This is a genomic window from Pseudophaeobacter sp. 1A09344, from assembly GCF_041008745.1.
In the GTDB taxonomy this organism is placed as follows: Bacteria; Pseudomonadota; Alphaproteobacteria; order Rhodobacterales; family Rhodobacteraceae; genus Phycobacter; species Phycobacter gallaeciensis_A.
On record NZ_JAXGFS010000001.1, the window covers coordinates 572083 to 628204 of the forward strand.

The 56122-nt window shown below is 60.3% G+C and carries 57 protein-coding genes and 1 tRNA gene (1 of these 58 cut by a window edge); 25 read left to right on the top strand and 33 right to left on the bottom strand.

What is annotated here, in order from left to right; all coding sequences use genetic code 11:
* Window positions 1-13 precede the first annotated feature (13 nt).
* Window positions 14-1234 carry an MFS transporter gene (locus SM765_RS02580; protein ID WP_274828046.1) on the bottom strand — a complete coding sequence of 407 codons (1221 nt, stop codon included), beginning with the start codon at window positions 1232-1234 and terminating at the stop codon, window positions 14-16.
* A 105-nt stretch (window positions 1235-1339) separates the two neighbouring features.
* Here SM765_RS02580 and SM765_RS02585 point away from each other — a divergent pair, with 105 nt between their 5' ends.
* Window positions 1340-2014: a DNA-3-methyladenine glycosylase family protein gene (locus SM765_RS02585; RefSeq protein WP_368981405.1), complete on the top strand. Its 675-nt coding sequence runs from the start codon at window positions 1340-1342 to the stop codon at window positions 2012-2014.
* Entirely contained in the window at window positions 2011-2676 is a 666-nt protein-coding gene (locus SM765_RS02590) for an alpha/beta hydrolase (RefSeq protein ID WP_065270179.1), read from the top strand. The genes SM765_RS02585 and SM765_RS02590 overlap by 4 nt, the downstream gene beginning before the upstream one ends.
* Before the next feature lie 27 nt (window positions 2677-2703).
* Here SM765_RS02590 and SM765_RS02595 read toward each other — a convergent pair whose 3' ends face one another.
* Window positions 2704-3393, bottom strand: coding sequence for an rRNA large subunit pseudouridine synthase E (locus SM765_RS02595; protein ID WP_274834460.1), 690 nt, complete (start codon window positions 3391-3393; stop codon window positions 2704-2706).
* 216 nt (window positions 3394-3609) lie between these two features.
* Between SM765_RS02595 and SM765_RS02600 the strand changes: the two genes are divergently transcribed.
* A complete protein-coding gene (locus SM765_RS02600; RefSeq protein ID WP_065270180.1) occupies window positions 3610-4194 on the top strand; it encodes an HNH endonuclease in 585 nt (194 codons plus the stop codon).
* Between the two features lie 8 nt (window positions 4195-4202).
* Here SM765_RS02600 and ocd read toward each other — a convergent pair whose 3' ends face one another.
* Window positions 4203-5267 carry an ornithine cyclodeaminase gene (ocd, locus tag SM765_RS02605; RefSeq protein WP_274836996.1) on the bottom strand — a complete coding sequence of 355 codons (1065 nt, stop codon included), beginning with the start codon at window positions 5265-5267 and terminating at the stop codon, window positions 4203-4205.
* Window positions 5264-6190, bottom strand: coding sequence for an arginase (gene rocF / locus SM765_RS02610; RefSeq protein WP_274834021.1), 927 nt, complete (start codon window positions 6188-6190; stop codon window positions 5264-5266). Before rocF ends, ocd begins: the two co-directional genes overlap by 4 nt.
* 115 nt (window positions 6191-6305) lie before the next feature.
* Between rocF and SM765_RS02615 the strand changes: the two genes are divergently transcribed.
* Complete coding sequence (locus SM765_RS02615; RefSeq protein ID WP_065273447.1) at window positions 6306-6731, top strand: Lrp/AsnC family transcriptional regulator; 426 nt, start codon at window positions 6306-6308, stop codon at window positions 6729-6731.
* Between the two features lie 43 nt (window positions 6732-6774).
* On the opposite strand, the gene SM765_RS02620 is transcribed toward SM765_RS02615, so the two are convergent.
* Both SM765_RS02620 and SM765_RS02625 read right to left on the bottom strand, forming a co-directional pair.
* Window positions 6775-7239 carry a disulfide bond formation protein B gene (locus SM765_RS02620; protein ID WP_065270183.1) on the bottom strand — a complete coding sequence of 155 codons (465 nt, stop codon included), beginning with the start codon at window positions 7237-7239 and terminating at the stop codon, window positions 6775-6777.
* On the bottom strand, window positions 7236-7814 hold the full coding sequence (locus SM765_RS02625) for a YqaA family protein (protein WP_274828051.1): 579 nt from the start codon (window positions 7812-7814) through the stop codon (window positions 7236-7238). Before SM765_RS02625 ends, SM765_RS02620 begins: the two co-directional genes overlap by 4 nt.
* A gap of 159 nt (window positions 7815-7973) precedes the next feature.
* On the opposite strand from SM765_RS02625, the gene SM765_RS02630 reads away from it, so the two are divergent.
* A tRNA-Leu gene (locus tag SM765_RS02630) sits at window positions 7974-8059 on the top strand.
* Window positions 8060-8245: 186 nt separating this feature from the next.
* Here SM765_RS02630 and tkt read toward each other — a convergent pair.
* Complete coding sequence (tkt, locus tag SM765_RS02635) at window positions 8246-10267, bottom strand: transketolase (RefSeq protein ID WP_274836998.1); 2022 nt, start codon at window positions 10265-10267, stop codon at window positions 8246-8248.
* 279 nt (window positions 10268-10546) lie between these two features.
* On the opposite strand from tkt, the gene SM765_RS02640 reads away from it, so the two are divergent.
* Both SM765_RS02640 and SM765_RS02645 read left to right on the top strand, forming a co-directional pair.
* On the top strand, window positions 10547-11344 hold the full coding sequence (locus SM765_RS02640) for a coiled-coil domain-containing protein (protein WP_274836999.1): 798 nt from the start codon (window positions 10547-10549) through the stop codon (window positions 11342-11344).
* Entirely contained in the window at window positions 11344-11745 is a 402-nt protein-coding gene (locus SM765_RS02645) for a cell division protein ZapA (protein ID WP_065270187.1), read from the top strand. The genes SM765_RS02640 and SM765_RS02645 overlap by 1 nt, the downstream gene beginning before the upstream one ends.
* 132 nt (window positions 11746-11877) lie before the next feature.
* Here SM765_RS02645 and grxD read toward each other — a convergent pair whose 3' ends face one another.
* The 5 genes from grxD to SM765_RS02670 all read right to left on the bottom strand — a co-directional run bounded on the left by grxD (window position 11878) and on the right by SM765_RS02670 (window position 16640).
* Complete coding sequence (gene grxD, locus SM765_RS02650) at window positions 11878-12240, bottom strand: Grx4 family monothiol glutaredoxin (RefSeq protein WP_065270188.1); 363 nt, start codon at window positions 12238-12240, stop codon at window positions 11878-11880.
* 110 nt (window positions 12241-12350) lie between these two features.
* Window positions 12351-12581, bottom strand: a complete 231-nt coding sequence (locus tag SM765_RS02655) for a hypothetical protein (protein ID WP_065270189.1) — start codon at window positions 12579-12581, stop codon at window positions 12351-12353.
* A 5-nt stretch (window positions 12582-12586) separates the two neighbouring features.
* Entirely contained in the window at window positions 12587-12823 is a 237-nt protein-coding gene (locus SM765_RS02660) for a BolA/IbaG family iron-sulfur metabolism protein (protein WP_065270190.1), read from the bottom strand.
* Between the two features lie 224 nt (window positions 12824-13047).
* The gene (gene purL / locus SM765_RS02665; RefSeq protein WP_274832190.1) at window positions 13048-15213 is read right to left on the bottom strand and encodes a phosphoribosylformylglycinamidine synthase subunit PurL; all 2166 of its coding nucleotides are present in this window, start codon (window positions 15211-15213) and stop codon (window positions 13048-13050) included.
* Window positions 15214-15734: 521 nt separating this feature from the next.
* Entirely contained in the window at window positions 15735-16640 is a 906-nt protein-coding gene (locus SM765_RS02670) for a LysR family transcriptional regulator (protein ID WP_065273448.1), read from the bottom strand.
* A 178-nt stretch (window positions 16641-16818) separates the two neighbouring features.
* Here SM765_RS02670 and SM765_RS02675 point away from each other — a divergent pair, with 178 nt between their 5' ends.
* The 5 genes from SM765_RS02675 to ccmE all read left to right on the top strand — a co-directional run bounded on the left by SM765_RS02675 (window position 16819) and on the right by ccmE (window position 23873).
* Window positions 16819-20244, top strand: coding sequence for an indolepyruvate ferredoxin oxidoreductase family protein (locus tag SM765_RS02675; protein ID WP_274837000.1), 3426 nt, complete (start codon window positions 16819-16821; stop codon window positions 20242-20244).
* A gap of 222 nt (window positions 20245-20466) precedes the next feature.
* Window positions 20467-21399 (top strand): lysophospholipid acyltransferase family protein, encoded by a 933-nt coding sequence (locus SM765_RS02680; RefSeq protein ID WP_274837245.1) that lies wholly within the window; start codon window positions 20467-20469, stop codon window positions 21397-21399.
* Window positions 21400-21423: 24 nt separating this feature from the next.
* Entirely contained in the window at window positions 21424-22233 is an 810-nt protein-coding gene (murI, locus tag SM765_RS02685) for a glutamate racemase (protein WP_274837001.1), read from the top strand.
* A 131-nt stretch (window positions 22234-22364) separates the two neighbouring features.
* Window positions 22365-23393, top strand: a complete 1029-nt coding sequence (argC, locus tag SM765_RS02690) for an N-acetyl-gamma-glutamyl-phosphate reductase (RefSeq protein ID WP_274837003.1) — start codon at window positions 22365-22367, stop codon at window positions 23391-23393.
* Between the two features lie 36 nt (window positions 23394-23429).
* Window positions 23430-23873 (top strand): cytochrome c maturation protein CcmE, encoded by a 444-nt coding sequence (ccmE, locus tag SM765_RS02695; RefSeq protein WP_065270195.1) that lies wholly within the window; start codon window positions 23430-23432, stop codon window positions 23871-23873.
* Between the two features lie 90 nt (window positions 23874-23963).
* Here the strand turns inward: ccmE and speE are convergent, their stop codons facing one another.
* From speE to SM765_RS02710, 3 genes are all read right to left on the bottom strand, one after another.
* Window positions 23964-24815, bottom strand: a complete 852-nt coding sequence (gene speE / locus SM765_RS02700; protein WP_274834036.1) for a polyamine aminopropyltransferase — start codon at window positions 24813-24815, stop codon at window positions 23964-23966.
* Window positions 24812-25318 carry an adenosylmethionine decarboxylase gene (speD, locus tag SM765_RS02705; protein WP_274837005.1) on the bottom strand — a complete coding sequence of 169 codons (507 nt, stop codon included), beginning with the start codon at window positions 25316-25318 and terminating at the stop codon, window positions 24812-24814. Before speD ends, speE begins: the two co-directional genes overlap by 4 nt.
* A 216-nt stretch (window positions 25319-25534) precedes the next feature.
* Entirely contained in the window at window positions 25535-25768 is a 234-nt protein-coding gene (locus SM765_RS02710) for a DUF1127 domain-containing protein (RefSeq protein WP_274828059.1), read from the bottom strand.
* A 93-nt stretch (window positions 25769-25861) separates the two neighbouring features.
* Here SM765_RS02710 and SM765_RS02715 point away from each other — a divergent pair, with 93 nt between their 5' ends.
* The 3 genes from SM765_RS02715 to rpsI all read left to right on the top strand — a co-directional run bounded on the left by SM765_RS02715 (window position 25862) and on the right by rpsI (window position 28377).
* A complete protein-coding gene (locus tag SM765_RS02715) occupies window positions 25862-27265 on the top strand; it encodes an aminotransferase-like domain-containing protein (RefSeq protein ID WP_274837007.1) in 1404 nt (467 codons plus the stop codon).
* A 162-nt stretch (window positions 27266-27427) separates the two neighbouring features.
* On the top strand, window positions 27428-27886 hold the full coding sequence (gene rplM, locus SM765_RS02720) for a 50S ribosomal protein L13 (protein ID WP_065270200.1): 459 nt from the start codon (window positions 27428-27430) through the stop codon (window positions 27884-27886).
* Between the two features lie 5 nt (window positions 27887-27891).
* Window positions 27892-28377: a 30S ribosomal protein S9 gene (gene rpsI / locus SM765_RS02725; protein ID WP_065270201.1), complete on the top strand. Its 486-nt coding sequence runs from the start codon at window positions 27892-27894 to the stop codon at window positions 28375-28377.
* A 126-nt stretch (window positions 28378-28503) separates the two neighbouring features.
* Here rpsI and SM765_RS02730 read toward each other — a convergent pair whose 3' ends face one another.
* The 11 genes from SM765_RS02730 to guaA form a co-directional block, all read right to left on the bottom strand.
* A complete protein-coding gene (locus SM765_RS02730; RefSeq protein WP_274837008.1) occupies window positions 28504-29121 on the bottom strand; it encodes a TetR/AcrR family transcriptional regulator in 618 nt (205 codons plus the stop codon).
* Window positions 29114-29983 (bottom strand): polyphosphate kinase 2, encoded by an 870-nt coding sequence (gene ppk2 / locus SM765_RS02735; protein WP_274837009.1) that lies wholly within the window; start codon window positions 29981-29983, stop codon window positions 29114-29116. The genes SM765_RS02730 and ppk2 overlap by 8 nt, the downstream gene beginning before the upstream one ends.
* Window positions 29984-30049: 66 nt before the next feature.
* Entirely contained in the window at window positions 30050-30997 is a 948-nt protein-coding gene (locus tag SM765_RS02740) for an alpha/beta fold hydrolase (protein ID WP_342455864.1), read from the bottom strand.
* A 4-nt stretch (window positions 30998-31001) separates the two neighbouring features.
* On the bottom strand, window positions 31002-31919 hold the full coding sequence (metA, locus tag SM765_RS02745) for a homoserine O-acetyltransferase MetA (protein WP_274837010.1): 918 nt from the start codon (window positions 31917-31919) through the stop codon (window positions 31002-31004).
* 50 nt (window positions 31920-31969) lie between these two features.
* Window positions 31970-32833, bottom strand: a complete 864-nt coding sequence (locus SM765_RS02750) for an ATPase (protein WP_274834046.1) — start codon at window positions 32831-32833, stop codon at window positions 31970-31972.
* Between the two features lie 56 nt (window positions 32834-32889).
* A complete protein-coding gene (locus tag SM765_RS02755; protein WP_274837011.1) occupies window positions 32890-33804 on the bottom strand; it encodes a DMT family transporter in 915 nt (304 codons plus the stop codon).
* Window positions 33805-33880: 76 nt separating this feature from the next.
* Complete coding sequence (locus SM765_RS02760) at window positions 33881-34777, bottom strand: DMT family transporter (protein ID WP_274832200.1); 897 nt, start codon at window positions 34775-34777, stop codon at window positions 33881-33883.
* 55 nt (window positions 34778-34832) lie between these two features.
* The gene (locus SM765_RS02765) at window positions 34833-35648 is read right to left on the bottom strand and encodes a hypothetical protein (protein ID WP_274834050.1); all 816 of its coding nucleotides are present in this window, start codon (window positions 35646-35648) and stop codon (window positions 34833-34835) included.
* A complete protein-coding gene (locus SM765_RS02770) occupies window positions 35641-36372 on the bottom strand; it encodes a hypothetical protein (RefSeq protein ID WP_274838937.1) in 732 nt (243 codons plus the stop codon). The genes SM765_RS02765 and SM765_RS02770 overlap by 8 nt, the downstream gene beginning before the upstream one ends.
* Window positions 36373-36770: 398 nt before the next feature.
* Window positions 36771-37322 (bottom strand): dTDP-4-dehydrorhamnose 3,5-epimerase family protein, encoded by a 552-nt coding sequence (locus SM765_RS02775; RefSeq protein WP_274837012.1) that lies wholly within the window; start codon window positions 37320-37322, stop codon window positions 36771-36773.
* A gap of 555 nt (window positions 37323-37877) precedes the next feature.
* A complete protein-coding gene (guaA, locus tag SM765_RS02780) occupies window positions 37878-39446 on the bottom strand; it encodes a glutamine-hydrolyzing GMP synthase (RefSeq protein WP_274837013.1) in 1569 nt (522 codons plus the stop codon).
* A gap of 287 nt (window positions 39447-39733) precedes the next feature.
* Here guaA and SM765_RS02785 point away from each other — a divergent pair, with 287 nt between their 5' ends.
* Window positions 39734-41278 carry a trimethylamine methyltransferase family protein gene (locus SM765_RS02785; RefSeq protein ID WP_065270212.1) on the top strand — a complete coding sequence of 515 codons (1545 nt, stop codon included), beginning with the start codon at window positions 39734-39736 and terminating at the stop codon, window positions 41276-41278.
* 105 nt (window positions 41279-41383) lie between these two features.
* Here SM765_RS02785 and SM765_RS02790 read toward each other — a convergent pair whose 3' ends face one another.
* A complete protein-coding gene (locus tag SM765_RS02790) occupies window positions 41384-41674 on the bottom strand; it encodes a DUF6477 family protein (protein WP_274834057.1) in 291 nt (96 codons plus the stop codon).
* A gap of 240 nt (window positions 41675-41914) precedes the next feature.
* Between SM765_RS02790 and SM765_RS02795 the strand changes: the two genes are divergently transcribed.
* Together SM765_RS02795 and SM765_RS02800 are read left to right on the top strand one after the other, a co-directional pair.
* Window positions 41915-42973, top strand: coding sequence for a DUF6456 domain-containing protein (locus SM765_RS02795; protein ID WP_274834059.1), 1059 nt, complete (start codon window positions 41915-41917; stop codon window positions 42971-42973).
* 44 nt (window positions 42974-43017) lie between these two features.
* The gene (locus SM765_RS02800; protein ID WP_274828070.1) at window positions 43018-43986 is read left to right on the top strand and encodes a LysR substrate-binding domain-containing protein; all 969 of its coding nucleotides are present in this window, start codon (window positions 43018-43020) and stop codon (window positions 43984-43986) included.
* Between the two features lie 3 nt (window positions 43987-43989).
* Here the strand turns inward: SM765_RS02800 and SM765_RS02805 are convergent, their stop codons facing one another.
* Window positions 43990-44538 (bottom strand): peroxiredoxin, encoded by a 549-nt coding sequence (locus tag SM765_RS02805; protein WP_274837014.1) that lies wholly within the window; start codon window positions 44536-44538, stop codon window positions 43990-43992.
* A 260-nt stretch (window positions 44539-44798) separates the two neighbouring features.
* Between SM765_RS02805 and lipA the strand changes: the two genes are divergently transcribed.
* A complete protein-coding gene (lipA, locus tag SM765_RS02810) occupies window positions 44799-45752 on the top strand; it encodes a lipoyl synthase (protein WP_274832208.1) in 954 nt (317 codons plus the stop codon).
* Window positions 45749-46912 (top strand): amidohydrolase, encoded by a 1164-nt coding sequence (locus SM765_RS02815; protein WP_274834065.1) that lies wholly within the window; start codon window positions 45749-45751, stop codon window positions 46910-46912. Before lipA ends, SM765_RS02815 begins: the two co-directional genes overlap by 4 nt.
* A 36-nt stretch (window positions 46913-46948) precedes the next feature.
* Here the strand turns inward: SM765_RS02815 and hpt are convergent, their stop codons facing one another.
* On the bottom strand, window positions 46949-47497 hold the full coding sequence (gene hpt / locus SM765_RS02820; protein WP_065270218.1) for a hypoxanthine phosphoribosyltransferase: 549 nt from the start codon (window positions 47495-47497) through the stop codon (window positions 46949-46951).
* A 75-nt stretch (window positions 47498-47572) separates the two neighbouring features.
* Here hpt and SM765_RS02825 point away from each other — a divergent pair, with 75 nt between their 5' ends.
* Complete coding sequence (locus tag SM765_RS02825) at window positions 47573-48019, top strand: type II toxin-antitoxin system RatA family toxin (RefSeq protein WP_274837246.1); 447 nt, start codon at window positions 47573-47575, stop codon at window positions 48017-48019.
* Between the two features lie 123 nt (window positions 48020-48142).
* On the opposite strand, the gene SM765_RS02830 is transcribed toward SM765_RS02825, so the two are convergent.
* From SM765_RS02830 to SM765_RS02845, 4 genes are all read right to left on the bottom strand, one after another.
* Window positions 48143-49324, bottom strand: coding sequence for an ammonium transporter (locus SM765_RS02830; RefSeq protein WP_065270219.1), 1182 nt, complete (start codon window positions 49322-49324; stop codon window positions 48143-48145).
* Between the two features lie 161 nt (window positions 49325-49485).
* Entirely contained in the window at window positions 49486-49962 is a 477-nt protein-coding gene (locus SM765_RS02835) for a CinA family protein (protein ID WP_274837015.1), read from the bottom strand.
* The gene (locus SM765_RS02840; RefSeq protein ID WP_065270221.1) at window positions 49959-50456 is read right to left on the bottom strand and encodes a phosphatidylglycerophosphatase A family protein; all 498 of its coding nucleotides are present in this window, start codon (window positions 50454-50456) and stop codon (window positions 49959-49961) included. Before SM765_RS02840 ends, SM765_RS02835 begins: the two co-directional genes overlap by 4 nt.
* The gene (locus SM765_RS02845; RefSeq protein ID WP_274837016.1) at window positions 50453-51616 is read right to left on the bottom strand and encodes a bifunctional 2-C-methyl-D-erythritol 4-phosphate cytidylyltransferase/2-C-methyl-D-erythritol 2,4-cyclodiphosphate synthase; all 1164 of its coding nucleotides are present in this window, start codon (window positions 51614-51616) and stop codon (window positions 50453-50455) included. Before SM765_RS02845 ends, SM765_RS02840 begins: the two co-directional genes overlap by 4 nt.
* Before the next feature lie 181 nt (window positions 51617-51797).
* On the opposite strand from SM765_RS02845, the gene dusB reads away from it, so the two are divergent.
* The 4 genes from dusB to SM765_RS02865 form a co-directional block, all read left to right on the top strand.
* On the top strand, window positions 51798-52784 hold the full coding sequence (gene dusB, locus SM765_RS02850; RefSeq protein ID WP_274837017.1) for a tRNA dihydrouridine synthase DusB: 987 nt from the start codon (window positions 51798-51800) through the stop codon (window positions 52782-52784).
* The gene (locus tag SM765_RS02855; protein WP_116560293.1) at window positions 52781-53860 is read left to right on the top strand and encodes a two-component system sensor histidine kinase NtrB; all 1080 of its coding nucleotides are present in this window, start codon (window positions 52781-52783) and stop codon (window positions 53858-53860) included. The genes dusB and SM765_RS02855 overlap by 4 nt, the downstream gene beginning before the upstream one ends.
* Before the next feature lie 3 nt (window positions 53861-53863).
* Window positions 53864-55234 carry a response regulator gene (locus SM765_RS02860; RefSeq protein WP_065270223.1) on the top strand — a complete coding sequence of 457 codons (1371 nt, stop codon included), beginning with the start codon at window positions 53864-53866 and terminating at the stop codon, window positions 55232-55234.
* Window positions 55235-55332: 98 nt separating this feature from the next.
* Window positions 55333-56122, top strand: partial view of a sensor histidine kinase NtrY-like gene (locus SM765_RS02865; protein WP_274837018.1) — the 5' portion only. Its footprint extends 1493 nt past the window's final position; the window shows 790 of its 2283 coding nt (coding positions 1-790); it begins with the start codon at window positions 55333-55335; the stop codon falls past the right edge of the window.

A 56122-nucleotide genomic window follows, 5' to 3' on the forward strand; every position in this document is an offset into this window, starting at 1 on the left:
GCTGAGCAGCCCGTCAGACCCGCTTGGGCCGCAGAGCGAGCCAGACCAGTGCGCCACCTGCCAGCACCAGGAAGGGGGCCATTGCCATGTTGACTGCGCTCCAGCCATCCACAGGCGAGCCGCCCGAGCAGTTCATCAGACCGCCCGAGGCGAGCGAAGCCATGGTGACACCGCCAAAGACCAGAAGGTCGTTCAGACCCTGCATCCGGCCACGTTCGTGCGGCTCATGCGCGCCTGCCAGCATGGTGGTCGCGCCGATAAAGCCGAAGTTCCAGCCGACACCAAGCAGGACAAGCGCGATGAAGAAGTTGCCGAGGTCGACGCCTTGCAGCGCCACGGCGCCCGCGCCGGCCAGAATGACCAGACCCGCGGCAACGATCTTTTCCACGCCGAAACGCGCGATCAGGTGACCGGTAAAGAAGGAGGGCACATACATCGCCAGCACGTGAGAGGTCACCACATCGGCGGCGTTGCCTTCGGTATAGCCGCAGCCGACCACGGCCAGCGGGGTCGAGGTCATCACGAGGTTCATCAGCGCGTAGGAAACCATTGCACAGATCACCGCCACCGCGATCACCGGGGTTTTCAGCAGCTCGATACGGCTGCGGCCCTTGGGGGCGTCATGGCTGGGGACCGGCGGTTTCGGGATGTTCAGGAACAGAAACAGCGCCGCGCCCACAACGTTGACCGCGATCACCGCCATATAGGTTCCGAAGAAGGGGATGACAAAGGCCTGGCTGGTCGCCTTGACCAGCTGTGGGCCGATGATGGCCGACAAAAGCCCGCCCGCCATCACATAGGAAATCGCCTTGGGACGGAACTCTTCGGACGCGGTATCGGCGGCGGCAAAGCGGTAGAAACCATGCGCGCTCATGTAGACACCGGTCAGAAGGCTGCCGAGTAGGAACACAGGGAATGAGCCGAGATAGAGACCATAGGCGCCAACGATGCCGCCGAGCGCTCCGAACAGCGCCCCGGTAAAGAAACCCGCGCGGCGGCCCCAGCGCTGCATGATCGCCGAAATCGGCGTGGCTGCCATCATCGACCCGGCGACGATCAGTGAGATCGGCAAGGTGGCGAAACAGGGGTTGGAGGCCAGCGACTGCCCCGCGAGGCCGCCAATGGTAAAGATCATCGGCATCTGAGCGCCGAGGAAAGCCTGCGCCATCACGAGAATGGCAACATTCTTCTTGGCGACTCTGTCGTCGGTGGGGGTGGTCATGGTCTGTGTCATGTGGGATGCGTAACCCTGAATGTGAGCGGGAACAAGACGCCAGGCGCGCCTCATCGGGCGTCCGTCGGCAGTTTTGTGAAAATTAACAGATGAAGGAAACGTGACGTGGCGTCACACACAGATACAGAGAGCCGTGTAGTCACGGATAACGGGGTTGGACGGATCATTCATAGCGATGCATGCGTTACCGAAGGCGCGGCATGGCTGGCGGCGCGGCACTCACGCTTTGCCGATGCATTGGCCCAGATCGAAACTTTGCCACTGCGGCGCCATCCTGATGGTTTTGCGGAGTTGTTGAATGCCATCGTGGGCCAGCAACTCAGCATTGCTTCGGCGGCCTCGATCTGGACCCGGATGTCCAATGCGGGGCTGACCGAACCGGATGCGGTCATCGCGGCCAGCGACGAGGAAATGCGCGCAGCCGGGCTTAGCCGTCAAAAGGTCCGCTATGCGCGGGCTTTGGCGGAGGCCTCTATTGATTTCAATGCCTTGCGGAGTAAACCGGATGCGGAAGTCGTGGCGATCCTGACCGAAGTTTCCGGCATCGGGGTCTGGACCGCGGAAATCTATGCAATGTTTGCGCTGGGGCGGGCGGATGTCTTCGCGCCCGGCGATCTGGCCTTGCAGGAAGGCGCGCGGCTGTTGTTCGATCTGCCGGAACGTCCCAAGGAACGCGCCTTGCGCAAAATGGCCGAAGACTGGTCGCCCTGGCGCGCGGTTGCGGCACGGGTGCTCTGGGCCTATTACCATGTGAAGAAGGACAGGGAAGGGATCCGATGACTCGTGTATTGACTGCTGGCCGCAAAGAGCCGCTTTCCGGCTCAACCCGCTCGGTTGTGGTGTTTCTGCATGGCTATGGCGCCAATGGAGCCGACCTGCTGGGGCTGGCCGATCCGCTGGCCGAGCACCTGCCGGACACGCTGTTCGTGGCGCCTGATGCGCCCGAAAACTGCGCCGGGGCGCCGATGGGCTATCAGTGGTTCCCGATCCCCTGGATCGATGGGTCCTCCGAAGAAGAAAGCATGCGCGGCATGCAGGCCGCCGTCGAGGATCTGAATGCCTTCCTCGACGCGCTGATGGTGGATGAGGACGTACTGCCCGAGCAGGTGGTGCTGTTCGGCTTCTCGCAAGGCACCATGATGAGCCTGCACGTGGCACCGCGCCGCGAGGATCCGGTGGCCGGGATCGTTGCCTTCTCTGGCCGCCTGCTGAGCCCAGACACCTTTAAGGACGAGGTGGTCAGCCGGATGCCGGTGCTGCTGGTGCATGGCGATGCGGATGACGTGGTGCCGGTGCAATCCCTGCCCGAAGCCGCCGAAGCCCTGCAGGAAGCCGGATTTCAGGACGTCTTTGCCCATATTCAGAAGGGTACCGGCCATGGCATTGCCCCCGACGGGCTGAGCGTCGCGCTCGCCTTCATGCGGGACAAGCTGAGCCTCTGACCGGCGCGGACGCCGAACAGGAAGAATTCAGGACGGGCGGCGAGGCTTACGGGGCTTGCCGCCCGTTTTCTTTTGATCGGTGTCTTTGGCTTTTTCCTTGGCCCGTCTCGCCTGCGCCCGGCGGTTTGGCAGCTGCGCGGGTTTGGGCCGCCCCGGTACCTTTGGCGGCTCCAGATCTTCCCATGTGGCCTGTGCCAGCCCATCCAGGGTCCAGGCGCCAATGGCATAACGGATCAGCCGCAATGTGGGATGGCCGACCGCAGCAGTCATCCGGCGGACCTGCCGGTTGCGCCCCTCGGTAATGGTCAGCTCGATCCATGTGTCGGGCACCGATTTGCGGACCCGGATCGGCGGGTTTCGCGCCCAGAGGCCCGCCGGTTCATCAATCCGCCGCGCCTTGGCGGGTTTGGTCTGCCCGTCTTTCAGCTCCACCCCCTGCCGCAGGGCCTGCAGCGCGGCCTCGTCGGGCGTGCCTTCGACCTGCACCCAATAGGTCTTTGCCATCTTGTTGCGCGGATCGCTGATCCAGGCCTGAAGACGGCCATTATCCGTCAGCAGCATCAACCCCTCGCTGTCGCGATCCAGACGGCCCGCAGGGTAAACGCCGGGGCAATCTATGAAATCGCTCAGCGTCTTGCGGGGGCCGCCCTCGGTGCTGCGGTCGGTGAACTGGGGCAGAACGTCAAAGGGTTTGTTAAAGCGGATAAGCCGGGTCATGGCGCCGCAATAGGCCTCGGGTTTGAAAGGCGCAAGTTTCTTGAGCAGGCCCGTCACCTGCCTGTCACGGAATCGGCCTATGCCTGCCGTCGAGATGTTGTAGCGCGCAAGGGGCTTGCCAGCTTTCTACCGCGATATATAGTTAATCTCAGACTGGGGCGGGTTCCCCGCTCTGGTGTCAGGTAACGGGCAGGCAGGGCGAGGAAGACGTTAAGAATGGACGGCGATTTCAGAACAGACTTTGTACGGGACCCCGGGGCGCTGAAACAGCACCCGGCCTTGGTACTGAATGCGGACTACCGGCCGCTTTCCTATTATCCGCTGTCGCTGTGGCCGTGGCAGGATGCGGTCAAGGCAGCCTGGCTGGACCGGGTGGCGATCGTGGCAGAGTATGACACCGTGGTGCATAGCCCGAGTACGCAGATCCGAATACCGTCGGTTGTCGTCCTCAAAGATTATGTCAAACCTCAAAAGCGCGTGGCCTTCACGCGCTTTAATTTATTTTTGCGGGACGAATTCTGCTGTCAGTACTGTGGCGCAAGGGGCGATCTGACTTTCGATCACGTTGTACCCCGCGCTGCTGGCGGTGTGACCAGCTGGGAAAACGTTGTCGCGGCCTGCTCCAGGTGCAACCTGCGCAAGGGGTCAAAATCGCTGCACCGGGCAGGGATGCACTTGCGCAAGGCGCCCAAACGCCCCGGCGCCGAGGAACTGCGCAACATCGGGCGCAAGTTCCCACCCAACCATCTGCACGACAGTTGGATGGACTTTCTTTATTGGGATTCCGAACTGGAAGCCTGACCCGCAGTTTATGCGGGGTGCGCGGTTCCGGCCCGTTGCAGCATGCCGAACAGATCGCGCGGATCGTCCGGGTCCGCCAGCATGTCGAGCTCAATGAAGAATTCGCTGCCCTTGATCTGATCGCGGATATATCGCAGGGCACTGAAATCCTCGATTGCGAAGCCGACGCTGTCGAAAAGGGTAATCTGCCGGTCGTCCCGGCGCCCCTGCTTTTGGCCGGTGATCACCTGCCATATCTCGGTGACTTCGAAATCCTCGGGCATCTGCTGGATCTCGCCTTCGATGCGGGTCTGCGGCGGGAATTCCACAAAGACATCCGACCGGGACAGGATACCAGCCGCCAGTTCCGTCTTGCCGGGGCAGTCACCGCCGATGGCGTTGATGTGTACGCCGGGGCCGACCATATTGTCGCTGAGGATGGTGGCATATTGCTTGTCTGCGGTGCAGGTGGTGAGGATCTGCGCGCCCTCAATCGCCTCTTCGGGGGTTTTGCATTTCACCACTTCAAGACCGCAGCCCGCCAGATTACGGGCGCATTTTTCGGTGGCATTGGGATCCTGATCATAAAGGCGCACGGATTTCAGGCCGCAGATCGCCTTCATCGCCAGGGTCTGGAATTCCGACTGGGCGCCATTGCCGATCATCGCCATGGTGTGAGCGTCCTTTGGTGCCAGGTATTTCGCCACCATGGCCGAGGTCGCCGCCGTGCGCAGTGCTGTCAGCATCGTCATTTCCGTCAGCAGCACCGGATAGCCGGTATAGACATCCGCCAAGAGGCCAAAGGCGGTCACGGTCTGCAGCCCCTCCGAGGTGTTCTTGGGGTGGCCATTGACGTATTTGAACCCGTATGCCTCCCCATCCGAGGTGGGCATCAGTTCGATCACGCCGACATCAGAATGGCTTGCCACGCGCGGGGTCTTGTCGAACAGCTCCCAGCGGCGGAAGTCCTCTTCGACATAGGCAGCAAGGTCGCGCAGCATGGTTTCCACGCCAGTGTGATGGATCAGGCGCATCATGTTGTCGACGCTGACAAAAGGCACCATGGCCTTGGCGGAAGGATTGAGGTTGGTCATTGGTAGCTCCGTGTGGGGCGGTCAAAGACGCGACGGCCCAGGGCCGAGGCGCAGAGATCGACCATCAGATGCGCGGTGCGGCCGCGTTCATCGAGGAAAGGGTTGAGTTCGACAAGGTCGAGCGAGGTCATCAACCCGGAGTCATGCAGCATTTCGCAGATGAGATGCGCTTCACGCACCGTGGCGCCGCCGGGCACCGTGGTGCCCACCGCCGGGGCGACAGAGGGGTCGAGGAAATCCACATCCAGCGACACGTGCAGCATGCCGTTCTGGGCTGCCACATGGTCCAGAAACGCGGCCAAGGAGCCAGTGATACCGTTTTCGTCAATGTCGCGCATGTCGTGGCGGCGGATCCGGCTGCCTTCCAAAGCCTGCCGCTCGGGCGTATCAACAGACCGCAGGCCGAACATGCAGACGTTCTCCTCGGGCACCGGGTTCTTTACAGCTGGAAACCCGTCAAAGCCTTCGCGACCGGTGAAATAGCCAACCGGCGTGCCGTGCAGATTGCCACTGTCGGTGGTTTGCGGTGTGTGGAAATCGGTATGTGCATCCAGCCACAGCACGAATTGCGGCCGGTTCTGCCGGGCGGCGTAATTGGCCACACCGATGACCGAGCCAAGGGACAGCGCGTGATCACCGCCAAGGAAAATCGGCAAGCCTTGCTCCATTGCGGATGCAGCAGCATCGCGGAGCGCGCTGGTCCAACCGATAGTCTGGTTCAGCGAGAACAGCCGCGAGTTCGCCTCGTCCGGTGGGTGCGCTGCGGGTGTCACCGTGCCAAGGTCCGTCACCTGATGGCCCAGATCGGTCAAGGCCTTGGACAATCCGGCGGTACGGTAGGCATCGGGTCCCATCAGGCAGCCGGCGCGACGTTTTCCACTGTCTACCGGCGCGCCGATCAGAATGCAGTTCTGTGTGCTCACGGGGAAGGATCTCCATCACGATTGTGTCGAGCCTTCAGAGAAGCTCCAATTCGGGGTGGATTGAAGTCAATATTTTGGTCATAATGCGTAGCAATTTCACGTAATGGAGGTAGGTTTGGACAAAACGGATGAACGGCTGATCGCGGCGCTGCGCCACAATGCACGGGCGTCCCTGTCCGATCTGGCGCTGGAGCTGAACCTGTCACGCACTACGGTGCGGGCGCGCATCGAACGGCTCCAGGCGCGGGGTGACATCCTGGGATTTACGGTGGTCCTGAAGGAGGACGTTCTCCGGGATCCTGTGCGCGGCTTGATGATGATCGGGATCGAGGGACGCGGTGCCAGCCGGATCACGCGGCAACTGCATGGTCTGCCAGAGGTGCGTGCAATCCACACCACAAACGGCCGCTGGGACCTGATCGTGGAACTCGGCACGGAAACGCTGGAGACGCTCGACTCTGCTCTTGCGAAGATCCGCAACTTTGATGGGGTGTCGACCAGCGAAACCAATCTGTTGCTGGCCACCAAGAAAGAGACCTGAGCGGGGCAGGGCGGGGGCGCCACCCGTTTCCGTTTCGTCCTGCTCAGCGACGCTGCCGCGCGGCCGCAATCCAGATCAGCATCAGCCCGGCAGAAATCACCGCGTTCCAGCCCGCCATCGACAGGCCAAACATCTCCCACGGGATTTCATCGCAGCGCACCATCGGCGCGGCCATGATCTGCTCCATCAGCTGATCCGGGGTTAGCCCGGTAATCGATCCCGAGGTGCAGGCGCTCGGTCCTTCCCACCAGCCCTGTTCGACACCGGCGTGATAGGCCCCGATGGTTGAGGTCGCCAGCGCTGCCAACGCGCCGAGGTAGGGGAAGAATGCACCCGGGATCAGGATTGCCAGCGCCCCGATGCCAACGGCGGCGGCATGCGGATAACGCTGCCAGTAGCACATTTTGCACGGCGGCATTTCACCGATGTACTGAAAGCCAAAGGCCCCCAGCAAAAGGGCAGCGGATCCGCCTGCTGCAATCAGGATCAGGAAGGTTCTGAACGTCATAGGTATCTCACCACAAGAAAGCCGCCGAAAAGAAGCACGACAAAGGCCGTGAAAACAAGACCGAGCCGCCGCTCGATAAAGGCGCGTACCGGCGCGCCGAACAGGCGCAGCAGCGCCGCAACCGCGAAAAACCGCAGCGATCGCGCGAGGATAGAGGTTGCAACGAAGGTCACCAGCGGCATGCCGGTCCAGCCGGACATGATGGTGATCACCTTGAACGGGAATGGCGTGATGCCGGCGCCCAGAACCGCCCAGAAGCCAAAGTCGTTGAACCGGGTGTTAAAGGCCTCCATGGCATCCGCCTTACCCATCGCCTGAAGAATGGGCTGACCGATGCCTTCGTAGAAGAAGGCGCCGATGGCATAGCCCAGAAGTCCGCCCAGAACCGATGAGACCAGCGCCACCAGGGCAATCAGCCAGGCCCGCGAGGGGCGCGCCAGAATCATCGGGATCATCAGCACGTCGGGCGGGATCGGAAAGACCGAGCTTTCGGCGAAGGAGACGATGGCCAGCCACCACAGCGCGCGGGGATGGTCCGCCAGCGCCATCGTGCGATCGTATAGCCTGCGTAACATCAACTACCCGCCCTTAACCTCAGCTGCGCCGAGGTTGCACGCAGGCGCGGCAAGGTCAACATGCGGGTGGGGACTGAGAGGCGTTTGCACAGAATTATGCCATGTGGCCGCGTTTGGCTCTGGACCTCATCTGCCGCCTTGGGTAACAACAGCCCCGAGGCCCAAGTGGCGGAATGGTAGACGCAGGGGATTCAAAATCCCCCGCCTTAACGGGCGTGCCGGTTCGAGTCCGGCCTTGGGTACCAGCCTCAACCCCATCCAAATTTATGAATTCGCAAGTGTTGCCACATCGGGGTTATCCGGTGCTTTCGATATTGTGACCTGGCCTCAACAGCTTGACGTCTGTTCTTGCTTCACACTTCACGGGTCGGAAATGAAAAGAGGCGCCCAGTTGGGGCGCCTCTGGTCTCATTGATCGGATGGTCCGCAGATCAACCAAGCAACTCTTTTGCCTTTGCAACGGTGGCCTCTGCGGTGATGCCGAATTTCTCGAACAGCTCACCTGCAGGTGCGGAGGCTCCGAAGCGGTCCATGCCCACGAATGCGGCTTTCTTCTCCTGGCCACGCTCGCCCAGCAGCCAGCGGTCCCAGCCACCGGCGCGCACGGCGGCCTCGATACCAACACGCACGGGGCCTGCGGGCAGGACCTTGCGGCGGTAGGCTTCGTCTTGCTGAGCGAAGAGCTCCATGCAGGGCATGGAGACGACGCGGGTGCCGATACCTTCGGCTTCCAGCTTGGCCTTGGCTTCCATCGCCAGCGAAACCTCAGAACCGGTGGCGATCAGGATCACCTGACGCTTGCCTTCGGCCTCGGCCAGGACATAGGCGCCCTTTTCGGTGAGGTTGCTCAGCTTGTGCTCGGTGCGCACGGTGGGTAGGTTCTGACGCGTCAGCACCATGACCGAGGGCGTTTCCTTGGCGGTAACGGCGATTTCCCATGCTTCTGCAGCCTCCACCGTATCGGCGGGACGGAACACATAGGTGTTCGGGGTTGCGCGGCAGATCGCCAGATGTTCGACCGGCTGGTGGGTCGGGCCATCTTCGCCAACACCGATTGAATCATGGGTCATGACAAAGACGGTCGGGGTCTTCATCAGCGCCGCTAGACGCATCGACGGACGCGCGTAATCGGTGAAGCAGAAGAAGGTGCCGCCATAGGGGCGCATGCCGCCGTGCAGGGTCATGCCGTTCATCGCAGCGGCCATGCCGTGCTCACGGATGCCCCAATAGACGTAGCGGCCCTTGCGGTTGTCGGTGTCAAAGACGCCGAGGTCGCCGGTCTTGGTGTTGTTGGAGCCGGTAAGGTCAGCTGAGCCGCCCACGGTTTCAGGCATCAAGGGGTTGATCACCGCCAGCGCCATTTCGCTGGATTTGCGGGTGGCGACCTTAGGCTGCTCTTCGCTGATCTGCTTTTTCAGGGCTTTGATTGCAGCAGAGAGCTTTTTCGGCGCTTCCAGCGCGTAGGCGCGGTTGAAACGCTCCTGTTTCTGCTTGGACAGCTCGGCAAAGCGCGCCTCCCAGGCCGCGCGGTCAGCGGCGCCACGGGTGCCGATGGCTTCCCACTGGGCTTTGACGTCGGCGGGGACCTCAAAGGCGCCGAGCGGAGCGCCATAGGCCTCTTTGGCGGCTTTCAGCTGCTCGGCATCGGTCAGCGCGCCGTGACCCTTGGAGGTGTCCTGCGCGGCGTGGCCAAGGGCGATATGCGTCTTGCAGGCGATCATCGAGGGTTTCTGCGCCTTCTTCGCGGCGGTGATGGCCGCGTCGATGGCTTCGGGATCGTGACCATCGATTTCCTGCACGTGCCAGCCGGAGGCCTTGAAGCGCTGGATCTGGTTGGTGCGGTCAGAGAGTTCAACCGAGCCGTCGATGGTGATGTTGTTGTTGTCCCACAGCACGATCAGCTTGCCCAGTTTCTGACGACCGGCAATGCCGATGGCCTCCTGGCTGATACCCTCCATCAGGCAGCCGTCGCCTGCGATTACATAGGTGTTGTGATCGACGACCTTCTTGCCGTAATGGGCGCGCTGCATTTCCTCGGCCATGGCAAAGCCGACGGCGTTGGCGATGCCCTGACCCAGCGGACCAGTGGTGGTTTCCACCGCATCGATCAGGAAGTTTTCCGGATGGCCCGCGGTCAGCGCACCCATCTGACGGAAGTTCTTGATCTGATCCAGCGTCACCTGCTCATCGCCCATGAGATAGAGAAGCGAATAGATCAGCATGGAGCCGTGGCCTGCCGACAGGATGAACCGGTCACGGTCGGCCCATTTTGGGGCCTTTACGTCGAATTTTAGATGCTTTTCAAACAGGACGGTGGCCACATCGGCCATGCCAATCGGCATGCCGGAGTGGCCGGAGTTTGCGGCAGCGACGGCATCAAGGGTCAGGGCGCGAATGGCGGCGGCCTTGTTCCAATGCTCGGGATTTGCGGTGCGCAGGGCTGTCAGATCCACTGAACTGTTCCTTTAGGTTGGCAGGCTGATGAGCCGCTGAATACCAGTGATGGGGCAAAGATCAAGCGTTGGCAGGCGTTTCTGTGTTTCGAACGCGAAGGACCGCTTGCAAGTGCTTGAAAGCAAAGAGGCGGTGTTTTACTCCTGCAAGGGTGAAGCTGCGCGTATGATCGGCAGGCATGTGCGATTCGCACAGCGGTGCAAAGCAGAGGTGCAAACCGGCACGGCAGGAGGCAGCGCGAAGATCGCGCCAGCGAGATGGACGGGTGAGGGACAGGCATGAAGCAGATTGAAGACTTGCAGGGCCGGATCCTGGCCGCAATGGACCGGATCGGGACGGGTGTCGGCGCACTTGAACAAGCGCGCAGCTCGGCCGAGGCCAAGGCCGTTGCGGCGGCCGATACCAGCGCGCTGGAACAGGCGCTGGACGAAGAACGGGTCGCCAATGCCCAGTTGACCGAACGGGTCAAGGTCCTGCGCGGGCGGTTGAAAGAGCTGGAAGAGCAGGCACCGGCGGCGTCTACGGCAGATGCCTCGGGTGATATCGCTGCAATGCAGGCCGAGCTTGAGCTATTGCGGAATGAGGCTGCAAATGCCCCGCAGGCCGAAGCCTTGAAACAGGAAGTGGCGCGGCTGAAGGCGCAAATGGAAGGCGCAGCCAATTCGGCGGCCACCGAGAAAGAAAGCCTTGAGGACCGGATTGAACAGCTCGAGGCCGCCAATGCGGAACTCACAACTCAGCTGTCTGAAGCTGGATCCGTTCAGGAAACGTCCGCTTCCGAAACTGTGGATGGTGAAAGCGGCGGCACTGACGAGGAGGTGCTGCAGCGACTGGACACGGAATTGCAGCAATTGCGCCTGGCCAACGAACAGCTCCGTACATCTAACGCTGCCCTGCGCGAAGCCAATGCCGAAGGGCTGGGCGATGCCGGGCTGATCAATGCGGCGATGGCAGCAGAGATCGACGGTCTGCGCGCGGCGCAGGCGAGTGACAAGGCGCAGGTGAACGCGGTTCTGGCCCGGCTTGAACCGCTGCTGGCGGCAGCGCCCAACCTGCCCGAAGGAGAGGAAATTTGATGCCCGAAGTGACCATTCATATTGGCGGCCGCGGTTTCGAGGTCTCCTGCCAGGAAGGCGAGGAGAGTTATCTGCATTCTGCGGCCAAGATGCTGGATGATGAGGCGCAGGTGCTGTCGGACCAGATTGGCCGTATGCCCGAAGCGCGCATGCTGCTGATGGCGGGGCTGATGCTGGCGGACAAGACCGCAGCGGTCGAGGACCGGATCAAAGAGGTCGAGGCGGTCCTGGCTGAGCGCGAGGCGGAACTGGCCGCGCTGAAGGCACAGCCCGCGCCGGAGCCGGAGCGGATTGAAGTGCCTGTTGTGCCCCCTCAGGTGGCTGAAACCCTGGCCGAACTGGCCGCCCGCGCCGAAGCCATGGCGCAGGAGATCGAAGAAAAAGCCTCTGCCGCGCAATAGGCGGCGGGGCGCTGCGCTGACGGGGTCGATCGGTTTTCGATGTCGCTCGCCGAATGTCCGAATCCGAAACGCAAAAAAGGCCTGTCACGCGTGCTGCGGACAGGCCTTTTTCATGTTGTCTGGTCGTGCGGCTTAACCGTTGGCTTCGCGGATCTTATCCGCCGCGGCCTTGTCAAAGCTGACGCCGTTCTCTTCGAACATGCCGTCGAGTTCACCGGAGAGGGTCATTTCGGTGATGATGTCGCAGCCGCCGACGAATTCGCCTTTGACATAAAGCTGTGGAATGGTCGGCCAGTCCGAGTAATCCTTGATCCCGGCGCGGATCTCTTCGTCGGCCAGCACGTTGACGTCGGTGTAGTCAACGCCGATGTAGTTCAGAACACCGGCCACGCGGGAAGAGAAGCCGCACTGCGGCATGTCCTTGGTGCCTTTCATGTAAAGCACCACGTCGTTGGATTTGACGGTTTCGTCGATGCGGGTTTTTGCGTCGCTCATGTTGCGTTTCCTTCTGGCGGATGTGCCGTTGTCCTGCTGCCCGAGATATAGGGAATAATGTGGAGAATTCCAATCCGGGCCGGGGAACGGATGTGTGAGGCTCTGCGCGCTCAGCTCTTGTCTTTGGGAACAAAAAGGCGGGCATATTCCTGCGGGTCCTTGGGGACCTTCCAGGTCCTGACAGACCCGCCGCCCATGCCGGACTGATAGTCCGAGCGCAGCGTGTGATAGTCCGGGTCGCTGTCGTCTTCTTCCGTTGGTGCGCGTCGTTGACCGATGACGGCAACAACTGCCGTCATCACAATAACGCCGACCACCAGAAAGGACATGAACAGCGACATGTGTGCTACTCGGGCGCTTTGGTGGTCAGGGCGAGGGCGTGCAACTCACCATTGGCGCCGTCCATTTTGCCTTTGAGGGCCGCGTAAACGGCGCGCTGCTGCTGCACACGGTTCTTGCCGCGAAAGCTTTCATCGACGACCATCGCGGACATATGCACGCCGTCGGTGCCACCGACCTGGATTTGGGCATCGGGAAAGGATGCGCGCAGAAGCTCTTCGATTTCATGGGCCTGCATGGGCATTGCGTGGGATCCTCGTGGTTCTGTTCGCTAAAAATGTAGGCCTGACGGAGAGGCAGTTCAAGCAGGGAGATGCTCCCGCCGCGCAAGACCTGATTGAAAATCAGACCGTGCGAGTTGGGCCCGGCAGCGCGCGATGCACGCTGCCGGGCCCAAGGCCGTAAAGGGGGGCTTGCCATAGGCAAGGGCACCTGCGGGCGCGGGAGGGCGCCCGTTTGTGTTTGATATCAGGCGACGGCCTCGGCAAAGCTGCTGCGGAAAATCTGCGACAGCTCTTCCAGCGGCGCTTCGCTGCCACCGATTTTTACCGTGTCACCGGTGAAACGGCCCACGGTGGTGACGCTGACACCGGCCTGACCGGCTGCCAGCATCAGACCTTCGGCTTGATCAAAGTTGCAGGCGACCAGATAACGGGCCTGATCTTCGCCAAACAGGGTCGGGGTGTCACCGGCATCGATCTGGACGCCAACGCCAGCGCCCTCGGCCAGTTCAAAGGCCGCCAGCGCCAGACCGCCATCCGCCAGATCGGTGCAGGCCTTGATCAGCTCGCGGTTGGCCCGGATGAATTCGCCGTTACGCTTTTCCGCTTCCAGATCCACCGTCGGCGCATCCCCGTCCTCGCGGTTGAAGACTTCCGCCAGAAGGGCCGACTGGCCCAGGTGGCCAGTGGTTTCACCGATCAGCAGGGCGATATGGCCTTCGCGCACTTCACCGGTGATCGCCTCTTCGCCCTCGGCGATCAGACCCACGGCACCGATGGTTGGGGTGGGCAAGATTCCCTGTCCGTCGGTCTCGTTATAAAGCGAGACGTTGCCCGAAACGATCGGCATGTTGAGCGCAGCAACAGCTTCGCCGATGCCTTTGATGGCGCCGACGAATTGGCCCATGATCTCGGGCTTTTCCGGGTTGCCGAAGTTGAGGTTGTCAGTCGTCGCCAGAGGCAGGGCGCCCACGGCAGAGAGGTTTCGGTAAGCCTCGGCTACCGCCTGTTTGCCACCCTCAAAGGGGTTCGCTTTGACGTAGCGCGGCGTCACATCGCTGGTAAAGGCCAACTGTTTGCCGGTGCCATGCACCCGGACGATGCCGGAGCCCCCGCCGGGGCGGCGGGCGGTGTCGCCCATCACGGTGGTGTCGTACTGTTCATAGACCCACTGTTTTCCGGCGTAGTTCGGTGAGGCGATCAGCGCCTTCAGGCCGTCGATCGGATCGATAGTGGGCACATCCGCATCAGTCAGCGGTTCTGCGGCGGGCGTTTCGACCCAGGGCCGGTCGTATTCCGGCGCAGAGGACGCCAGTTTCGACAGCGGTAGGTCGGCCATCACTACGTTGTTGTGCTGGATCAGGAAACGGTCCTCGGCGATTGTTTCGCCGACGATGGCAAAATCGAGGTCCCATTTTTCGAACACTGCCTTGGCTTCGGCCTCTTTCTCGGGCTTCAGCACCATCAGCATCCGCTCCTGGGATTCCGATAGCATCATTTCATAGGCAGTCATGCCTTCTTCGCGTTGGGGGACGTCTTCGAGGTTCAGCTTGATGCCAAGCTCACCCTTGTCGCCCATTTCCACCGCCGAACAAGTGAGGCCGGCCGCGCCCATGTCCTGGATCGAGATCACCGCGCCGGTCTGCATCAGCTCCAGCGTCGCTTCCATCAGGCGTTTTTCGGTGAAGGGGTCGCCAACCTGAACGGTGGGGCGTTTTTCCTCGATGGTGTCGTCGAATTCGGCCGAGGCCATGGTGGCGCCGCCGACGCCGTCACGTCCGGTCTTAGCGCCCAGATACACCACCGGCATGCCGACACCGGATGCGGCGGAGTAGAAGATGCTGTCGGTCTTTGCGAGACCCGCAGCGAATGCATTCACCAAGCAGTTGCCGTTGTAGGCAGAGTGGAAGCGGACCTCGCCGCCTGCGCAGGGCACACCGAAACAGTTGCCGTAGCCGCCGATGCCTTCGACCACACCGTTGACCAACTGCCGGGTCTTGGGGTGGGACGGCTCACCAAAGGACAGCGAGTTCATCGAGGCGATTGGCCGCGCGCCCATGGTAAAGACGTCCCGCAGGATGCCGCCAACCCCGGTTGCCGCACCCTGATAGGGTTCGATGTAAGAGGGGTGGTTGTGGCTTTCCATCTTGAAGACTACCGCATCGCCATCGCCGATATCGACGATACCGGCATTTTCACCCGGACCGCAGATGACCTGGGGCCCCTCGGTCGGCAGGGTGCGGAGCCATTTCTTGGACGACTTGTAAGAGCAGTGCTCGTTCCACATCGCCGAGAAGATGCCCAGCTCGGTAAAGGTGGGTTCCCGTCCGATGATTTCGAGGATCAGTTGATATTCCTCGGAGTTCAGTCCGTGGTTTTCAATCAGTTCGGGCGTGATTGCTGGTTCCTGCATCCGTGTCGTATCCCCAGTGGCTGCGGTTGCGCGCCTTTTAGGGCAAGGAAGCGCACGGGGGAAGGGCAAAGCGTATGTATCATTGAAGGCAGGGCGTTTCGTCGCTGTGAGAAGGTCCGGCTTGAGGAGGGGTGCCATGCTCGAATTGCCTGAAAAATGTGCAGGTTGTCATTGGGAGCCGGAAAATGCCGTCATTATCCGTGCATGTCAGAAAACTGGGCAATGATCACCGGGGAAAGGGTTGCAGCTGGCGGTGTGGATGCGAGACGTTGAATGTGTCCGGCGCTTCCGAGTGGCGTGAGACCTGATTGAAAGCCTCAGGAACTGGACCAAATGGCCAAAAAAAAGGCCGAGCACTAAGCTCGGCCGAAGTCCAACAGGGAGGTATGAAGTGCGCCTTGGCGCCGTCTTCATGAGGGTCATTTAGGGATAGAGCTTCTCTGCTTCAAGAATTTTCCGTCTCAAATTGCGTCATTTCTGGTATGCATGTTATGCATAGCTTAACGCCTACTGACCTAAGGTCAGAGTTTCCCCATCTCTTTCATATGTTTGCGGTGCGCCATGATCTCGGTTTGCACGAAATCGCGGAAAGCTGACACCCGCTGCGAGTGACGCAATTCTTCCGGATAGGCCAGGTAGACAGGCACACCACTGGTGTCCTCATGCGGCAGAACCTGTACCAGATCGGGGAAATCCTCGGTGACATAGTCAGGCAGGATGCCGATTCCCAGATCGTGCAGCACGCCCTGCAGGACCCCGAAGTAGTTGTTGACCGACAGCATCGAGCCCGGACCGTGGGTGATCAGTTTCTGGACCAGCACAGCTGCAGAACCGACCTGTGCCGAATTCTGGTTCTGGCAGATCAGACGGTGGTTCTTGATATCTTCGGCGGTCTGCGGCGTGCCGTTGCGGTCCAGATATGCGCGAGACGCATAAAGTCGCATCTGAACCGTCATCAGTCGCTTGCGCACCAGGTCCGCCTGGCTCGGTTCTTTCATCCGGATCGCAACGTCGGCTTCGCGCATGGGCAAGTCCAGAACCCGCTCTTCCAGCATCAGGTCGATTTTCAGATTGGGATATTGTTCAAAGAGCTTCGTCAGCCTGGGTGCCAGCCACAGGGTGCCAAATCCGAATGTCGTGGTGACGCGCAATTCGCCGAACACTTCGTCTTCGCTGTCGCGGATCCGGGCCGAAGCCGCTTCGAGCCGTTTGGACATGGATTTGGTCGCGTCAAACAGCAGCTCGCCCTGTTCGGTCAGGATCAGACCGCGCGCGTGACGGTGAAATAACGTCGCGTTCAGGCTTTCCTCAAGTGCACGAATCTGGCGGCTGACCGCGGATTGCGACAGGTTAAGCTTGTCCCCGGCGTGGGTCAGGCTGCCGACATCTGCCACGGCGTGAAAAATTCTAAGCTTGTCCCAGTCCATATCCGTTACTTTCGTTGTGCCCATATCAGCCTATATGAAACCTGACACTTGGATCAATTTCCGAATGCAGAAGCGCGCTTCCGGAGGGGGATATTGACAACAGTGGGTATACAGGTCAGTATTTGTGACCTAATATCGATGGAAATTATTGCAAGCCAGTTGTGGTTGGGAGGACCGGATGAGCACGCAAAAGATCTCGTTGAATGACAAATATGATCTGAGCAAATCGCCTGTCATGCTGAACGGCACGCAGGCGCTTGTGCGCCTGATGCTGATGCAGAAGGCGCGGGACACGGCTGCCGGTCTCAACACTGCTGGGCTTGTTACCGGCTATCGCGGATCGCCGCTTGGCACTGTAGACATGCAGATGAGCCGGGCCGAAAAGCAGCTGAAAGAGGCCGATGTCACCTTTCAGTATGGTTTGAACGAGGATCTGGCCGTCACCGCCCTATGGGGTGCGCAACAGGCCGAAATCCGTGGTGAAGGCAAATTCGACGGCGTATTCGGCCTTTGGTATGGTAAGGGGCCGGGCGTTGACCGCGCCGGCGATGCCTTCCGCCACGCCAATATGGCCGGCAGCTCCAAAAATGGCGGCGTGCTGGTGGCGATGGGCGACGACCACACCGGCGAAAGCTCCACCGTGCTGCACCAGTCCGAATGGGCGCTGATGGATGCCTACCTCCCGATCCTCAGCCCCGCTGGTGTGCAAGAAATCCTGGATTTCGGGCTTTATGGCTACGCGCTCAGCCGGTTTTCCGGTCTCTGGGTCGGCCTCAAGACGATGAAGGACACCATCGAGGTAACCTCGGTCGTGGATGCGAGCCCGGATCGGGTGAAACTGGTTACCCCCGATTTTACCATGCCGCAGGATGGGCTGAATATCCGCCTGGTGGATGATCGTTTCCAGCAGGAAGACCGGATCATCGACCAGAAACGCTTTGCTGCCGAGGCATTCAGCCACGCCAACAAGATGGACAAACGCATCTGGGGCAAACCCGGTGCCAAGATCGGTTTCGTGGCCGCGGGCAAGAACTGGCTGGATCTGGTCCATGCCATGTCTCTGTTGAATATCGACGAGGCCATGGCCGAACGTCTGGGCATCACCACATACAAGGTCGGTCAGGTCTGGCCGCTGGACATGAAGGGCTTTCACGATTGGGCCGAAGGTCTGGATCTGATCGTCGTGGTCGAGGAAAAGCGCAAGCTGATCGAGGTGCAGATCAAGGAGGCGATCTTTGACGACCGCCGTGGTCGCCGGGTTTACGGCTGGCACAAGGGCGGCGGAGCGGGCTCCATGCACGGGCCGGAACTCTTCCCGACGCGCTATGCGCTCGACCCCATCATGATCGCCGAGAAGCTGGGCGAGATTCTGATCGAAGAGGGCCGCGACACCGAAGCAATCCGCGCCGGGCTGGCCAGCCTGGACGAGGCGCGCCGCGCCGACAACGCCGAAGAAATCGCCGCGCGCCTGCCTTATTTCTGCTCGGGTTGCCCGCACAATTCTTCGACCAAGATCCCTGAGGGCAGCCGTGCCTATGCCGGGATTGGTTGCCACTTCATGGTGCAGTGGATGGACCGCGAGACCATGGGCTTCACCCATATGGGCGGCGAAGGCGCCAACTGGATCGGCGAGGCGCCGTTCTCCAAGCGCAAGCATGTGTTCCAGAACCTTGGCGATGGCACCTATAACCACTCCGGTGTGCAGGCGATCCGTGCTGCGCTGGCCGAAGGCACCAATATTACCTACAAGATCCTCTATAACGATGCGGTGGCCATGACTGGCGGTCAGGGTAACGAAGGTGGTCTCAGCGCTTATCGCATCGCGCATGAGTTGAAGGCGATGGGGGTGGAGCATCTCGCCATCGTTTATGACGAGAAAGAAGAGATCGATTTCAAGCAGTTCCCAGCCGGGGTTCCCACCCATGAGCGAGCCGAGCTAATGAACGTGCAAAAGCAGATGGAAGAGGTCGAAGGCGTTTCTGCCATCATCTATGTCCAGACCTGCGCCGCCGAAAAACGCCGCCGTCGCAAGCGGGGCCTGTTCCCCGATCCCGATCAGCGCGTGTTCATCAACTCGGACGTCTGCGAAGGATGCGGCGATTGCGGGGTGCAATCCAACTGCGTCTCTATCGTTCCCAAGGAAACCGAACTGGGACGCAAGCGGGCGATTGATCAGTCGTCCTGTAACAAGGATTTCTCTTGTCTCAACGGCTTCTGTCCGTCCTTCCTGACCATCGAAGGCGCCAAGATCCGCAAGGAGGCCACGGCCGAGCTGAAGCTGCCCGATCTGCCGATGCCCGACCTGCCCAAGATCGAAGGCACCCATAACGTGGTGATCACCGGCGTTGGTGGCACTGGCGTTGTGACCATCGGCGCGGTGCTGGCGCAGGCTGCCCAAATCGACGGCAAAGGTGCCGGCATGATGGAGATGGCAGGCCTCGCACAAAAGGGCGGCGCAGTGCATATCCACTGCCGCATTGCCGAAACGCCTGATGACATCAGCGCCATCCGCGTCGCCACCGGTGAGGCACACGCGCTGATCGGTGGCGATCTGGTGGTAAGTGCGGGCGCCAAGACCATCGGGTTGATGCGCACAGGTCAGACCGGCGGTGTGGTGAACAGCCACGAGATCATCACCGGCGATTTCACTCGCGACACCAATTTCCAGCTGCCCACTGACCGGCTTGAGGTGGCGCTGGAGGCACGCCTGCGCGAGCGGCTCGATATGTTCGACGCATCGCAGCTGGCGCAGGCCACCATGGGAGATTCGATCTTCTCCAACATGATGGTCTTTGGCGGGGCTTTCCAACGCGGTCTGATCCCAGTCAGCCTTGAGGCAATCACCCAGGCGATCGAGCTGAACGGCGCTGCGGTGGAAAAGAACCTGCGTGCCTTTGAAATCGGTCGCTGGGCGGTGCTGCACCCCGAAGAGGTGGCCAAGCTAATCAAGCCTGCCAATGTGGTGGAACTGCCCAAGACGCTGGATGAAAAGATCGCCTACCGGCAGGATCATCTGACCGCCTATCAGGGCAAGGGGCTGGCCAAACGCTATATGAAGATGCTGGATGGCATCGACGATGCGCGCCTGAAGGAAGCCGTCGCCAAGGGCTATCACAAGCTGCTGGCCTATAAGGACGAATACGAGGTGGCGCGCCTGTTGTTGAGCAGCCGCGAAAAGGCCGAGGCGCAGTTTGAGGGCGATCTGAAGATCTCTTACAATCTGGCGCCGCCGATCCTGGGCGGGGTTGACGCCAACGGACGCCCGAAAAAGCGCCGTTTCGGCCCAAGCATGGAGCGCGGTCTGAAGCTGCTGGCGAAGTTCAAAGGTCTGCGCGGCACGCCGCTCGATATCTTTGGCTATACCGCCGAGCGCAAGATGGAACGGGCGCTGATCAAGCAATACGAGCGCGACATGAAGGAATGGCTGGCAAAAGCCTCACCTGAGATCATGGACCCGCTGGTCGCTCTGGCCGAACTGCCGCTGCAGATCCGTGGCTTTGGTCCGGTGAAGATGGAAAGCGAGCAGAAGGCGGCGAAACGACGCGAAGAACTGCTGGCGGTTCTGCGTCAGGGCGGTGCTCCGATGAAGAAAGCGGCCGAATAAGCCGCAGGGGTGTTCTCCCGCCCGGCAGGTGACAGCCGGACGGTTGCCTCTTGCCCGTTGGGCCCGGCGCCGCGCATCTGCGCGGCGCTGCTGCGTTCTGGGGCAGGGCGCGGGATCCTGCCGCAGGACGGGTCATAAGCCTGTTACGCGGATCTGAGAGGCTGTTATGCCTAACCGGTCACCTTGGTGATTCCGTCCAGAAAGACCCAGCCCATGTCCGAGATGCAGCAACTGTCCGGCAATACCCAATCAAGAAAATCCCGTCCTGGAAAAATCCGGTCCAGCGCGCGCCAGATCGCGCGGGAGATCTCTTACGCGCATTCGGCGCAGACCCGTTCGGGGCGTCTGGTGATCCGAATGATAGAGAATACCACGGGCCGTCTGAAGCTGATCCGACGCGCGCGGGGGTATGAACAGGAGGTCGCGGGTGGGCGCAGTTTTTGGAGCGTCATCGCCGAACGCTATGGTCTGTCGCTGGAGATCATCGGCGGCGCGCTGTCCAATATTCCGCGCGACAAGCCGGTCGTTCTGATCGCCAATCATCCCTATGGGATCCTTGATGGGCTGATGATGGGGCACATCCTTGCCGAAACGCGCGGGGATTTTCGTATTCTGGCGCATCAGGTGTTCGGCAAGTCGGAAGACCTGAACCGTATCATCTTGCCGATCGATTTTGCCGAAACCAAGGATGCGCTGCGCACAAACCTTGAGACCCGCAAAACGGCGCTCAGTTATCTGGGGCAGGGCGGCGCCATCGGGATCTTTCCGGGCGGCACGGTTTCCACGGGAGCAACGCCCTTTGCCCGGCCGATGGATCCGGGCTGGCGCAGCTTTACCGCGCGGATGATTGCCAAATCCGATGCGGTTGTGGTGCCGGTCTATTTTGACGGCCACACTTCGCGCTTGTTTCAGATCGCCAGCCATCTGCACGCTACGTTGCGCATGGGGCTCTTGATCAAGGAGTTCCACAAGCGGGTCGATACGCCGGTGCGGGTGGTGATCGGGGAGGCGATCGGGCGCGACAAACTTGACCCTTTGACCGGGGATGCCAAAGGAATGATGGATTTCCTGCGCAAAGCGACGTATGAGCTGTCTCCGACTCCTCTCGATCCGGGCTTGCGCGGGTTCGAGTTTGAAGAGAAACATCGCGCCTGAACGTGGCATCCGCGAAAGAAGAACATGGCAGTAGGCATTTTTGATTCTGGTCTGGGCGGTCTGACCGTGCTCGACGCTGTGCAGCGGCGTCTGCCGGAGGTTGACCTTATCTATTACGGCGACAGTGCTCACGCCCCCTATGGCGTACGCGATGCCGAGGATGTCTATCAGCTGACCAAGGCCGCCGTGGAAGATATGTGGGACAAGGGCTGCGATCTGGTGATCCTGGCCTGTAACACCGCTTCGGCGGCGGCGCTGCGGCGCATGCAGGAGGGCGGGCTGCCCAAGGGCAAGCGCGTGCTTGGCGTCTTTGTGCCGCTGATCGAAGCACTGACCGAGCGCCAGTGGGGCGATAATTCGCCGCCGCGCGAGGTTGCGGTGAAGCATGTGGCGCTGTTCGCAACGCCTGCAACAGTATCCAGTCGGGCGTTCCAGCGGGAACTGGCCTTTCGCGCCATCGGTGTCGATGTGGAAGCGCAGGCCTGTGGCGGTGTTGTCGACGCCATCGAAGAAGGCGACATGATCCTGGCTGAGGCGCTGGTGCGCAGCCATGTGGATGCGCTCTTGCGCAAGATGCCGCATCCCGAGGCTGCCATCTTGGGCTGCACCCATTATCCGTTGATGGAAAAGACCTTTCAGGAGGCGCTTGGCCCACAGGTCAAAGTGTTCAGCCAGGGCGATCTGGTCGCCGACAGTCTGGCTGATTACCTTGAGCGGCACCCGGATATGTACGGCTCCGGCAAGGCAGGGTTCTACACCACTGGCGATCCGGCGCGGGTCAGCACCCATGCGACCCAGTTCTTGCGACGACAAATCACCTTTGAAGCGGCCTGATCCGGCGCTTCCACGGGGACGGCTTTCTGTCGTCCCTCGGGCGGATCGCCTGTCAGCTGCGGCAGTTTTCCCTATTCCCACCGCCTGTTGCTGCGGTACAAATCACGTAAATTCAAAAGACGAGGTCTGACATGACCCACAAAGTGGCTATCCTTGGCGCCAGCGGTTACACCGGCGCGGAACTGGTGCGGCTGATTTCCCAGCACCCCAGCATTGAAATCGCGGCGCTCGCCGCTGAGCGTAAGGCGGGGCTGTCCATGGCCGAGGTGTTCCCGCACCTGCGCCATCTGGACCTGCCAACCCTGTGCAAGATCGGGGAGATCGACTTTTCCAAGATCGACCTGTGTTTCTGCGCTCTGCCGCATAAAACCAGCCAGGAAGTGATCGCTGCCCTGCCGAAGGATCTGAAGATCGTCGATCTGTCGGCGGATTTCCGGCTGCGCGATCCGGCGGAGTACGAGAAATGGTACGGCAACCCCCATGCTGCGTTGGAGCAGCAGAAAGAGGCTGTTTACGGCCTTACCGAATTCTACCGGGATGAGATCCGGGGCGCGCGGCTGGTGGCCGGCACTGGCTGTAATGCGGCCACCGGGCAGTTTGCGCTGCGGCCGCTGATCACCTCTGGCCTGATTGATCTGGATGAAATCATCCTCGATCTGAAATGCGCCGTCTCTGGTGCGGGTCGGGCCCTGAAGGAAAACCTGCTGCATGCGGAGCTGAGCGAGGGCTACAATGCCTATGCCATCGGTGGCACGCACCGGCATCTGGGTGAATTCGATCAGGAATTCTCGAAACTGGCCGGGCGTCCGGTCAAGGTGCAGTTCACCCCGCATCTGGTTCCCGCCAACCGGGGTATTCTGGCGACGACCTATGTCAAAGGCGACGCCGAGGCGATTCACGCGGCATTCGTTTCGGCCTATGCCGATGAACCCTTCGTCGAGGTTCTGCCCTTTGGCGCGGCGCCAAGCACCCACCACGTGCGCGGCTCCAACTTCTGTCATATCGGCGTGACCGCTGACCGGATCGAAGGGCGGGCCATTGTCATTGCGGCGCTGGATAACCTGACAAAAGGTAGCAGCGGCCAGGCCTTGCAGAACGCCAATCTGATGTTAGGTGAAGATGAAACTGCGGGTCTGATGATGGCGCCGCTGTTCCCCTAGGGCGCCAGACCCGGACGAGCACAGGACGGTAACGATATGAAAAACCTCAAAAAGCAGCGTCGCATTCAGGTGATCGCATTGGCGACCGTTGCCCTGATCGTGTCGACGGCTTTGATCGGTTACGCGATGCGGGACGGGATCAATTACTTCCGCTCGCCCAGTCAGGTGATGGCCGAGCCGCCGGTGCCGACAGAGGTTTTCCGTATTGGCGGTCTGGTCGAAGATGGCAGTCTGGTGCGCGGTCAGGGCGAAACCGTGCGGTTCTCTGTGACTGATGGCGGCGCAACCGTGCCAGTGACTTACGCGGGTGTGCTGCCGGATCTGTTCGAGGAAAATCAAGGCATGGTCGGCACAGGCCGTTACGTCAACGGTGTGTTCGAAGCCTCTGAAATTCTGGCGAAACATGACGAGACCTACATGCCCAAGGAAGTCGTGGACGCGCTGAAGGAACAGGGCGTCTACCAGGAGCCGGACGCCTGAGGTTCGGAACATTCCAAAACAGTACCAAATGAAAACGGGGGCCCTTGGCCCCCGTTTTTGTCTCAGCAGAGCCTGCGCATGGCGCAGGTCTTATGGGAAGAGTTTCTTCACATAGCCGGGCAGGGCGAAAGCCGCCTTGTGCACGTCGGGCGTGTAGTAATCGGTTTCAATCCCGGCAGCGGCAAAGCGTTTTTCCAGATCGGCCAGCGACACGGTGCGCGCGGATTTGGAGTGGCTGCCCCAACCAAAGGCCATCGGACCACCCGCATAGGTCGGGATTGTCGCCAGATAGCAGCTGTGATCGGCAAACAGCGTCTTGAAGGCGCGCATTGTGCCGGTCAGCTCGTCCCCTTGCATGAAAGGCACGCCGTTCTGGGTGACGATGATACCGTCATCGGTGAGCGCGCGGGCGGCGTGGCCGTAGAAGGTATTGGTGAACAGCACCTCGCCCGGGCCGATCGGATCGGTGGAATCGACCACGATCACGTCGAATTTCTGATCTGTTTCACGCATGAAGGCCGCGCCATCGTTGATCACCAGATTGAGCCGCGGATCGTCAAAGGCGCCTTGGCTCAGCATCGGCAGGTATTCCTTTGAGAAATCCACCACACCGGCGTCGATCTCGACCATGGTGACATGTTCGACCGAGGCGTGACGCAGCGCCTCGCGGGCCATTCCGCCATCGCCGCCGCCGATGATCAGCACACGTTTTGCGGCCCCATGGGCCAGGATCGGCACATGGGTCAGCATCTCGTGGTAGATGAAATTGTCGCCTTCGGTGGTCTGCACTACGTCATCCAGCGTCAGGATGCGGCCGAACGTACCGTTCTGAAAGACCTTCAGGCGCTGATGCTCGGTCTTGCTGTCATAAAGCATCTCATCCACGCGCAGGCTCTGCGCGTAGTGATCGTGCAGGCGTTCGGTGATCCAGGTCTCGCTCATGCCGCGACCTCCTTGGCGATCAGCTCCTCCCCGCGCAGAAGTTCCCGGACCTCCACGTGATCGGTCGCAAAGGCCTCTTTCAGCACGTCGACGGCGCGCCAGGGCTCTGCATCGCCACACATGAAGACGTCAAAGGCGCCATAGCCGATTTCCGGCCAGGTGTGCACCGAGATATGGCTTTCGGCCAGCACGGCCACGCCCGACACGCCTTGCGGCGAGAATTTATGGGTGTGGATGTGCAGCAGCGTGGCGCCGCAAACCTCGACGCATTTGCGGAAGGCGTTCTGAATGCGGGTCTCGCAATCAAGGCCCGTGCCGTTCATGACTTCGATGATCAGATGGGTTCCGGCGAATACTTTTCCATCGCGGCGGATGAAATGGTCTTCGCGGTCGCTGTCCACAACGGTTTCGATGATCGCAGCGGGTACACTGCGGGCGGTATCTTCCTCTTGGGCGCCTGTCTCCAGACCGATCCCCAGTTGGAAGAGGTTGGCGTCTTTCATGACACTCCCCTTCGTTCCAGTAGATGACAATCCAGCCGGCCCTTAGCGCCCCCCCGGATAAGGGTCCGGGGTTGGGATCGGTGCCGAAAGTGAGGCGCGTCTAGGCCCCATGGCAGATTCGATCAAGGAAAAATTTACCAGGGGCTTTGAAATGATTGAAAAGAAAAAAGGCCGGGGAACTGGCCCCGGCCGTCAGGTGGTTCCGGTACCCGGGGATCAGGGGCGCCAGAACGGAAGAGTGGCTTCATAATGGGCATCCTCGCGGGAGAGCCCGATGTCTTGCAATTGTTCCGGGGTCAGGTGGCGGAGCTGTTTACGGCTGCGCTGTCGGACGGACCATTTCGTCATCAGAACCGCGAACGTCACCGCGACCTGAGCCAGCACCGGCAGGGTGGGCTGATTGGTCAGAAAGGTGATGCTGGAATGTGCAGGGGTCGCGTGCTGTGTCATGGTCAGATCCTTTATTGTATTGATACAATCCTGTGTTGTTGGTACGATCACTTGATACAAAGTTCCGACTCAGCTGTCTAAGGAAGCATTGTAATGGGTACAATTTGGGCGCCGAGCCTAGGTGATAAGCCTGGACCGAAGTATCAGCGGGTGGCCGATACAATCCGCGCAGCGGTGGAAAACGATACATTGCGTGTTGGTACAAAGTTGCCGCCGGTGCGCGATCTGGCCTATCAGCTGGGCATCACCCCCGGCACGGTGGCGCGGGCCTATTCCACCCTCACGGACGAAGGACTTCTGCAGGCGGAGGTCGGGCGCGGTACATTTGTCGCTGAGCGGCAGACCAAGGTCATGGATGATGTCTGGTCCCGCGAATTGCACCTTCGGGAGGAAAGCGATCCCAACCATGTCAGCCTGTTCAGCCCGCGTCTTGCCGATGTGGGGCAGGTGGCTGCGATCCGGGAGGCGATGAAGAAGGTCGCCGCCGCTGATCCGCTGATGTTCCTGAACTACCCGACCCGTGACGCCTACCGCCCGGTGCGCGAAGCGGTGGTGGAGTGGCTGTCAGATCAGCCGCTGGGGCCGCTTGATGAAAGCCAGGTGGTCCTGACCCATGGCGGTCAGAACGGCATCCTCACGGTGCTGCAGGCGGTCCTGAAGGACGCGCAGCCCACGCTGTTGGTCGAGGATCTTTCTTATGCCGGCTTTCGTCGTGCGTCTGAACTGCTCCGGGCCAAGGTTGTCGGGGTGGGGATGGACGAACACGGGATTCGTCCGGATTCGCTGGAGCTTGCCATCCGCAAGACGGGCGCGACGGTTCTATGTACCAGTCCCGAGGTGCACAATCCGACCGGGCTGTTTACCCCGCAAAAACGGCGCGAGGAGATCATCAAGGTCGCGCGGCGGCATGAGTTGCAGATCATCGAAGATGATTGCTATCGCATGGGAGAGGCCGGTGCGCCCAGCTATCGCGCTCTGGCGCCGGATATCACCTGGCACGTCTGTTCGATCTCGAAGGTTTTGACGCCGGCGCTGCGCGTCGGTTTTGCCCTCGCGCCCAAAGGCCACGAACAGGATCTGCGCCGGTCAGCGGAATACAGCTTTTTCGGCCTGTCGCAGCCGCTGGCCGAGCTGATCCGCGTCTTGCTTTCGGACCCGCGCAGCAAGGAGCTGGCCAAAGAGGTGCGCAAGGAAATGGCCAAATATGTGCGTGTGGCGGTGAATGCCCTTGGTGCGTTTGAGCTGACATGGAAAGACGAGGTCCCGTTCCTCTGGCTGAAACTGCCTGCAGGCTGGCGCTCCGCTGCCTTTACTCGCGCGGCAGAAGCCGCAGGTGTGCAGATCAGGTCAGCCGATGAATTCGCCCTGAGGGATGGCCGCGCGCCCAATGCTGTGCGCATCACCATCAATGGGCAGGTTTCTTTGGCTAAGTTCGAAGACGCGATGCTGCGTTTGCGCAGCCTTTTGGACAACCCGCCCGAGCAAATCAGCGTCTAGGTGTGGGGTATTTTGATACCTATTTTTTAACACGCTGATTTTGCGTGATAAATTGTTGTTTTGCTGTGTTGACGCAGTGCGGAGATCCCCGTAAACCCCGTCCATCGAATTCAGGTGAGTTGTATTCCGGCTCATCTTCACGACAAACAGGATAGACCTGCCATGAAAACCTTCTCTGCTACTCCGGCAGATATCGAGAAGAACTGGATCCTGATCGACGCCGAAGGCGTTGTTCTGGGCCGTCTTGCCTCGATCGTTGCCATGCGCCTGCGCGGTAAGCACAAAGCGTCGTTCACGCCGAACATGGACATGGGCGACAACGTCATCATCATCAACGCCGACAAGGTACAGATGACCGGCAAGAAGCGCGACGAGCACTTCTACTGGCACACTGGCCACCCGGGCGGCATCAAGTCCCGCACCAAGCAACAGATCCTGGAAGGCGCGCACCCCGAGCGTGTTGTCTATCAGGCTGTGAAGCGCATGCTGCCGGGCAACCGTCTGGCGCGCCAGCAGATGAGCAACCTGCGTATCTATGCTGGTGCCGCGCACCCGCATGAGGCCCAGGCCCCCGAGGTTCTGGATGTCAAATCCATGAACAAGAAAAACACGCGGAGCTGAGACCGATGGCTGATCAGATCAACACTCTCGAAGAGCTGGGCGCCGTTGCAGGCGTTGAAGCTGTCGCTGAAGAAACCATTTCCCGTGAGCCCGTCCGTGACGAGCTGGGTCGTGCCTATGCAACCGGTAAGCGGAAAGACGCAGTCGCACGCGTCTGGATCAAGCCGGGTTCCGGCAAGGTCGAAGTGAACGGCAAAGAGCTGAACAAATACTTCGCCCGTCCGGTGCTGCAGATGATCCTGCGCCAGCCGTTCACCGTTGCCGGTGTCGAAGACCAGTTCGACGTCTACGCAACCGTCAAAGGCGGTGGCCTTTCCGGTCAGGCCGGTGCGGTCAAGCACGGCATCTCCAAAGCTCTGCAGCTTTATGATCCCGCCCTGCGCGGCGCTCTGAAAGCTGCTGGCTTCCTGACCCGTGACAGCCGTGTTGTTGAACGTAAGAAATTCGGCCGCCGCAAAGCGCGTCGTTCGTTCCAGTTCTCCAAGCGTTAATCGCTGGACAGCAGAACAGAGAAAGGCCGCAGAGAAATCTGCGGCCTTTTTTGTGGTTTGTCTGTGTGGTTGAAACGGGGGATTGGACCGCCCTGGAACCTGCGTACACAGGCGCAGTCGCGGTGCCTATTTGTCGGGTTCAATCAGACCCAGGCCCCGAAGATAGATCATGATCCCACTTTCGAGCAGATCCTCGGGCGATAAGGGCGAGGTGGCACCGGGCGTGTTGCGGGCATAAAGCTCCACAACCCCGTGGCTCAGCGCCATGATATGGGCGGAAAACATCGCTGCGGGCGGGCGTTTTTCGGCCGGGATGTGCTGGCTCAGATCCGCAGCAGCCTTTTCAAGGATGCCCCGTGCGCGGGCAGCGGCATCCGCCAGTTCGGGCGTGCGGTTGACGGAAATACCGCTTTCAAACATCGCGATGTAATGGCCGGGATGTTTGCGGGCAAAGGCGAGATAGGCCCGTCCCGTTGCCTCAAATGCCGCGAGGGCCGAGGGCTGATATTTTTCATAGGCGTGCTGCATCAGATCGGCGAACATCGCAAAGCCCTGTTTCGCGGCCTCTGCGATCAGATCCTCGCGGCCTTCGAAATGGCGATAGACTGCCGCCGGGGTGACGCCCGCCTGTTTTGCCGCCTCGGACAGGGTAAAGCCGGTCGGGCCTTTTGCCTCGATCAGACCCAGTGCGGATTCCACAAGGGCCTGACGCAGGTTGCCGTGATGATAGCCGCGTTTACGCATTCCAGATGTCCGGTCCGCCACAGATGAGGGGATCTACGTCCCCGAGTGCCTCGGCGTTTTTGTTGTCATAATCCAGTCCACGTAGGACCGAACGGATGGCAGCCAGCCGCGCGCGACGCTTGTCGTCCGAGCGGACGACGGTCCAGGGGGCCACCTTGGTGTGGCTGCGGCGGAAGGTTTCGCCGATGGCATCGGTATAGGCGTCCCAGCGTTCCAGCCCTTTTACGTCGATGGTGCTGAGCTTCCAATGCTTCAGCGGATCGGATTCGCGGGCCAGAAACCGATCGAGCTGCTCGGCCCGGCCAACGTTCAGCCAGATCTTGAACAGGTGAATGCCGTCCTCGACCAGAGCCTCCTCGAACCCTGTAACCTGATGGAAGAAGCGCTCGCGCTGCGTGTCGGTGCAAAAGCCAAAGACCTTTTCGACGACGCCGCGATTGTACCAGCTGCGGTCGAAAAATACGATTTCACCGCCCGAGGGCAAATGGTCGATGTAGCGCTGAAAATACCATTGGGTCTGTTCAGCCTCGGTTGGTTTCTGCAGCGCCACAACCCGCGCGCCGCGGGGGTTAAGGTTCTCGCGGAAGCGTTTGATTGTGCTGCCTTTTCCTGCGGCATCTCGGCCTTCGAACACCACGGCGATGCGGGCGCCAGAGGCTTTGACCCAGGATTGCAGTTTCACCAGCTCGATCTGCAGCGCGTCCATGGATTGCTCATAGGACTTTTTCTTCATCCGCGCGGCATGCGGATAGTCCGAATCCAATATCGCCTTCTTTCCCGCATCGGCGATAGCCTTGCGGATGTCAGAAGGCGCGCCGGTCTCGAAATAGCGGCTGATGGCGCCGTCAAATGGCAATGTCATGGGCAAAACCTTCCTGTCCTCAACTCTTTATAGGGCATTGCGCGGCGCAATGTGACTCCGATTTACCTAAAGCCCGGCGCGGGCGGCGGCGCGGTCCACGGCGTCTGTCACATCCCCGGTGGCCACATGGTGTGGCATGTGGCCAATCCCGTCGAGTAGGGTCAGCCGGGCCTGCGGCACGTCCTTGACCAGTCTTGCGGCGTGCAGATGAACCCCAACGGTGGTGTCGGCGTCGCCATGCACAAGCTCGACCGGTACCTTGATGCGGTCATACTGCGGTGCCTGCGCCTTGATATCGCGCAGAAGGTTGGCCCGGTGCAGGGCATTGGCCCGGAGCGATCCGCGCCTGAGGGTCAGTCCGGGACCAAAATGCTCGGCGTATCCTTCTGGCACTGGTTGGGGGGCAAAGACATCCTCCAGCGCGCGGGTCACGGTGCGTTCCGGCACATAGGAGGTGATCAGCGGCACCACCAGACGGCTGCCCAGCGGCGAGGCTGTCACTTTGTAGAATGGATCAAGCGAGCCATCCCAAGGGTGCGATACGCCAGAGACCGAGACCAGCGCCGAGAGATCATCCGGATGGTAGACAGCCCAGGCGAGCGCCACGGCCCCGCCATAGCTTTGCCCCAGCACGATGGGACGTTCGGCGCCAAGGCTGGCCGCGGCCTGTTGCAGCAGGGCCGCCTGATCCCCCAGCGTTGCATTGCCAGCCTTTGGCGCTGCGGTATAGCCGAGACCGGGGCGATCGAACATCAGTACGCGGAAACGGTCGGCCAACGCAGGGGCGAGGCGAAAGCTCATATCGCGGGTGCTGCCGTTGGAGCCGTGGATCAGCACCAGATCTGGCGCCGAGCCCTGCGGCTGGCCCATCTCGACCGCGTGCACGCGGGCATCACCCACCTCAATGAACCGGCCTTCAGGCGGGTGGCTGGCCCTGGCGCGGGCCTCCCGCCGGGATCCTTGCAGGGCGGTGATGCCGACGCCTGCTGCCATGGCAAAGGCAAGCGATAACAATGCGCTATTGACCGATGTTGTTCAGATCGAAGGGCGTGCTTTGGTAGATTTGATTGATCCAGTTGCCATAAAGCAGATGCGCATGACTGCGCCAGCGGTTCTGCGGCGTGCGGCTGGGGTCATCATCCGGGTAGTAGTTGACCGGCACGTTGATCTCGGTGCCATTGGCAACGTCGCGGTCGTATTCCTGCTTCAGCGTATCACTGTCATATTCGAAGTGATTGAAGATATAGAGTGCGCGATGGTTCGGATCCTCGACCAGACAGGGGCCAACCTCATCACTTCCCAGAAGGGTGATGAGCTTTGGATGGCTGTCGATTTCATCCTGTTTCATCTCGGTCCAGCGCGAGACGGGAATGACGCAATCGTCTGAAAACCCGCGTAGGTAGGGCGAGGCAGGCGCGAGGTTCTTATGTCGGAAGCAGCCGAAGGCCTTGTGATCCAGCATGTGTTTCTTGACGCCGTGGAAATAGTTTATCATCGCCATGCCGCCCCAACAGACGCCAAAGGTGGAGTGCACATTGGTCTGCGTCCATTCAAACACCTCGCGCAGCTCATCCCAATAGGTGACGTTGTCGAAATTCAGATGTTCGATTGGGGCGCCGGTGATGATCAACCCGTCAAAGCGCTCGTCCTTCACCTCCTGAAAGGGGCGATAGAATTCGGCCATATGCTCGGCCGCGGTGTTGCGGGTCTGGTGCTCGGTCATCCGGATCAGAGACAGTTCGATCTGGAGCGGCGTCGCGCCGATCAGCCTGGCGAACTGGTTCTCCGTCTGAATCTTCTTCGGCATCAGATTAAGCAGGCCGATGCGCAACGGGCGGATATCCTGACGCGCCGCCTGATCCGGCGACATGACCATCACGCCTTCGTTCGTCAGAACGTCATAGGCGGGCAGGTCAGAAGGGATCTTGATAGGCATGTCAGGTCCTTGCGGTTCATGTGTTAGGCTGAGGGCAAGAGATAAGCTGCCTAGGCGGCACTCTCAAGTGCGCTGGCGATCAAGTCCTCGAAACCAGCCTCGTCGCGCACGGCGCTGATCTGGTCGGCGGTGACGGTCACACCCCAGTTCTGCGCCATCGCCTCATAGCGCGGCTGACGGTGCGCCAGCGCCTGCGCATAGGTCCAGCGAATGAAGGCATCGGGGTCAACATCTGCCTCTGATACATTGTTTTTGCTAAGATAGTCTTCCCAGACCCTGCTCAGAAACTCCGGCTGATAGGACATCGGTTTGGGCGCGCGATCAAAGCGGCGAATCAACTCTTCGGTATGGGCCTCGTCACCTTTGATCCAGACCATCAGCGTGTGTTTGGACAGTTCGGTCAGGACCGGATCATTCGGATCCTCGGCATCCACCCATTCACAGATCGATCCACCAGTGTCGCAGATGAAATGCGGATAGCCATAAAGCCGCTCGGCCCGGTCGATGAAATATTCGGTATCCAGCAGGGCGTGGATTTCGGCCAGGCGAAACTGTTCCTGACGGCGACGGTATTCGCTCATCGGGAGGCCCCCCATGGCCGGGCTGCCGGGTTTGCCGAGGTAGGAGGAGACCGGTGTCAGGTTGTCGAAGGTAATATTCGATCCGATGTAGATCGAATCCGACAGCAGCAGATCACGCAGGAAGGGGACCTTCATCGCCTCGGCCTTGGCGTTGTCGGCGATGTATTCGCCCATGTAGCGAGTGCCGATGCGGTAATCGATCGAGTAGTGGAACCAGCCCCCCGCGCCGCGCAGGATGTTGCTGATGTAGGTCTTGCCGAGTCCCGACATGCCAAAGAACAGCACGCGTTTGCTGGGGGCGTCGCGCCACGCCTGAGCGGAAGAATAAAGCATTGGCATTCCAGATCCTTGATCACCTGGCGCCTTGCTAGCCAGTGTCTGCGGCCGGGTCAATTCCGCCGAAGGCGTCGGGGCAGGGGAATGCGCCCCTGAATGATCAGCAGGCCAAGCGCCAGAAGCGCAAATCCGGGGTAGGCGTGGGGCGGCAGGGCCTCGCCCAGCACCACGGCGCCCAGAAGGATGGCAACGGGCGGGATCATCAGCGTCACCAGCATCAGGTTGCCGCTGCCCGCCATCGCCAGCACCCGGTAGTACAGAAGATATGCCCCCGCCGTAGCAAAGACCGCATAGTAGAAAATCGCGAGCCAGGTGACTGGCATCAGATCAAGGCGCGGCACCCCATCCACAACCAACGTGAGGGGCAGCAGGATCAGGGCGGAGCCTGTCAACATTCCCGCAGCGGCCACTTGCGGCTTCAGGCCAGCGAGGTGCTGTTTTGCCCAGACCGCTGCAAACGCGTAGGAGAGCGTGCCGGTCAAAACTGCCAACTGCGCCGCGCTGCGCGGATCGAAATCTGCAAAACTGCTGAGGCCAATGGCCGTCGATACACCCAGAAACCCCAAGGCGACTCCGATGGCCCGCCGTGCCGTGATCCTTTCATCGGAAAAGAACAGCGCGGCCACCAGAACTCCGAATATTGCCGTTGTGGCATTCAGTATCGAGGTCAGCCCGGTTTCGATATGGAGCTGTCCCCAGGCCATCAGCACGAAGGGGATCACGTTGTTGAGCAGCCCCATCACCAGAAAACTCCCCCAGACCTGGGGCGCGCGCGGCAGCGGCAGACGCAGGAGGAGTACCGCAACCCAAAGGACCACGGCGCCGCCCGCGCAACGGTAGAATACCGAGGTCAGTACCGGCACTTCGTTGAGTGTGATGCGGATCGACAGAAAGGAGGCGCCCCAGAGGCAGGCCAAGAGGCTCAGCTCGACCCAAGCGCGGGGGGATATGGAATGCTGTGTTGTCATGCCGCTTTTCTGCGCCGAAAGGGATGCTGCCGCGACCCGTTTCCTGCGGCTTAATCTGCCGTTTGGGCAGAAAGCTCTAGCCGATGCGCGCACCGCGCGGGCGCAGCCTGCCGGACGCATCCAGAATGTTGATGTAGTTCGCAGCGAAAATCACCACAGCGCCGAGCAGGGTCCAGATCACCACCTCTTCGCCGTAAAGGATCATCGCCAGAATCGCGATGGCGGGCAGACGGGTGAAATCGATCGGCATCACCACGGTGGCCGGGGCCAGCGATAGGGCGTTGGTCAGGCAGAAATGCGCGGTAAGGCCGGCAAGGCCAATCAGCACCAGCCAGGGCAGGGTGGCAGCATCCGGCACCGCTACATCGCCGTCCCAGCCTGCCATGGCAAAGCCGAACACCAGTTGCATGGAGGTGAGCCAGAACAGGATAGAGGCGATGCTTTCGTGGCGGGTCAGGCGCTTGGTGAAAATCGCCGTCAGGGCAAAGAAAATCGCGCAGCCAGCCGCCGCCAGAACACCGGCGTTTATCGTTTCCGGCGAGGGGCGCGCGACGATCAGAATGCCGATGAAGCCCAGCATTGCCGCGCCCGCCCGCACCCGGGTCATACGCTCGCCCAGCATCAGGGGGGACAGGATGATCACCCAGATGGGGGAGGTGAATTCAAGAGAGAAGACCTGAGCCAGCGGAATGACCGTTACGGCGAAGAACCATAGGTTCTGGCCGGTAAAATGCGCCAGATTGCGCACCAGGTGCAGCCCCATGCGCTCGCGGCTGACCTGATGCCATTTGCCGGTCAGTGTCAGGATCGCCACCACCACGATCACGCCCACCACGCTGCGGTAGGCCATGATCTCAAAGGTATCGAGCGTCAGCCCCGCCTCGCGCCCGGCGATAGCCATGGAGGAGAACGACACGATCGAGCCGGTCATCCACAGTGCCGCCTTGGCGATCTGTATTGGCTGCTCTTGCATTGTGTCGTCCCCCCGCATGGCTTGGGCAGCAAGAAGGCCCAATTGCATGGTAGGGTCAAGAGGAGGCAGCGACCTGTGGCTGTTTCTTGTGTGACTGATCCAGGCTAAACCCCGCATCCAGGTACTGGGCCACCAGCGCTTGGGCGTCGAAACCGGTTTTCGACAGAAAAGTGTCGATCTCATCGATCAGCCCAACGTCAGGAGGCGCCACATTCGCATTGGCCTTTGGAGGAAGCGTTGCGGCCTGGTCTCGGCCAAGATCCGCAAGCAGCTTGCGGGCGCCCTCAGGCGTGATGACGTCTTCCAGCTGAGCATGCACAAATCTGACGCGGTCGCCGTAAACTTGTTCATAATATTGCTGACGGCATTCCATTTCGAGCGTGTACCAAAGCGCGGTCCCGACGACGCCCATTTTCAGGAAGGACTCGGGTTTCAGGATGACATTGCGATAATTGGGGGCCAGGTACCATTGCCACAATAGCGTCATGTTCCCGCAATCATTGCGCTGGATGTAGCTGGCGCATTGTTTGGCTAGGTTCCGACGCAGGATGATGACTGTCGTATCGTCGCAGCGCGGATGATCGATCAGAGTTTCGATCAGACCACATTTGCCGAGCGTGTGGTTGGTTTCCGCATAGGGCTTGTCTTTTGGCAGGCTTGCCATCTTTCGGCCCCAGAACCCGCGGACCACGTCATCCATCCCGCGCATATTGAAGGAGCGCATGGTGCGAATATCCGGCATGGTATTGCCAAAATCGTCAATGCCGAACGGTTCGTGCACGGTTGGAAAGCCTAGGTTTGCTTCCAAAAACTTAGCAAGCCAGGCGCTGCCAGACCGGCCTGCTGCGAGGGAGAATATGAGCTCAGACATGGATTTTGTCCTTTGTTTGTGCTGCTTGGGGGGGCGCATGTGACAATGGATTCTGATAGCCAAAAAAGGCGATTTCTTCCTTGCACTCTTCTGCGATGATCTCTGCCGCGGCAGGGAACATGGAATATGTTTCCGCGACAGATGTGCCCCATTTGGGGCGGATATTGCTCTTTGCGTTCAACGCCTGGAACAGCTCTTTCAGGCCGGGCACCTGAAGCGACTCCATGTCATCCGCAAGGCATTCATACCGCAGATAGCTGTCGAGAGCGGCTTCTCCTGTAAGCGGTGCGATCCGGGCATTGTCGTGCAGGAAGCTCCGGTGACGGTCGACAAACTCGTCAAAATGCATCCCGGTTGCGGTGCCGCCCACCCAGAAATAGCGCGAAATGGCCACATCGAAGGGATCACGCCAGATGGTAATCTTGCGATATTCGTCCCAGACGTCGGGTGGAATAAGGGCCTTAGCCCTTGGGGCCGGGATGTGGTTGACGAAATCTCCTGAACTTCTCCAGTATTCTTCGCCATCAGCGTTGTGCCAGATTGGAGCGATATAATTCTGCGGGCCAAGAATCCCCAGCCTGCGGCGCAAAGCCTCATCATCCAGAGCAATGGGGGTGATGACGCTGTCGCCATCGCACAGGCTCGACAGGGCGATCTCGAACGACGTTCCCCCGACCTTCATCGTCTTGATGAAAATGAGCCTGAGAGGGTGGCAAATGATCACGGGTCAGCCTTTGCGTACTGAAGCAACGCCAAGCAAACTAGGAAGGATGTGTTAAAAATATGTATTCTTAAGTTGAAAAAAAGGGAGGTTCGAACCCGGTCGGAAATCTTCGTAAGTGTCAGACCAAAATTATCCGGTCGTTAAAGTACTCAAGGCGGACGGGATAGCTATCGAAAATCGGCAACGCCGTATTGCTAGATTGTATTGCCTCAGCGCATCACTGTTGCGTACAGGAGTGAATTTAAAATGTATCCCGTCGCCGCTTGGTAAATGAATAATGCGGTGTGGAGCGGATGTTTAAGGAGCCGTTTGAAGTATTTCAGAGCATTCATCAACGCTCCGTTTTTAACCATATTTTGATCCAATAAGGTCTCAGGTCGAATAATCCTTTGAGTGCATCAGAGAACCTCGTTCAACCCCGGAAGCGCTGCGTCTTTTTCGCTGATAATAGGGCTTTGTACCGGCCATTTAAATCCAAATGAATCAAAATGAATTCCGGTGTCAGAAGCCGCGTCAAAATGATTTGTCTGATGATAAACAACTACGGCCTCTTCGCTAAGAACCAGAAAGCCGTGCGCGTATCCATCCGGAATAAATAGGCTTTTCCGGTTTCTGTCGGATAGGTTAACGGAGAAAAATTTGCCTTTGTTTCGTTCGTTTGACGCTCCGCCCACTCCAACAATGACGTCAATAATCTCGCCTTTGACAACGCTTACAATTTTTGCGCAGCCATAAGGGGCGGTCTGGTAATGCATTCCGCGTATAACGTTCTTTTTCGAGATGCTGCACAGAGATTCTCGGATTTCAATGGAGTCTCCTAGGTTTAACTCATCGAACATCTTGGAATTATATGTTTTGGTAAATATCCCGCGTTCGTCGGTGTGTGTGAAACGTTTTAGGACAAAGACATCATCCAGCGTAGTGGGGATTTTTTCGAACTGATTAGCCATTGTTTTTGTCTCGTTTCGAATTTTCATAATGCCATAGGTTTTGTAGTCGGGGGGTGGGGCGTAGTCAAGATTTGGTGCGGTGTTTGCGCGGAACTCTCTCTTTCCTGGGAAAGAAACGAGTGCCGGTGTGTGCAGGGAATGTACGAAGTTTTAGTCACCGAAATTGGTGACGTTATTCCCGTGCAGAAGAGACAGCCCGTAGGTGCGCCTGCTGGAGCAGTGCCTATTTGTTTCTACGGGAGAGCGCAGACCACAGCATGGTTTGGCGCGGTCAGGGCTTCGTTGCCGAGATGATTGGGGGGGCCTTGATTGGTCAGTCGTCACGACAGAGTTGCACGCTATCCGTACCAGCCGAGGCACGTGTTTCTAAGAGACGTCGCAAAACAATGGGATGCGGGACGTCATCACTCGAAATCCGCGCCACACTCCCCATTCTCAGAGTTGGAGGTCTGAGCCTCGGAAAATCAATGTTTGGTCTGAGCGCCGAGAGAATAAGCGCCCAGAGAAAATGTGTAAGTCGCCAATCTATAGTATCAACGACTTACACGCGAAGGATCATTCCCACTCGATCGTGCCCGGAGGCTTGGAGGTGATGTCGTAGGTGCAGCGGTTGATGCCCTTGACCTCGTTGATGATCCGGGTGGCGGTTTCGCCGAGGAACTCGTGGGTGAACGGATAGTAATCCGCCGTCATGCCATCGACCGAAGTCACCGCGCGCAGGGCGCAGGCGTAGTCATAGGTGCGGCCATCGCCCATCACGCCGACGGTGCGCACCGGCAGGATCGCAACGAAAGCCTGCCAGATATCATCGTAAAGGCCATGCTTGCGGATCTGGTCGATATAGACCGCGTCGGCCTCGCGCAGGATGTCCAGCTTTTCGCGGGTGATCTCGCCGGGGCAACGGATGGCAAGACCCGGCCCGGGGAACGGGTGACGCCCGATAAAGCTCTGCGGCAGGCCCAGCTCGCGGCCCAGCGCACGGACCTCGTCCTTGAACAGCTCGCGCAGTGGTTCGACCAGTTTCAGACCCATCTTCTCAGGCAGGCCGCCCACGTTGTGGTGGGATTTGATCGTGACCGAAGGCCCACCCGAGAAGGACACGGACTCAATTACATCAGGGTAGAGCGTACCCTGAGCGAGGAATTCGGCGCCTTCGATGGTGTCGGCGTGTTTCTGGAACACGTCGATGAACAGCTTGCCAATGATCTTGCGCTTGGTTTCCGGGTCGGACTGGCCTTCCAGTTCCCCCAGAAACAGGTCCTGCTCGTCCGCGTGGATCAGGCGCATGTTGTAATTGTCGCGGAACATGGTGACAACCTCTTCGGCCTCACCCTTGCGCAGTAAACCGTGGTCAACAAAGACGCAGGTCAGCTGATCGCCGATCGCCTCGTGGATCAGCACGGCCGCAACCGAGCTGTCGACGCCGCCGGACAGACCGCAGATCACCTGCTTGTCGCCGACCTGATCCCGGATCGCCTGGATGGCCTGTTCGCGGTAGGCGCCCATGGTCCAGTCGCCGCTGAACCCGGCCAGTTTGACGAAGTTCTCATAGAGTTTGGCGCCGTTTGGTGTGTGGTGCACCTCGGGGTGGAATTGCACGGCGTAGAAGTTGCGTGCAACATCCCCGGTGATGGCAAAGGGCGCGTTGGGCGATGTTCCGTAGACCTTGAAACCCGGTGCGATTTCGCTGACGTGGTCGCCGTGAGACATCCAGACCTGCTCGCGGTCGCTGTCGTCCTGGAACCATCCGTTCAGCAGCGGCAGGGAGTCGACGGTCGGGGTCACATAGGCGCGGCCGAATTCGGCGGTGCCGTGGCCCGACAGCACCTTGCCGCCTAGCTGGTGCATCATCACCTGCTGGCCGTAGCAGATGCCAAGGATCGGCACGCCATAGTCAAAAATCTCTTGCGGCACGCGGGGGGATCCCTCGCGGGTCACACTGTCCGGACCCCCGGAGAAGATCACGGCCCTGGGCGCCATTTCGCGCACAAAACCCATCGTGACATTCTGATAGGGGTGGATTTCGCAATAGACGTTCAGCTCGCGCAGGCGACGCGCAATAAGCTGCGTGACCTGGCTGCCAAAGTCGATAATCAGGAGGCGGTCATGGGATGTCTGGCTCATGTCTGGCTCATAGGGGCAGACAGGGCGGCTGGCAAGAGGGCAGATGGCCTGAAACCTGTCTCTGCAAGGATTTGCCCCCTTAGGTGCGGCTTTGGTACCTAATCATAGATGCAAGGCCCAGCTGAACGGCATCGTCATCGCAGACGGTGCAATACTGTACAGAAGTGCCTAGAAATTTTGCCGCGAATATGTCGGTTTTCAACCTGATTGGCCGTTATCCTTCGGCGCCGCGCCGGGGCAAGGGCGTAGACACGAGGTCAATGACACGGCTTTGGTGAGGAAAAACAATGACTGAAGCAGCACCGCGCCGGCGCAGCCGGGGGGGCGGAGGCGCCGCCCGTCGCGCCGAACGTTCGAGCATCAAGATCGAAACCGCCAAGTACATTGAGCGGAACATTCCGAACTTTGAAGTTCTGACTGAGGAAGCCATAGAGATTATCGAGACCAACGCCGAGACCATCCTCGAAGAGGTCGGCGTCAACTTCGTCGATAATCCTGCAGCACTGGAGCGCTGGAAGGCCGCTGGTGCGGATGTTCAGGGCGAACGGGTCCGCATTCCCCGTGGCCTGGCCCGCAAATTGTGCGAAACCGCGCCCAGCACCTTCACCCAGCACGCGCGCAACCCGGAAAAAAGCGTCGAAATCGGTGGCAAGAATCTGGTGCTGGCGCCGATCTATGGCCCGCCCTTCGTGCGCGATGCCAAAGGTGGCCGTCGTTATGCGACGCTGGAGGATTTCCAGAAGTTCGTGAAACTGGGCTATATGTCCAAATGGCTGCACCATTCGGGTGGTACCGTGTGTGAACCGACCGACGTGCCCGTCAACAAGCGTCACCTCGACATGCTGCTGGCGCATATGACGCTGAGCGACAAGCCCTTCATGGGATCGGTCACCGAACCCAGCCGCGCGCAGGATTCGGTTGATATGTGCGGCGTCTTGTTCGGCAAGGAGTTCGTGCAGGACAACACCGTGATGACCTCGCTTATCAACATCAACTCGCCGATGACATTCGATGATGTGATGATGGGCGCGCTGGAAGTCTATGCCAAGAACAATCAGGCCTGCATCATTTCGCCCTTTATCGTTGGCGGTGCCATGGCGCCGGTGTCGGTGGCGGGCACGCTGACGCAGGTTCTGGCCGAGGTTCTGGCTGGTGTGGCCTATAGCCAGTTGATCCGTCCTGGCGCTCCGGTCATCTTCGGCGCCTTCGTGTCTTCCATCGACATGAACTCCGGCGCACCGACCTTTGGCACGCCCGAAGCCTCGCTGGTGACCTATGGTGCGGGCCAACTGGCGCGCCGTCTGGGGCTGCCGTTCCGTTCGGCCGGGTCGTTCTGCGGCTCGAAACTGCCCGATGCGCAAGCCGCCTATGAAACGGCAAACTCGCTCAACATGGGGCTGATGTCTGGCGTCAACTTCATGCTGCACTCCTGTGGCTGGCTCGAAGGCGGTCTGGTGGCCGATTTCGAAAAATTCGTGATGGATGCAGATCAGCTGGGCGTGCTGCATGGGTTGGCCAAGGGCGTCACCGTCAGCGAAGACGATCAGGCGATGGATGCCATCCGCGAAGTAGGTCCCGGCGGCCATTATCTGGGCTGCGCCCATACGCAGGCGAACTTTAAAACGGCGTTCTGGAAATCCGATCTACTGGATTACAAGCCCTTTGAAACCTGGGAAGAGGAAGGCGCACGCGACACCTATGCGCTTGCCTCTGCGCGGGTTGATCACCTGCTGGCGACCTATCAGCCGCCTGCGCTGGACCCGGCGATCAAGGATGCATTGGAAGCCTACGTGGCCGAGAAAAAGGCATCCATGCCGGATTCCTTCCTGTAAGCCTCGGAAAGCTGTGGGCTGTCCGGCATGGGCGGCCCTGTAAGGCGGTGGCCATGCGGCTGCCGCCTTTTTCTGTTCTGTCGAATGAGTAACGCCCCGAGAGGATTATGTTTCCTTACTGCTCCGCAGGAGATTTGCCTCTCCCATCAGCGCGATCAGCACCTCGATATGGCGGCGCAGGTCATACCCCGTATCGCGCAGCAGGCGGCATGCGTTGAGCTCATACTCCATGTCCAACAGTTTCAGGATCGCTGCCGACGGGCTGGGCCGGGCGCCATATCCCAGCAATCGGTTCAGGCTCTTCTCCCGCAGGTAGCTGCTGGCGCCAATTCTGGCGGTGCGGACAAGAAGGCGGGGTCGGTGCAACGCCGCTAGGCGGCTAAGAGCATCTTGCATCGCGCGGGTCCTTTCTGTGACGACGGGCGGCGATGTCATAACACAACTAGAGCGGGTGTTGCGGCGCAGGGCATACTGGCGCGCGCTGTATTGTCGGTTGATTGATATAAATTTGAAATGAATGATGGTCAGACGCGAAGTTTTGTTTAAAAACAGGTGAGTAGGACGCGATCCCCTTGTGGGTAACCATGGGGGTGCCCCGTGGATTATTCCCTGAACAACAGTCGGGGATCTGATATCATGGTTACACTATCTGTTTCGAAGCTGCCGGACTGGCTTCCCGAGGATGCGCAAAGGTATCTGCAGCATACGGAAACAGGGCAATCGATCCGGCAACTGGCCCGTCAGGCGGGCTGTCATCCGTCTACGGTGCTGCGGCAGGTGCGCCGGATTGAGACCCGGCGCGACGACCCGTTAATCGATAGCATTCTGACTGCGCTGGCGTGTTGCCATTCTGGGGCTCAGGAAAGCGGGGCGCTGCCGCCTTCGCAAACTGCCCTGCTTGAAGCCCGTTCTGTTGAAATCCTCACGCGTCTTGCGCAACCCGGCGCTGTTCTGGCGGTGGCCGAGGGTATGGAAACCGCTGTGGTGGTCCGGCAGGGCGATCCGGTCGAGGCGAAGCTGTCGGTGAGCCGCGGGCTGGCCGGGGCCATGGCGCTGTTGACCTGGATTGATTGCACCCGGCCCGGACGGCTCAGCCGCTACCAGATCACCAGTAACGGTCGTAACCTTCTGACCCGGCTGGTCGCCGAGCGTGAGAACAAGGCACGCAACCGTGCCGAAAACGGAATCGCGGCCCTTGCCGGGGGCCCCAGCGGCCACAAAGGACAATCTCCACGCCCCAGGCGCACACGTTATGGCGGCGGGGAGACACCGATGGATATGTTGGCGCGGCTTATCGACAAGAACGGCGAGCCCTTCCTGCCGCCCGACCTGGTTCAGGTCGGCAAACGTCTGCGCGAGGATTTCGAAGTGGCCCAGATCGGCAATCACCTGATGCAGGAGGCGGCTTATTTCGGCGGTGAGTCCTGTGCCAGACCTGAACCAACCCCGATGCCAAGCGCAACAGCCCGGGCGGCCCGGGACCGGGCGCGGCGGGCACTGGCGGCCCTTGGCGCCGGGCTCAGCGATATCGCCCTGCGCTGTTGTTGCTACCTTGAAGGGCTTGAGGCGGCAGAGCGGCAGCTTGGCTGGTCGGCGCGATCTGGAAAGATCGTGCTGCGCATCGCCCTGCAGCAGCTGCAATCCCACTACGAATCCTGCGGACAGGAGGGAGAGCAGGAAAGACTGATCGGCTGATAACTATGGCTTGTGGTTTTGATTGGCCGGGATAAATAGAGGCTATGAACTTTACACTGCGGCAACTGACCTATTTTCAGGCGCTATGCGCCCACAGGAACTTTGGCCGCGCGGCCGAGGCCTGTCATGTCTCCCAACCGGCGCTGTCGGTTCAGATCCGCGCGCTTGAGGACGTGATGGGTGGCCCGCTGGTGGAACGCCGTGCGCGCGATGTGGTTTTGACCCCGCTGGGGCGGCAGGTGCTGGCGCAGGCCGACGCGGTGCTTCAGGCGGCTGAGACCCTGGCCCGCACGGCCCGGGATCAAAGCAGCGGACGACGTAGTCTTGTCCTTGGGGTGATTCCCACCGTTGCGCCCTATCTACTACCCGGCACGCTGGCGCAGCTGCGCGCGGTTGATTTGCAGTTGGCGATTCAAGTGCGTGAGGCCACGACAGAGCGGCTGCTGGCACTGTTGCAGGCCGGGGAGCTGGATGCAGCGGTGCTGGCCTTGCCCAGTGGCGGTAATGGTCTGGTCGAGGTTGAATTGTTTCGCGACCGGTTCCTGCTGGCGGGCTCCTGCAACCGTCTGGAGCAGATCAATGCCCATGGTCCCGGCATTCGCCCGCAGGACCTGCGATCAGAGCAGCTGATGCTGCTAGAGGATGGCCATTGCCTGACCGATCAGGCGCTCGATATCTGCGGGATGCAACGTACCGCGCCGGAAATCAATATGGGGGCGGGATCGCTGGCTACCTTGTCACGACTGGTTGCGGCAGGATTCGGCCTGACCCTGATGCCGGAAATTGCCGCGCAGGCAGAATGCGGCGGTGCAGAAGGATTGCGCGTTCAGAGGTTCCCGGAGCCGCAGCCATATAGGCGTATCGGACTGGTGCGACGCGATTCAACCGACGGCGAAGGCTGGTTCGAACAACTGGCCGAGGTCGTCAGATCGGTGGGGGAAGGGATTGTCAGCCAGTGCAGGCAGGACAGCGGGCACGCGCCGGGCGCGCCCGCTGAAGATCATGAGACCTGAAGATCAGGCTGCAACTTCCGCCTTGGCGGTTTTCAGGTAGTTCAGCACGGTTTCGGGCGAGGAGACGCCATAGGGATCTTCGGCGTGGTTGTCCGACAGGCCGGGCTCTTCGAACCAGGCTTCGATGACACCGTCCTTGACGATGGCGGCATAACGCCAGCTGCGCGCGCCAAAGCCGAGGTTGTCCTTGGCCACCAGCATGCCCATCTTGCGGGTGAACTCGCCGGAACCGTCCGGGATAACCTGAACGTTTTCAAGGTTCTGCGATTCCGCCCATTTGTTCATCACAAAGCTGTCGTTGACCGACATGCAGTAGATCGCATCGATACCTTCGGCTTTGAAATCGGCAAAGCCGTTTTCGAAACCGGGAAGCTGGTAGGTGGAGCATGTCGGGGTGAAGGCGCCCGGCAGCGAGAACAGCACAACGCGCTTGCCCGCGAAATAGTCGGCGGTGGTTTTGTCTTCCCAGCGGAACGGGTTCGGGCCTTCGAGCGCTTCGTCGCGAACGCGGGTGTGGAAGGTTACCTCGGGCAGTTTGACGCCAGCTTTCATGTCGGTCTCCATATGGTGAAAATCGGTTCTGGGCGCTGGCTTAATAAACTTGCGCAAACGCTGCAATGGGGAATGCTGCACAAGCAATGTTCAGCACCGCATTGCAGAGTTGGATGATCACAAGCCTGGCACGATGCCGCTGAAGGCGCGGTTCGGCGGCGGTTGCGAAAGGGTGAAACCAGGGTTGCAGAAATGGCCGTGTCATTGCTCTGCGGCTGTGATACATCAGCGGATGAACAGTTGCCGCAAGGGAAAAACCCGTGAGAGACCTGAAAATCCCCGCGCAGCGCCACCCGGAAAAGGCGCACCGCCCCGATAACGAACAGCCGAAGAAACCCAGCTGGATTCGCGTGAAGGCGCCCGGTGGAAAAGGCTATGCCGACACCCACAAGATCATGCGGGAAAACAATCTTGTGACCGTCTGTGAAGAGGCCGGCTGCCCCAATGTGGGCGAATGCTGGAGCCAGGGCCACGCCACCATGATGATCATGGGGGAGGTCTGCACCCGGGCCTGCACCTTCTGCAACATTGCCACCGGCAAGCCGCCCGAGGAACTGGATGCCTTTGAGCCGGGCCGGGTCGCCCATGCGGTGGAAAAACTGGGTCTCAACCACGTTGTGATCACATCCGTTGACCGCGACGATATTGAGGACGGCGGCGCCGAGCATTTCGCTCAGACTATCCGGGCCGTCCGCCACCGGAGCCCGAAGACCACGATCGAGATCCTGACCCCGGATTTCATCAAATGTGCGCCGGAAGTGCTGGAAACCGTCGTTGAGGCCCGCCCGGATGTGTTCAACCACAATCTGGAAACGGTGCCGGGTCTGTACCCCGAGGTACGTCCGGGCGCGCGGTATTTCCATTCGCTGCGCCTTTTGCAGCGGGTGAAGGAGCTGGATCCGTCGATGTTCACCAAATCGGGCATCATGGTGGGGCTGGGCGAGGACGCGCAGGCGGTGAAGCAGGTGATGGACGATATGCGCGCTGCGGATATCGATTTCCTGACCATCGGCCAGTATCTGCAGCCGACCCCGAAACACCACGCAGTGGATCGTTTTGTGACACCCGAGGAATTCGCCTCTTACGAAAAGGCGGCCTACGGCAAGGGCTTCCTGATGGTATCGGCCACGCCGCTGACCCGGTCGTCCTATCACGCAGGGGATGACTTTGCCCGGCTGCGCGAGGCCCGGAATGCAAGGCTGGGGCGGGCATGACGCCTGAGCGTCTGGCGCAGCTGACCGCGCTGCGCCACAGGCTTCACACAATCCCGGAAGTCTCTGGAAGTGAAGAAAAAACTGCCGATGTGGTTGCGGGGTATCTACGCCAACACGCGCCGGATGAATTGTTGACCGGGCTGGGCGGACACGGCGTTGCCGCCGTCTATCGTGGCGCTGCCGAGGGTCCGACGGTGCTGATCCGTTGTGAGTTGGATGGGTTGCCGATCGAGGAAGTCTCTGACGCCGACTACCGGTCGGGTCATGCGGGGCGCGGGCATCTGTGCGGTCACGACGGCCATATGGTGATGGTTGCCGCCCTGGCGGAGGATCTGGCGCGCACCCGTCCGCAAACGGGCCGGGTGGTGCTGCTGTTCCAACCCGCCGAGGAAACCGGTAAGGGCGCCGCGGCTGTTATTGCAGATCCGCAATTTGAACGCATCAAACCAGACTATGCCTTTGCACTTCACAACTATCCGGGTCTCGCTGCCGGTGCGGTTGCCCTGTGTCAAGGACCCGCAAATTGCGCGTCGCGCGGCATGCGGATCCGGCTGATGGGCAAGACCTCCCATGCAGCGGCGCCGCAGGACGGGGTATCCCCGGCCGGGGCACTGACCAAGCTGATGCCGGGACTGGTGGCACTGGGGCCGGGCGGCGCGATGTCCGCCGATTTCGCCCGCGTGACCCTGACCCACGCCTGGCTGGGGGAGCCGACATTCGGCATCGCGCCGGGAGAGGCGGAAATCTGGGTCACCCTGCGGACCGTGACCGATACCCGGATGGAGCAGTTGATGGGGGAAGCTAACGCGGTTCTTGCAGAGGTCTGCGCGGCAGAGGGGCTGGAATACACCGTTTCCTATGACGATGTCTTTGATGCGTGCGCCAACCACCCTGAGGCAACCGAGATCTTGTCTTTTGGCTCAGAAACAGCGGGTTACCCAGCGCAGTTGTGGCAGGTGCCACAGCCGTGGTCAGAGGATTTTGGTCAATTCTCCAAGGTGGCCAAATCCGCTATGTTCTGGCTCGGCGCAGGCGAGACCATGCCGCAGCTTCACAATCCGGATTATGATTTCCCGGATGAGCTTATCCCCGTTGGGTCTGCGATCTTTGCCGCTGCAATCGACGCTGTTCTGAACCGGGCGCCAGGTGGCAACCACTGAACGAGGTTGCCGCCTATGCCAGACTATGTCGCGGGATCAGGCGCCGTCGTCAGTAAAGCGGACTTTGCCGATATGGGGTAGGTTGCGGTTGCGCTGCGCAAAATCGATGCCGTAGCCGACGACGAATTCATCGGGGATTTCAAAACCGATCCAGTCGGCGCGGAAATCCACCTCCCGCCGGGAGGGTTTGTCGAGCAGCGCAATGGATTTGAGCCGTGCGGGCTTGCGGCTGTTCAAAAGGCCGATCACGTGGTTCAGCGTGTGACCGGTGTCGACGATATCCTCCACGACCAGCACGTCGCGACCTTCAATGGCGCCGCGCAAGTCCTTGAGAATGCGCACTTCCCGGCTGCTCTCCATGCCGTCACCGTAGGAGGACGCCTCAAGGAAATCGACCTCGATCGGCAGGTCCAGCTCGCGGACAAGATCGGCGATAAAGACGAAACTGCCGCGCAACAGGCCGACGACGACCAGCTTGTCGGTGTCCCCGAACTCGGCGTGGATATCGCCGCAAAGCTCTTCGATCCGTGCGGCGATGGCCTTGGCTGAAATCATCACATCGATGACATATGGACGCTGTGACATGGCTGACCCCTTGAAATTCCCGCGCGTTCATAGGACATGACGCGGCACGATCATAGCAGGAAATTCGACGAAACCATGCCCACCCATTCGGAAACCCGCCAGCTGCCTTATTCAGCACAGCAGATGTACGATCTGGTGGCGGATGTGGCGCAATATCCCAAATTCCTGCCTTGGTGCGCCGCAGCCCGGATCCGCAGCGTGACGCCACAGGGCGATGCTGAGGTTATGGAGGCCGATCTGGTGATCTCCTTCAAAGTGTTCCGCGAACGCTTTGGCAGCCGGGTGACCCTGTTTCCTGTGACGCGCAAGATCGATACCGAATACCTCGACGGTCCGTTCCGCTACATGAAATCCAACTGGTCTTTTGAAGATCGTCCCGATGGCGGCTGCAATGTCGATTTCTTTGTCGATTTCGAGTTCAAAAACGCGGTTCTTCAGGGGATCATCGGCGTGGTATTCAACGAGGCAATGCAGCGCATCGTGCGCGCATTCGAAGGGCGGGCGGCGGATCTTTACGGCTAGTCTCCTGCCTTGGTGGCCGGGGCAGCCTTGCCACTCGCCGCGCAGTGACAGCGGCTGACACAAAACAGGCCCCTTCAAAAAAAGGGGCCTGCCTCAGGAAATTCAGTTCTCTAAGTTGTTGTCTTAACTGGACAGATCGTAGGCGCGTTCACCATGGGCCGAGATATCCAGACCGTTGGTTTCGGCTTCGGCATCGACGCGCAGGGCGGTGACAGCAGCGACCACTTTGACCAGAACCACAGTGACAACCGTTGTGAAGATGCCCACGACTGCCAGACCGCCCAGTTGCGCAGCCCAGCTGCCTGCACCAAAGACGGCAATCATGATGGTACCGAAGATGCCGCCAACGCCGTGCACGGCAAAGACATCCAGCGTGTCGTCGATCTTCAGCACATTGCGCACGAGATTGACCGCTTCCTGGCACAGGATACCCGCGATGGCGCCGATGATCAGGGCCTCAACCGGGCCGACAAACCCGCTCGCCGGGGTGATCGAGGCGAGGCCAGCGATGGTGCCCGTGACGATGCCGACAACCGAGGCTTTGCCGTATTTGATCTTTTCCCACAGTGCCCAGGTCAGCGATGCCGTGGCGGCCGAAATATGCGTCACGGTCAGCGCCATGGCAGCGCCACCGTCCGCAGCGAGTTGCGAGCCGCCGTTAAAGCCGAACCAGCCAACCCAGAGCATGGCCGCACCGATCACGACAAAGCCGGGATTGTGCGGTGGGGTGGTGCTGTTTTTGCGCGGCCCCAGGAAGACGGCGATGATGATCGCGGCAAGGCCTGCGGTTTCATGCACCACGATACCGCCGGCAAAATCACGCACGCCAATGTCACCAAAGATACCGCCATCGGACAGCATGCCGCCGCCCCAGATCCAATGCACCACAGGCGCATAGCAGAGGAGCATCCACAGCCCGGAGAAGGTCAGCACAAAGCCAAACCCAACCCGTTCCACGTAGGCGCCAACGATCAGCGCCGGTGTGATGATGGCAAATGTCATCTGGAAGGCAAAGAACAGAACCTCGGGCAGGGTGCCCGCCAGGCTGTCCGCGTCAACGCCGCTCAGGAACAGCTTGTCCAGCCCGCCCCAGTACCCGCTGGTGCCGCCGCCGAATGCGATAGAGTATCCTGCGACCAGCCACAGAACGCTCATCAAACAGGCAATTGCATAGCAGTGCATGAAAACGCTGAGTACATTTCGGGCACGTACCAGCCCGCCGTAAAACAACGCGAGACCGGGGAGCGTCATAAAGAGCACCAAAGCCGTCGCCACAATGATCCAGGCTGTATCAGCTCCGTTCATTTTGGGTTCCTTCCATCAAAATTGAGTGGTTGGAGGCCGACAAAACGCAAGAACGATGCTAAAAGAAGCATCATGCTCTGCTTGGGCGCTGTTTTTTGCAGCTTTTAGCGAAGCGATTAATAATTGGGCAAGAAATGCGCTCGTTTGCCCGCTTTATGAACTTAATGTGAAATGGCCCGTTCCAGCAGGGAAAGGGCATGATCCCGGCTGGCGGCGCGAACCTGCGGGCGGCCTAGGGCGCCAAATTCGATGGTCTCCACATGAGTTTCCCGCCCTTCGGCAGAGAGGCCAAAGCAGACCCGGCCTTCGGGCTTGAACTCAGAACCGCCCGGTCCGGCAATCCCAGTGATCGACACGGCTAGGGTGGTTCCGGCGCGGGCGCGGGCACCTTCGGCCATTTCCCGCGCGACTTCCTCGCTCACCGCGCCGAACGCGTCCAACGTTTCCGGGCGCACGCCGATCATCTGGGTTTTGGCATCGTTGGAATAGGTCACATAGCCACGATCCAGCACCGCCGAGGACCCCGGGATATCGGTCAGGGCAGCGGCGACCATGCCCCCCGTGCAGCTTTCGGCGGTGGCGATGGTCACGCCTGCCTTGGCTGCGCGGGCGATCAGATCCGCGACATCGACACTCACAGCCCCAGCACCCCATGCGACAGGCCAGCCAGCAGGGCAACGCCAATGGCTGCAAAGATCCCGGCGATCACATCGTCCATCATCACTCCGACCGCGCCTTTCTTGCGGTCGGCCCAGCCGACGGGGCCGGGTTTCAGGATATCGAACAGGCGGAACAGCACAAAGGCCGTGACCCAGCCCGGCCATAGAGCGGTGATGTCGATGCCATGCGCCCAGGATGGATAGGAAATCGCCCAGAGCGCCAGGAACTGACCGGCCAGTTCATCCATAACGAATTCGGACGGATCGAGGTCTTCCTTGCCGCGCGTCATCTCGGCTGCAGCCCAGAGGCCCGCGGCGGTGCAGATTAGGGTCATCGCAGCAAGCAGGGGAAAGCCGCCGACCAGATGCAAGCCATAGGCCAGCGGTAGCGCCACCAAGGATCCCCAGGTGCCGGGGGCCGGGCGCAGATAACCGACGCCCAGAACGGTTCCGATTGCTGTTGCGATATTCATGATTTCACCAATGCCGCGGTGGCCAGCGCCGCGATCCCTTCGCTGCGCCCGGTAAAGCCGAGCCGTTCGGATGTTGTCGCCTTGACCGAGACCCGATCTGCATCAATGCCAAGGATCGATGCCATTTGTGCCTGCATCTTTGCGGAATGCGGGGTGATCTTGGGGTATTCACAAACCAGCGTGCAGTCGACGTTGGAAACTTGGAAGTCTTTGTTGCGCGCCAGCTCGACGGCGTGACGCAGGAAGATGTCGCTCGCCGCGCCTTTCCACTGTGGATCGGAGGGCGGGAAGTGGCGGCCGATATCGCCTTCGGCCAGCGCGCCATAGATCGCGTCAGTGACCGCATGCATGCCGACGTCGGCATCAGAATGGCCTTGCAACCCCTTGTCATGCGGTATTTTTACGCCGCAGAGCACAACATGGTCGCCCGCACCAAATCTGTGAACGTCGTAGCCATTTCCCAGCCTGATATCCATCCTGTCCTCTTCTGACCTGTCGTTATCTGCTCTATCCAAGATCACCTCGGCCCGGGCAAAATCCGCAGGGCCGGTGATTTTGATATTGTCTGGATTTCCCGGAACGATGGCAACGTCAAGCCCGGCAGCGCGGGCCACGGCCACATCGTCTGATGCCTCACCCGGATGGGCGCGATGCGCGGCAAGGATCTCGGCATAGCGAAAGCCCTGCGGTGTCTGCGCGGCAAATAGCCCGTCGCGGTCGCGGGTGCCGGTGACTTTGCCATCGTGCCCGGTCCACAGCGCATCTGTGACCGCCAGCGCCGGAGCCGCTGCCGGGCCTGTGGTCAGCGCGTCCTCTACCGCATGAATCAAATCCGGGGTGATGCAGGGCCGGGCAGCGTCGTGGATCAGCACTCTGGTGATGTTCTGCGCCTCAATCGCCTCCAGCCCGTTCAGAACGGAGCGGGAGCGTGTATCGCCCCCTGGGGCCAGGACAATCCCCGGCTGTCCCTGAAATTCGGCCCATGCTTCGCTGTCGTCGGGCGAAAGGACCAGCACGATCTTCTCGATCCCCGCCTGCCGAAAAGCAGCCAGGGTCCAGTCGATGACGCGGCGCCCTTTCAGCGGGCGCCATTGCTTGGGCAGGCCGCCGCCAGCGCGGGTTCCGCGACCGGCGGCAACGATAAGAGCGGCAGTGGTCAAAAGGCAGCCTCCGGCTTTTGCTTGGCTGTTTAGGACCTGCCGGTTACAGAGGCAATCACCCATGGGGTTGCGCTTAAAAAATAGGCAGTCGATCTGGAATATTGGATCATTCGGGGCCATTTCATTGTCTCTCCCCGGCGCTCCCGGTTAGAAAAGTCTCAGTTGCACAAGGATTAGGCAGTTGCCCTTCAGCCTCGGAACCACCTCTATGACACCGCCGATCGCACTCGCGCCGATGGCCGGAATCACGGACCGTCCGTTTCGGGATCTGGTTCGTTCTTTTGGCGTTGGGCTGACGGTCAGCGAGATGGTGGCCAGCCAGGAAATGGTGCAGGCCAAGCCCGGCGTGCGTGAGCGGGCCGAGCTGAGCGCGGATGTGGAGAATACGGCGGTTCAGCTGGCCGGGCGTGAAGCCCATTGGATGGCAGAGGCCGCCCGGCAGGTTGCGGACCGGGGCGCGCGGGTTATCGATATCAACATGGGCTGCCCGGCCAAGAAGGTGACCAATGGCTATTCCGGCTCGGCGCTGTTGAAGACGCCCGATCACGCCCTGTCGCTGATCGAGGCCGTCGTGGCGGCGGTCGATATCCCGGTGACGCTGAAAACGCGCCTTGGTTGGGATGAGGGGAGTCTCAACGCCGCCTCGGTGGCGCGGCGGGCCGAAGATGCGGGCATCAAGATGGTGACCATCCACGGTCGCACCCGCTGCCAGTTCTACAAGGGGTCCGCCGATTGGGCAGCGATCCGAGCCATCAAAGACGCGGTGGATATACCGGTTCTGGCCAATGGCGACATTACTGGCACGGGCGCGGCCCATCAGGCGCTGGACCAATCCGGCGCTGATGGCGTGATGATTGGCCGCGGCGCCCAGGGCAAGCCGTGGCTGCTGGCCGAGATCGCGCATGATCTTTGGCAGACGCCCAAGCCGGATGTCCCCGAAGGAAAACAGCTTTTGGCCATGGTTTCAGGGCATTATCAGGCAATGCTCTCTTTCTACGGCATCGACCTGGGCACCCGCGTCGCACGCAAACATCTGGGCTGGTACATGGATGCCGCAGGCACTGGCCCCGTTCTGCGCCGCGCGGTTCTGACGGAGCGCGATCCGGATCAGGTTCTGGTTCTTCTTGAGGCAGCTTTGAGTGAGCAAACAGACGAGGTAGCAGCGTGATTGACGATGGTGCGCTATGGGCTTCGCTTCCGGTCCCGGCTTTTCTGATTGATGCGGAAGACTTGATCGCGGACGCAAATTCTGCGGCGGAGGGGTTCCTCAACACCTCGCGAAAGGCGTTGATGGGGAAACCGGTCTGGAGCCAGATCTATATCGATGCGCCGATCACGGATGCCTTTGCGCGCAGCCGCAGTTCGGGCACGCCCCTGTTCGTCAATGACATTGACGTCGGCGCCAGCAGCCGTGCGCCACTGCAATGCGGGGTGCAGATTTCCCCGGTGAGCGGCCACGAGGGGATGATGCTGCTGATGCTGTCCCCGCGTGAACTCGCCGGGCGGATGACGCAGAACCATTCTGCCAAATCGGCGGCGCAATCTGCCATCGGGATGGCGGAAATGCTGGCCCATGAGATCAAGAACCCGCTGGCCGGGATCACCGGCGCGGCGCAACTGCTGAGCATGAACCTGTCGGCCGAAGATCTGGAGCTGACCGATCTGATCGTCAGCGAAAGCCGCCGGATCGTGAAACTGCTGGAGCAGGTGGAGCAATTCGGCAATCTCTCGGAGCCGGATTTTAAACCGGTGAACCTGCACGATGTTCTGGACCGGGCCCGGCGCTCTGCGCTGTTGGGGTTCGGCGCCAATATGACGATCACCGAAGAATACGATCCGTCCTTGCCCTCGGCCTGGGGCGATGCAGATCAGCTGCTCCAGGTGATCCTGAACCTGTTGAAGAACGCCTCCGAAGCTGCTGGTAAAAAAGGCGGAAAAATTCGGATCCGTACCTTTTACGAGCATTCCTTCCGGCTGCGCCGCAGCGATGGAACCGGGAAACTGTTACCGCTTCAGATCGAGATCATCGACGATGGACCGGGGCTGCCGGACACCATCAGGGAGGACATTTTTGATCCCTTTGTCTCGGGGCGTGAAAACGGCACCGGGTTGGGGCTCGCATTGGTCAGCAAGATCATTGCCGACCATGACGGCTGGATTTCTGTCAGCTCCGAACCGGGGCACACAGTTTTCAGGCTTTCTTTGTCGCGTGTTCCGCGCGACGTCCAATCGCAGGAGAGTTGATCGATGGATGGCACCGTTCTGGTCGCAGATGACGACCGCACCATTCGCACGGTTCTGACACAGGCGCTGACGCGGGCCGGATGCAAGGTTCATGCGACCTCATCCCTGACCACGCTGATGCGCTGGGTGGCCGAGGGTAAGGGTGATGTGGTGATTTCCGACGTGATGATGCCGGACGGAAACGGGTTGGAAATGCTGCCCAAGATTGCCGAGGACCGTCCCGGACTGCCGGTGATCGTAATTTCGGCCCAAAACACCATCATGACCGCGATCAAGGCGGCCGAGGCGGATGCCTATGACTACCTGCCGAAACCCTTTGACTTGCCGGAGCTGATGAAGCGCACGGCCAAGGCGTTGTCGGAGAAACGGACCACCGCGACCACGGCCCGTTCAGAAGAAGAAGGCGACCGCCCCGAGGAACTGCCTCTCGTTGGTCGTACCGAGGTGATGCAGGGCCTGTACCGCCTGATCGCGCGGGTGATGAACACCGATATGCCGCTTTTGGTTACGGGTGAAAGTGGTACAGGCAAGTCATTGATTGCGCGTGCTATTCACGATTTCTCCGACCGGCGTACCTTGCCCTATGTGACCGCCACCGCCGCCGAGCTGATCGAGCTCGAAGGTCCTGCACGGCTTTTGTCGCAGGTCAAGGGCGGCACGCTGCTGATTGATGAGCTTCTGGATCTGCCGGATGAGGCGCAGGCCCGGCTGGTGCGCATGATGGATGCGACCAGTGATCATTCTCCGCGTTTCATGGCGACGAGCCAGAAAGACCTGGCTCCGGCGATGGAGGCCGGGGAGCTGCGCGCCGATCTGTATTACCGGCTCTGCGGGACGGAACTGCACGTGCCCGCGCTACGCGAACGGGTCGAGGATATAGCGCTCTTGGCCGAACACTTCCTGATCCGGGCAGAGAACGAAGGCGCGCCGCACCGCACGCTGAGCGAGGAGGGACGCGAGCTTTTGCGCCATTTCGCCTGGCCTGGGAACGTGCGCCAGCTGGAAAATGTGGTTCGCCGACTGGCGCTGACTGCGCGGAGCGAGGAAATCGGTAAATCCGATGTTGCGGCGGCGCTGGGACCGCAGACCGGGGCCGAACCCATGGTCAGTGGCGCAGTCAACGAAAAGCTATCCGAATCCGTGGCGCGCCACCTGCAACGCTATTTTGATCTGCATGGCGACATGTTGCCGCCGCCGGGGCTTTACGGACGGCTGCTGCGCGAAGTAGAGACGCCCTTGATCGAGATTGCGCTGGCTGCAACCGGCGGAAATCAGGCGAAATGCGCCGAATTGCTGGGCATCAACCGCAATACCCTGAGAAAGAAAATTACGGACCTTGATATTGAGGTGACACGGCGGCGCAAACTGATGTAATATCGCCACAGAAACGTGGCCGACCGGCACAGCCGTCGGTGAGGTCGCGATATGTGGCGGTTGGCCTAGAAGGCCATACATCAGAATGAGGGCAGCCAGTGGCGCAGAAGTCACATCTTCGCGGGGGATTCAGAACGCTCGCGGCGTTTGACCGGTGGCGGAAAACCCGGAAGGCTCGCAATATCGGCACCCTTGGCCTTGTCCTGCTGGGGCCGATTCTGGCTCTGGTGACGTTTCTGATCTTTGGTCCTTTGGGGCACGGCGCATCCTCTATGTCGTTGCGCCTGATTCTGCTGGCCGACATGGTCTACATCATGGCGATTGCCGCCTTGGTGCTGACCCAGATTGTGCGTCTGTTCGCGGCGCGCCGTTCCAAATCGGCTGGCTCCAGACTGCACCTGAGGCTAATCGGAGCCTTTGGGTTTTTGGCGCTGGTGCCCACGGTTATCGTCGCGATCTTTGCAGTATTGACGGTGAATGTTGGGCTTGAGGGCTGGTTTTCCCAGCGTGTTCGGCAGGTCATCGGCTCGTCGCTTGCGGCTGCCGAGGCCTATCAGGTGGAACAACGGCGTGACCTTTCCGAAGATGGCGAGGCGCTGGCGCGTTACCTAGATACCAGCCGCTCGCGTAGTTTTTTCATGAACGATGCAGAGCTGCGGCAGGTTCTGTCGCAGGGGCAGCTGCAGATCCAGCGTGGCCTACGCGAGGCCTATGTCATCGATGGCGTTGGCGATATCCGGGCGCGGGGCGAACGGTCCTACGAATTTGATTTCGAACATCCCGATCCCGAGCAGATCACCGAGGCGGCTGAGCAGGGGATGAGCATCATCCAGGACTGGGACAATAACGAGTTTAGGGCCATTGTGCGCCTGAACGCCTTTGTCGACC

Bases quoted from the DNA above. Each gene is read 5' to 3' on its own strand.
- SM765_RS02750 (WP_274834046.1), bottom strand. From the start codon at position 32,833: ATGCTTTATTCTTCCGCTCAGGCGTGGCGCGACGCCCCCAGCAAACGC.
- guaA (WP_274837013.1), bottom strand. From the start codon at position 39,446: ATGAGCCAGACATCCCATGACCGCCTCCTGATTATCGACTTTGGCAGC.
- hpt (WP_065270218.1), bottom strand. From the start codon at position 47,497: ATGTCACAGCGTCCATATGTCATCGATGTGATGATTTCAGCCAAGGCC.
- SM765_RS02755 (WP_274837011.1), bottom strand. From the start codon at position 33,804: ATGACAACACAGCATTCCATATCCCCCCGCGCTTGGGTCGAGCTGAGC.
- SM765_RS02625 (WP_274828051.1), bottom strand. From the start codon at position 7,814: ATGTTACGCAGGCTATACGATCGCACGATGGCGCTGGCGGACCATCCC.
- SM765_RS02710 (WP_274828059.1), bottom strand. From the start codon at position 25,768: ATGACACAGCACGCGACCCCTGCACATTCCAGCATCACCTTTCTGACC.
- speD (WP_274837005.1), bottom strand. From the start codon at position 25,318: ATGAAAGACGCCAACCTCTTCCAACTGGGGATCGGTCTGGAGACAGGC.
- SM765_RS02640 (WP_274836999.1), top strand. From the start codon at position 10,547: ATGAAGCAGATTGAAGACTTGCAGGGCCGGATCCTGGCCGCAATGGAC.
- SM765_RS02655 (WP_065270189.1), bottom strand. From the start codon at position 12,581: ATGTCGCTGTTCATGTCCTTTCTGGTGGTCGGCGTTATTGTGATGACG.
- SM765_RS02800 (WP_274828070.1), top strand. From the start codon at position 43,018: ATGAACTTTACACTGCGGCAACTGACCTATTTTCAGGCGCTATGCGCC.
- speE (WP_274834036.1), bottom strand. From the start codon at position 24,815: ATGAGCGAGACCTGGATCACCGAACGCCTGCACGATCACTACGCGCAG.
- SM765_RS02595 (WP_274834460.1), bottom strand. From the start codon at position 3,393: ATGACCCGGCTTATCCGCTTTAACAAACCCTTTGACGTTCTGCCCCAG.
- purL (WP_274832190.1), bottom strand. From the start codon at position 15,213: ATGCAGGAACCAGCAATCACGCCCGAACTGATTGAAAACCACGGACTG.
- SM765_RS02790 (WP_274834057.1), bottom strand. From the start codon at position 41,674: ATGCAAGATGCTCTTAGCCGCCTAGCGGCGTTGCACCGACCCCGCCTT.
- SM765_RS02805 (WP_274837014.1), bottom strand. From the start codon at position 44,538: ATGAAAGCTGGCGTCAAACTGCCCGAGGTAACCTTCCACACCCGCGTT.
- SM765_RS02730 (WP_274837008.1), bottom strand. From the start codon at position 29,121: ATGCGTAAACGCGGCTATCATCACGGCAACCTGCGTCAGGCCCTTGTG.
- SM765_RS02825 (WP_274837246.1), top strand. From the start codon at position 47,573: ATGCCCACCCATTCGGAAACCCGCCAGCTGCCTTATTCAGCACAGCAG.
- SM765_RS02670 (WP_065273448.1), bottom strand. From the start codon at position 16,640: ATGGACTGGGACAAGCTTAGAATTTTTCACGCCGTGGCAGATGTCGGC.
- SM765_RS02620 (WP_065270183.1), bottom strand. From the start codon at position 7,239: ATGACGTTCAGAACCTTCCTGATCCTGATTGCAGCAGGCGGATCCGCT.
- SM765_RS02860 (WP_065270223.1), top strand. From the start codon at position 53,864: ATGGATGGCACCGTTCTGGTCGCAGATGACGACCGCACCATTCGCACG.
- ocd (WP_274836996.1), bottom strand. From the start codon at position 5,267: ATGACCAACCTCAATCCTTCCGCCAAGGCCATGGTGCCTTTTGTCAGC.
- rpsI (WP_065270201.1), top strand. From the start codon at position 27,892: ATGGCTGATCAGATCAACACTCTCGAAGAGCTGGGCGCCGTTGCAGGC.
- SM765_RS02760 (WP_274832200.1), bottom strand. From the start codon at position 34,777: ATGCAAGAGCAGCCAATACAGATCGCCAAGGCGGCACTGTGGATGACC.
- SM765_RS02660 (WP_065270190.1), bottom strand. From the start codon at position 12,823: ATGCCCATGCAGGCCCATGAAATCGAAGAGCTTCTGCGCGCATCCTTT.
- SM765_RS02775 (WP_274837012.1), bottom strand. From the start codon at position 37,322: ATGGCTAATCAGTTCGAAAAAATCCCCACTACGCTGGATGATGTCTTT.
- SM765_RS02580 (WP_274828046.1), bottom strand. From the start codon at position 1,234: ATGACACAGACCATGACCACCCCCACCGACGACAGAGTCGCCAAGAAG.
- argC (WP_274837003.1), top strand. From the start codon at position 22,365: ATGACCCACAAAGTGGCTATCCTTGGCGCCAGCGGTTACACCGGCGCG.
- SM765_RS02830 (WP_065270219.1), bottom strand. From the start codon at position 49,324: ATGAACGGAGCTGATACAGCCTGGATCATTGTGGCGACGGCTTTGGTG.
- SM765_RS02675 (WP_274837000.1), top strand. From the start codon at position 16,819: ATGAGCACGCAAAAGATCTCGTTGAATGACAAATATGATCTGAGCAAA.
- SM765_RS02785 (WP_065270212.1), top strand. From the start codon at position 39,734: ATGACTGAAGCAGCACCGCGCCGGCGCAGCCGGGGGGGCGGAGGCGCC.
- SM765_RS02590 (WP_065270179.1), top strand. From the start codon at position 2,011: ATGACTCGTGTATTGACTGCTGGCCGCAAAGAGCCGCTTTCCGGCTCA.
- rplM (WP_065270200.1), top strand. From the start codon at position 27,428: ATGAAAACCTTCTCTGCTACTCCGGCAGATATCGAGAAGAACTGGATC.
- SM765_RS02645 (WP_065270187.1), top strand. From the start codon at position 11,344: ATGCCCGAAGTGACCATTCATATTGGCGGCCGCGGTTTCGAGGTCTCC.
- SM765_RS02765 (WP_274834050.1), bottom strand. From the start codon at position 35,648: ATGTCTGAGCTCATATTCTCCCTCGCAGCAGGCCGGTCTGGCAGCGCC.
- SM765_RS02600 (WP_065270180.1), top strand. From the start codon at position 3,610: ATGGACGGCGATTTCAGAACAGACTTTGTACGGGACCCCGGGGCGCTG.
- SM765_RS02840 (WP_065270221.1), bottom strand. From the start codon at position 50,456: ATGAATATCGCAACAGCAATCGGAACCGTTCTGGGCGTCGGTTATCTG.
- metA (WP_274837010.1), bottom strand. From the start codon at position 31,919: ATGCCTATCAAGATCCCTTCTGACCTGCCCGCCTATGACGTTCTGACG.
- SM765_RS02680 (WP_274837245.1), top strand. From the start codon at position 20,467: ATGCAGCAACTGTCCGGCAATACCCAATCAAGAAAATCCCGTCCTGGA.
- murI (WP_274837001.1), top strand. From the start codon at position 21,424: ATGGCAGTAGGCATTTTTGATTCTGGTCTGGGCGGTCTGACCGTGCTC.
- grxD (WP_065270188.1), bottom strand. From the start codon at position 12,240: ATGAGCGACGCAAAAACCCGCATCGACGAAACCGTCAAATCCAACGAC.
- SM765_RS02715 (WP_274837007.1), top strand. From the start codon at position 25,862: ATGGGTACAATTTGGGCGCCGAGCCTAGGTGATAAGCCTGGACCGAAG.
- SM765_RS02815 (WP_274834065.1), top strand. From the start codon at position 45,749: ATGACGCCTGAGCGTCTGGCGCAGCTGACCGCGCTGCGCCACAGGCTT.
- ppk2 (WP_274837009.1), bottom strand. From the start codon at position 29,983: ATGACATTGCCATTTGACGGCGCCATCAGCCGCTATTTCGAGACCGGC.
- ccmE (WP_065270195.1), top strand. From the start codon at position 23,430: ATGAAAAACCTCAAAAAGCAGCGTCGCATTCAGGTGATCGCATTGGCG.
- SM765_RS02795 (WP_274834059.1), top strand. From the start codon at position 41,915: ATGGTTACACTATCTGTTTCGAAGCTGCCGGACTGGCTTCCCGAGGAT.